Raw genomic sequence first — 57,671 nt, 5'->3', positions numbered from 1 at the left:
CGCGCGAACACCTTGATCGTTGCGCCATCCGGCTTCTTCCAATCGAGCGGCACATCAACGAGATGGTCACGGACGCAGATGCCGGGGATAGTGTATTCGCTGACGAGCATAATGAAATCCTGAACAATGTTGCGCTTCAGACCGGGCTACAACCGGAACTGGCCGGCATCAAGCTCAATCTCCATGATAGATGAGGCTGATCGACCACCTAACAAGATTGCCCGGAGAACGCCGAACTTCGGTTGGGAAGTCGAACTGTCAATGAAAAATCAAGACCTTCACCTTCAGCGTGTCGACATGGAAATGTCGCAAGTACGAATTTTTGCCTGAACGACCGGCTTCGGCGTATCTCGTGGATCAGGACCACCCCCAATGTGCAAGCTCGTTACCCCTGTCGGTTGGGAGATTGAATTAGCAACGAAATGGGCCAACCGAGAACGACCTGCTCTGGCCGGCAAACGTGCCGACCAGAAAGCTGCTAGGTGATCATCCCGGACGTCACCAGGACGAAAGCGAACGGCCTCCAGCTGGGTCAAAAAGGTGCATGCGGTTCATGTTGAAGGAAAGCGGCATGCGCGAACCTGGACGCGGTTCACTTTCCGGATCCACATTGGCGCACAGGCTGACCGGCCCGATATTGAAGTAAATCATCGTTTCCGGGCCAAGTGGTTCGACGAGATCGATAGTCGCCTCTATCGTTTCGAAGCCTGGTTTTGGCATCAGGCTCGATATCGATTCAGGCCGGATGCCGAATACAACCCGCTTGCCCGTATGCGACATGTATTCCGATGTTCGGGATGCGGGAACGGCAAGCCGGCTGCCATCATCAAGAACGACAACCAGCCCGTCGCCAGCGCTCTCAAGCTTTGCGTTCAGGAAGTTCATCGACGGCGAGCCGATGAAGCCCGCCACGAACTGACTGACCGGACGATGGTACAGCTCTTGAGGCGGTCCCGCCTGTTCAATGATGCCACCGTTCATGACCACGACACGATCGGCCATCGTCATTGCCTCGACCTGGTCATGGGTGACATAAACAGTCGTTGTCGGGAGCAATTGGTGTAGGCGCTTGATCTCAGTGCGCATCTGAACACGCAGCTTGGCGTCGAGATTGGAAAGTGGCTCGTCGAACAGGAAGACTTTCGGGTTGCGCACGATAGCGCGCCCCATGGCGACACGCTGGCGCTGCCCGCCTGAAAGCTGGCCGGGGCGCCGCGACAGAAGCTCGGTGATATGCAGTGTATCGGCGGCGCGGGTGATGCGCTCGTCGATTTGCGCCTTGGGAAGCTTCTGTTGTTCGAGGCAGAAGGAGATGTTTTCCCTGACACTCATATGTGGATAGAGCGCATAGTTCTGGAAGACCATAGCGATATCGCGTTTGCCTGGGCCAAGCCGATTGACGACCTGATCGCCGATGACGATATCGCCACCGGTTATATGTTCCAGGCCAGCGATCATGCGCAGCGTCGTGGACTTGCCGCAGCCCGACGGACCGACGAAAACGACAAACTCGTTGTCCTCGATCGTGAGGTTGATGCCGCGCACGGCTTCGTAGATGCCGTAAGATTTGACCACATTGCGAAGTTCAAGGCGAGCCATGGTGTTCCCCCTACTTCTCATGCAGCCAGACGGCCATGGCGCCCGGCTCTCTGTTTGCCCAGAGGTGGTATGGGATCGCCTTGAAGCGCGTCGGCTTGAGCGCCGGCGGCTGCGTACGATAGAGCGTCTCCTGCCAGTCGGATGCATCGGCTTCAAGTGCATCGCCTTCAAGGACGGTCGCTCCACCAAGAAGTGTCTCGTCGAAACTTACGGCGATCTCGCCCTCAGCCGGCAGCCGCAGCCGTTGCGGTTCGGTGCCGAGATCGGCTTCCTCCACGCAGAAAATCACCGGACCGCGCCGCAGCGCAAAGCGACCGCTGTCTTCGGTCGCCGCGGGATGGGCATAGAGGCGGTCGACCGGCATGTCGAAAGCCAGCCTGACCGTATCGCCGTCCTTCCATTCCCGCTCGATCGCGACGTAACCCTTGGTAACGTCGAGCTTGGTGGCCTGGCCATTGACGAAGACATGTGCGACGCGGCACCAGCCTGGAATGCGAAGCCGCAAGGTGAAGCGCGTTGCCTGACCGAGGCCAAGTGAGATGGCGACGTCGCCGTTCCAAGGATATTGGCTCTTCTGCTGCAAGCGGAGGAATGAATTGCCAACGGAAAGCTCGGCCGTGTTCTCACCATAGAGATGGATCGCCACCTCATCGGCCTTGGTGGAGTAGAAATACTGGCCGAGCGATGTGATGAACCGGGCGATGTTGGTCGGGCAGCACGGGCAGTAGTGCCACTTCCAGCGGCGGTTATGCCCATGGCTCTCCAGGACGTTCTCGTAGAAGTAATGTTCGCCATCGCGCGAGATACCCGAAAGGGCGCCATTGTAGAGCACCGTCTCGAGCTTGTCGGTAAACTTGCTGTCGAGCTCGATCTGGGCCATGCGGTGGCTGAAGAAGCCGAGCGCGACGGCCGCGCAGGTCTCGGCATAAGCGGTCTCGTTCGGCAGATCGTATTCGCGTGTAAATCCTTCGTTGGACGCCGAGGGGCCAAGGCCGCCGGTGACATAAAGCTGGCGTCCGACCAGATTGTCAAACAGCCGGTCACAGGCGCTCTTCAGGCTCTCATCGTCGTTCTCGAAGGCAAGATCAGCCATGGCGGAGAACAGGTACATCGCGCGCACGGCATGACCGACAACCTGGGTCTGTTCCCGCACCGGCATATGGGCCTGGCTGTAGGCGTAGGTCTGGAAGACGTAGCCTGCGGGGTCCTCGCCACGTTTGCGCGCTTCCTCGTCGTAGTAGGAAGGCATCTGGCCACGCTCGTCGACAAAGTAGGTCGCCAGCTTCAGGTGCCGCGGGTCCTTGGTCACGCGGTAGAGCTTGACGAGTGCGAGCTCGATTTCCTCGTGCGCGTCATAGCCGCGAAGCTTGTCCGGCTCGCGGCCGAACGTATCGATGATATGATCGACAGCACGGATCATCACGTCAAGGAAGCGGCGCTTTCCTGTCGCTTCGAAATAGGCCACGGCTCCTTCCAGCAGATGCCCCATCGAATACATTTCGTGAAGATCACGCAGGTTGGTCCAACGGTTTTCCGGCTCGCGGCGGATGAACCAGCTGTTCAGATAGCCATCGGCCATCTGGCCGTGTTCGAGTTTCTCGACGATCGCGTCGATCTTCGCCTCGACATCAGGGTTGGGATGGTTCTTTAGCGTGTAGCTGGCGGCTTCGATCCACTTGCCGAAATCAGAATCGAAGAAGTGCTGCATCGACAGGCCGCTCGGCTGGATCGGGCGAGCAAGCGGACCGGCCGGCTTGTCGAAATCCAGAACTTCGAGAAAGCCTTCCTCGTCGAGCCGCATGTGCTGGGTGGGAATGGTGACGTCGCGGACGGTGTCTGTCCAGCTTTTCCAGAAGCCGCCGTCGAAGGTGACGCGGGTATGGTCGGCGGGAACGTAGCGGTCGATCGGTAACCGCGGCTGTGCTTTCTGGGCGTTAGACATTGAGGCTCCTTGAGCGGACGTGCCGCTTCTTATTTCACGGCGCCGGCCGTCAGGCCGCGCACATAGTAGCGTTGCAGAAGAAGGAAGAGGATGATGCAGGGGATCATGGTAACCGCGATGCCGGCCTGCAATGCGCCCCAATCGATGATACCGTAGAGGCCCGATGACACGTTCACCAGCATGATCGGCAGGGTGAACTTGTTCTGATCCGACAGGAAGATGAGTGCGGCCAGGAACTCGTTCCAAGAATTCAGGAAGGCGAACATCGCTACCGTCGCTACACCGGGCAAGGCGATCGGCAACATGATGCGCCGCAGGATCGTCGCCTGCGAGGCGCCGTCGATACGCGCCGCCTCGATCAGCGCCTTGGGCACGGCATCAAAGGCATTACGCATCATGAAGACCGAGAACGGCAGCTGGAAAGTGACGTAGATCAAAACGAGCCCGAACAGGCTGTTCTGCAAGCTGAGCATCTTCAGAATGAGGAACAGCGGTGTCAGGATCGACTGAAACGGGATCATCATTGTCGCCATGATCAGGACGAACAGTATCGACTGACCGGGGAACCTAAACTTGGAGAAGCCGTAACCAGCGGGCACTGAAACGATGATTGTCAGCAGCACCGTTCCGACAGCGATCAGCACGGAGTTGCCCGCGTAGACGTACCATCCGGCACCGACATTCTCGAGGCGGCGGTAATTTTCCAGCGAGAAGGTCTTCGAAAACAGCGAAGCCGGATTGGCGAGCGCTTCCGCGGCTGGCTTGAACGAATTCGCCAGTGACCAGACGATCGGCATGATGAAGAAGATAGCAAGCAGGATCGAAGCGAGCAGGAAGAGCAGATAGCCGGTATTGCCACCGCGAGGATTGCTGCCCGTATTGGATTGGGTGGACGTCATTAACCTTCCTCCGCACGTTCGCGCAACAGCACGAATTGAATGGCACTAATGGCAACGAGAACGATGAGCAGCGCAAAGGAGAGCGCAGAGCCGTAGCCGAGCCGGTAAGACGAGAACGATGCGAGGTAGATGGAGAACACGGCCGAGATCGTACTATTTTCAGGGCCACCTTGCGTGATGATGAAGAACTGGTCGAAGGCGAGCATCGACGAGGTGACATTGAGAACCAGGGCGAGCACGAGCGAATTGCGCATCAGCGGCAGCGTGATCCGGCGAAAGCGGCTGAAGACGCTAGCGCCGTCGATCTTGGCAGCCTCGATCACGTCGTTGGAGATGCCCTGCAGACCGGTCAGCAGAATGACCATAGTGAAGCCGGCTGTCTTCCAGACGACCATCAGGATGATCACGGCAAGCGCCGGCCAGAAGCTTTCAAGCGGCCGCGGTGCTGCGCTGATAAGGCCAATGCCGCGCAGGACCTGGGCAAAGACGCCACTGTCGGGATTGAGCAACCACATCCACAGTGTGGATGCCGCACCAAACCCGATGACAACAGGCATGAAGAAGATCGTGCGGAAGAAGCCGGCAGATCGCAGCGGGCGATCGACCAACAGCGCCAAGGGAAAGGCCACTGCAAAGATCGCGGCCGTTACGAGGACCGTGTAGAGCAGTGTGAAGCCCAGCGAGTGCCAGAGCTGCATGTCGCCAAGCAGTTCAGCGTAATTGGCAAAGCCGATGAACTTCTTCCGCCCAAGCAGCGGCCAGTTGTAGAAGCTCATCCATATCGTCATGGCGAGCGGGACCAGAAACAGCACCAGGATAAACAGGAAGCCGGGCAGGATGAACGCCAATCCAAGCCAGCCCTGCGGCTCCCGTTCTCCAGAGATCGGCTGCTTCATATCCTTTGTCGGGGTGTCGACCACAATCATTCCTCGAAGAACTCGAACATGCGCATCAGCGATTGGGGAAGTGCGGGGCGGAAGAGCCCACCCCGCACGCAGCCGTTACGGATTGGTGCGGTCGAGGATCTTGGTGAAGTCGTCCTGCGCCTTCTTGATCGATCCATCGACGTCATCGCCGAAGATCGTGCCCTGGATCAGGTTGAGGAATGGGCCGGTGCGGCTAACGAAAAGCTCATCCGACGAGAAGGTGTAAGGCGTGCGGGCTTTCGCCAGGATGTCGTAGGCAATGAGGTTACGCTGGTCGAACTTCGCGTAGGCTTCCTTGGCAAGATCCGTGCGCGACGGCATACCGGATTCCTGCGTGATATAAACCTGCTGCTCGGGCTCCATGTAGAACTTCACAAAGTCCAGGGCGACCTTCTTTTTTTCCTCGCTAAGGCCCTTGATGAGTGCCAGGGTATCACCGCCGGCAAAGCTCGATGCGCCGCCCTTCGGACCCGGGATCGGAGCGACGGCGAACTTAACATCCGGGTATTTGCTGGTGAGCAAGTTGACGATGTAGGAACCGGTCATCAGGATGCCGACCTTGCCCGATGCGAAGGCCTCAACCGCATTGTTGCCGTTGCCCGAGCGCGAGGTCGGGTGGATGGCGCCGGACGTCCACATGTCGCGATAAGCGGCAACGGTCTCGCGCAGCGCTGGCGTATCGACGGTTGCGGTACGGCCGTCATCGCTCAGGACATCGGCGCTTGCGGCCCAAAGATGCGGCAGGAAGTCGTAGATCAGCCAGCTTCCGGAATTGGCAACGAAATAAAAGCCGTAGGTTTCCTTGTCGAGCGCATGGATCTTCTTGGCGTCGGCAGCAATCTCCTCGAGGGAGCCCGGTGCCTTGTCCGGATCGAGACCCGCCTTCTTGAAGAGGTCCGTATTGTAGGCAATGATCGAAGCGTCAGGTAATGCAGGTACGCCGTACACTTTGCCGTCATAGGTCGCCAGGCGAATATGTGAGGGGCTGAGGGCGGCAGCGTATGGAAGGCCCTTTACGAATTCGCTGATGTCTTCGAGGCTGTCGTTTGCGGCGAAGGTCGGGAGATAGATGAGGTCGAGCACCGCGCCATCAGGTGCCGCGCCGCCGGCGATCGCGGCACCCAACTTCGGCACCATCTGTTCAGCGGTGATCTGTGTTACATTGACCTTGTCGGTGTGGGAGGCGTTGTATTTTTCAGCCAGCCCCTGGAGCACAGCCCCCGAAGACGTGCGCACCCATAGCGTGATTTCCTCAGCGCTAGCGAGAGACGTGCTCGCCAATAGTGCAACAGCTGCAATGGTAGTTTTTAGACGGCGCATGCGAGTTCCCCTTCTCTTATGCGAGGCTCCAGACCTCAGGACGAAGGCAACGTTAGATGAGAAAATATTACATGTCGACATGAGTGCGCTGCAATATGAGTGACTTTCTGATAAAACCTTTTAGCTTCTGTATTTTTTCTGTTAAAACGTTTTATCTACAAGACTAGGAGAAGCGGAATTTGAGCGATTCTGACCATGGCCGTCGAACAATTCGCGACGTGGCGAAAGCCGCGGGGGTGAGCATTTCGACAGCCTCAAACGCGCTTAACGGTACTGGCCGGACGAACGCTGAGACACGTGAAAAGGTTAAAAGGATTGCTGACGAACTCGGCTTCCGGCCGAATGCACTCGCGCGTGGGTTGCTGATGAAGCGCAGCCATGCGATCGGTATGCTGACGAACGACACCTATGGTCGACTGACGCTTCCGATGGCCGCGGGCGTCTCCGAAATCCTCGTCGACCACGGCGTCTCGCTCTTCCTGTGCGCGACCAACAATGATCCGCGGCTGGCCAAGCTCCATCTCGATGCGCTGCTAGATCGCCAAGTCGACGGGATTATCTTCACGGCAACGCGGATCGATCTTGAGCCGCCACCCGAACTCCTCAAACTCCGAGTTCCGGTTATCTACGCGTTTGCGCAAGGTCCTGCCGACAGCGTGAGCTTCCATCCTGATGATGCCCAGGGCGCGCGCGTCGCCGTGCAGCATCTCCAATCCATTGGCAGGACACGCATAGTGCACATCACCGGCGAGGAGAACTACCTTGCTGCGCGCATCCGTGCGCACGCCTACGAGGATCTCGTCGGACCTTCCGGTCAGGTTATGTTCGGCGAGTGGTCCGAGGAATGGGGACACTCCGCGATCGATGAGATCTATTCTCAATCGGGCCCAAAGCCCGATGCAATCTTTTGCGGCAGCGACGAAATCGCGCGCGGTGTTATCGACGCGCTTCGTGATCGAGGGATTTCGATCCCCGACGACGTCGCGGTGGTCGGGTTCGACAACTGGGAAGTCGTCTCGAAACAGACGCGACCACCCCTGACGACGATCGACATGCAACTAAAGGAGATCGGGCATCGTGCAGGCCTCGCGATCCTGGGGCTATCGCGCCAGGAAAAACTTGAGCCGGGCATCGTGCGGCTTCCCTGCAGCATCTTTAAGCGAAACTCCGCGTAACCAGATGATGGTTGCCGCCTCGTCAGTACCGACCGCAGACCTCGCACCGGCTCCTCACTGTCGTCGGCCTCACGCCAGAAGGCTCGAAAGCCACTTTTGGGTTCGAACTAAGTCCAGCCATTCCGGCGAGGTGATGGGGCTGACCGGCGAATACATGACGGCACCCAGATATTCTGCGGGAAACGTTGATGACGCCGGCGTCTTCCTTCATCACAGCGGTTCACTGTGCGGACCTGGTTTCGTTCCTTATGTCGGCCGTAAGGACGTGGCGGCGTTCCGCCGCGGGCACTTGCGTTTCCCCGGGCCCCGCCAACTATGACGAGCACGACGTTATCGCCACGGCGATCGTGCCCTGCGGCCAGCCGAGCCGCCTATTCGATGTTGCCATCGTGAACGATGCCAGTATTGTATACCGGTCCGACAAGGCGGTGTGATCTTCCTGCCGGATATCAACATTACACCCTAATGATATTTCAAATCCTGGTCTTGATGACGAAATCGATCAATCCCCCGTCTGTTCGCAAGCCCTTCGGCAACTACAATCACGGCCTCCTCGTGCCGCCAGGCGCCTCGCTACTGGTCACATCGGGCCAGCTCGGCATCGCGCTTGACGATAGCATTCCGGAAGGCGTCACCGCCCAGGCGGAACTTTGCTTCAAGGCGATCGGCGCGATCCTGGAGGAGGCCGGCCTGACCTATGCCGACGTGATCCGCATCTCCGGCTTCGTGACCCGCCGCGAGGACTTCCCGGCCTACATGGCGGTGCGCGACCGCTACACGCTAGACCCCAAGCCTGTGTCAACGCTGATCGTTGTCGGCGGCTTTACGCGATCGGAGTTTCTGGTCGAGGTAGAGGTGACGGCGGCAAAGGTGCTAACGCCGTAACGCATAGATGATGATTGGGAGAATTTCAGCCTCTCAAAGCCTGGTGAGCTGTATTCATAAAGCGACTTTCGTTGGAACGGGCAGGACGGCGACCCGGAGACAATCTAAAACTGCCTCATCGCCGTCTCGACCTTCCCCATGAACGCCGCCCTCGTTTGTTGCGTACAGTTGTTCATGTCGTAATGGGCGAGAAATGTCACCGGACGCACGGGGTTGATCTGCGCCCTCAGGACCCGCTTGACGATTTTCTTTGGCGGATTGCCGGCGACAAAGGCGCGGAACGGTGTCGCCCCGTAGGTCAGCACCGCGCCAAGCTTGCGGATATGCCGCAAACGGGATTCCACTTTCCCATCCGCCAGTTCGAAGGAAACGCCCGGCAGCCAGACGCGGTCGAAGTACCCCTTCAGGATTGCCGGGAAGCCGAAGTTCCAGATCGGGGTCACGATGACCAGTCCCTCCGCCCGCTTCAGACGTTCGACGTGGTCCTTCACCAGCTCGGTATTCTCGGGATAGTCGTGATAGACTAGCCGGTCGTGCCGCGATAAAACCGGATCGAACTCCTCGGCGTAGAGGTCGCAGGCATCGACCTCGTGGCCTGCGGCCTCCAGGCTCTCCAGCGTCTTTTGATAGAGCGCCTTGCCGTAGCTCGATTCCACCGGATGCGAGTGAAGGACCAGAACCCTCATGCGCTCTCCATCACCGAAGCGAGCCCCGGGAACAGATAGTTCTCGCCGGCGGAGAAATCGAAGTTGGGGTTCTCCCAGGCGATCATCTTTCCCGGGTTGAGCAGCCCCCTCGGATCGGTCTCGTGCTTGAAGGCGAGCTGCACCTTGTCCGTCTGCTTCATGCCGCCTTCCTCGAGCGTGTAGCGGTGCGGGTTGAAGATCGGGCAGCCATGGTCCTGGTGGATCTTGATGATCTCCTCCAGCCGCTCCTCCGTCGTGTAGCGCACCAGCGGCAGCCCCGAGCACTGGATCTGCCCGTCGAACCGGATGAACTCGAGATGGCCGGGCACCTCGTAGGCGAAGAGCTCGACCATCTTGGCGACCTTAGCCACATGGTCGGGGCCGGGATACTGGACCTGAAGATAGGTGTATTCGGGATCGACTTTGAGCGCGCGCAGCGTCGTGTGGTTCCACGCAAGCTCATAGGCATGCGGAATGCCCTTCATGCTCTCGACCTTGTCGGAGCGGAAGATGATCTCGCCCTTCTGCGAGGCCGTAAACGCGGCGAAGGCATCGATCGAATGCGGTGCCACCATCACCACCACGACCGACTGCCCCTCGCGGATATAGGGCTTGTGCCGGGTGAAATAGCTGTAGGGGATCGGGGCCGCGATCGGGGCGATCTCCTTGGTCAGGATGCCGTTGCACTTCGCCAGCGCATCAGCGTAGCGCACGCCGTCCATAAACTGGTCATAGCCGACGAGCACATCGATCCAGTCGTAGGCGGGCGCCAGCGGCATCTCGATCTCGGTGATGATGCCGTTGGTGCCATAGGCGTGGCTGACCTTCTGCAGGTCCCAGCCCGTCAGCTCCAGCACGCGCGGCTCGGCCTCCATGGTCACCACCCGCAGCCGGATGATGTTGCCGATATCGCGCAGGCCACCCCAGGTGATCGAGCCGACGCCACCGGACCCGCCGGCGATGAAACCGCCGATCGTCGCTGTCTGCGCCGTGGACGGATGGAAGCGCAGCTCCTGGCCGGAATGCGCCTTGGTCTGCTTGTCGAGCTGCGCGATGATGATCCCCGGCTCGCAGATCACGCGGCCCGGATGGATTTCCTTGATCTGGTCCATGGCCGCCAGATTGAGAACGATACCGCCGGAGAGCGGCATGGCCTGGCCGTAATTGCCGGTGCCGGCACCGCGCGGGGTGACCGGAACGCCATGCGCGAACGCCACCTTCAGCGTCTGGATGACTTCCGCCTCGTTCTTCGGCGTGACCACCAGATCGGCGGTGACGCCGTCGAGCTGCGCCTTCAGCACGGGGGAGTACCAATAGAAGTCCCGACTCTTCTGGCGCACCAGCGCCGGATTGTCCTCGATGGCGATGCCGTCGAGTTCCTGTTTGATCTTGTGGTAATCCGGCATGTCAGGCTCCAACGACGCTATCGAGTTCACGGTAATCCGGCAGGCTGCGGTCGATGACCTTGCCGCGGCGTAGCACCACGCGATCGGCCTGCGGACGGGATAGAAATTCGCTCCAGCGCCGAGCGCTGAAAAGCACGAGATCGGCGGGCAGGCCGACAGCGATGCGACCGATATCAGGGCGCCCTGCGATGTCGGCGGCCGAGGTGGTCACGACACGCGCGGCGCTGTCGAGCGGATGGTCGAGCTGCAGGATGCGCACCGCCTCGCGGAACACTTCGACCGGATCGAGATCGCCATAGGCATAGAAGGGATCGCGCGTATTGTCGGAGGCGACGGCTGTCAGCACCCCGGCGGTATCGAGCTCCTTGAACAGCGTCACCCCTCGCCAGCGCGGCGTCCGGTCGGGGTATCGGTCCTGAAGGTACATGTTGCACATCGGCAGGGAAATGATCGAAATTTCCGCCTTTCGCACCAGATCGATGGTGTGCTTGGCGAGATCGTCGTCCTGTCTCGCAAGCGAGCAGCAATGGCCCGCTGTCACCTTGCCGGTAAAGCCGTTGCGCAGCACCGCCTCGGCGATCGCCTTCAGCGTCTCGGCACCAGGATCGTCGGTCTCGTCGACATGCAGGTCGACGTCGAGCCCATTGTCGGCGGCGGCCTTCAGCAGCGTGTCGAGCTGCCAGGTGAGATCCGCGCTCATCTTCGTGACGCCGCCAAGCAGGCAGCCTGTGTCGCGAACGATTTGGACGAGCTCGGCGAAGTAGGCCTCGTTGACCATGTCGTCCATCGGAAACAGGGCAGCTGCCTGCAGCGCGATCTTGTCCTTCCAGGCGTCGCGCACCTCGGCGAACACCTCGAACGAGATGCGATGCTGCGGCGCTGGCGAATCCAGATGCGTGCGGATCAGGCTGGTGCCATGCGCATAAGCCGAGCGCAGTGAGAACTCCATGCGCTTGCGCACGTCAGCGGCATTCCAGTGCGTGGCGCGGTCGATACCGACAGAGGTCAGCGCGCCCATGAAGGTACCATTCGGGTTGCTGTTGCGCGCCCAGATATGGCCCTTGTCGAGATGCGTGTGGACATCGGCGAAACACGGCCAGATCATGCCGTCGCGCATGTCGGATTTCGCCAACTCCTGCGGCGCCGAGCCGGGCGGCAGGATCGCCGCGATCAACCCGTCCTCGATAACGAGATCGGCCTTCACCAGCCCCTCAGCCGAGATACCCTCGTAACCTTCAACGGCGATATCGGGCAGCGTCGCGTGACTTAGCACGAAGCGCGCGGAATTGGGCGGCGACATGAAGGAATAGGTCATCAGTTTTCCCGCTTCAGGCTGCTCTCATGCCAGCGATGCAGGCTGAGCCAGGAGATGAATGAGGTGATCGCGAAGATCGCCACACCAAGCAACGATAGCATCAGCAGGGCGGCGAAGAGGCGAGGGATGTTCATGCGGTATTGCGCTTCGAGCAGGCGGAAGGCGAGACCTGATCCGGCGCCCGCCGAACCCGCCGCGAATTCGGCGACGACGGCTGCGATCAGCGCCAGCCCGCCGCCGATCCGAAGGCCCGTCATGAAATAGGGCTGGGCCGCCGGCAGCTTCAGATAGAGCAGCGTCTGCCAGCGCGAGGCGCCATAGAGCTCGAAGAGGTTGATCAGGTTGTGATCCACGCTCTTCAGGCCCTGCACCATGTTCGACAGGATCGGGAAGAAGGCGACCAGAAAGGCGCAGATCAGCAGCGCCACCTGCGTCGACGGCGCATAGATGAGGATCAGCGGCGAGATTGCCACGACGGGCGTCACCTGGAGGATGACCGCCAGAGGATAAAACGCGATCTCGATCCAGCGCGACTGCACGAGAAAGACGGCAAAGCCGACGCCGCCGATCAGCGCCAGGATCAGCGACATAAAGGTGATCTTGGTGGTGACCCAAAGGGCAGGGGCAAGCGTCCCCCAATCGCTGACGAAGGCGCTGGCCACGGCCGCCGGACCCGGCAGGATATAGGGCGGCACGCCAGACAGCTTCACATATAGCCACCAGATCACGACCAGCGCCGCAACGGTCAGCACCGGAACGAGGATCCGCAGCGCCAGATCGCGGCGGCGCGCATTGATCGGCTTGGCAACGTCGATGGCAGGTGTCTCGGCGATATCGGCCATCAGTGGTCTTCCTTCGCGGCGTTGATCGCGCCGATCAGCGAGTGCGAGACTGTCTCGCACGCCTGGCGGTATTCCTCGGAGGTGCGATAATGCGCGTCGCGCTCGAGACTGGTGACGAGCGGCAGATCGGCATGCACTCGCCCCGGCCGCGCCTTCATGACGACGATGCGGTTGGAGAGGTAGGCGGATTCGAACACCGAATGCGTGACGAAGATCACCGTGATGCCGGTCTCCTTCCAGAGCCGAAGCACATCGTCGTTGAGCTTTTGCCGGGTGATTTCGTCGAGCGCCGCGAATGGCTCGTCCATCAGGAGCAGCTTCGGCTTCGTCACCAGCGCCCGTGCGATCGATACGCGCATCTTCATGCCGCCCGAGAGCTCGCGCGGATAGGCCTCCGCGAAATCCTGCAGCCCGACAGTCGCAAGCACCGCCATGATCTCGGCCCGCGCCGCCGCCTTCGATACACCGCGCAGCTTCAACGGCAAGTGCACATTGTCAAACACGTTTTTCCAGGGCATCAGCGTAGGCTCCTGGAACACGAAGCTGATATCGCCTTCCGGCAGGCCGCGCGAATTGATGCGCGAGCTCGGCCAGTCGATCGTCCCGGATGACACGTCGCCGAGCCCGGCCATGATCCGCAACGCCGTCGACTTACCGCAGCCCGATGGACCGAGCAGGCTGATGAATTCACCGCTCTCGACCGTCAGCGTCATGCCCGAGAGCGCGACCGTGCCGCTGGAGAAGACCTTGGAGACCTGCTTCATCGCAACGAGCGGCCGCCTGCGCGCTTCGGCTGGTGTCGCTGACGGGGTGGGCTGCGATGAAGTCATGAGGTCCGTTCGTTTCCTGGGTATGCCATGGGCCTCCTCTCCACACAGGAGAGGAGGAAGTCCGACTTATTTCTTCAGCGCCATGCCCACGCCCTTGCAGACGTATTTGGTCGTGAACGCCTTGGTGTAATCCGTGTCTGCCTTCAGCACCTTGATGCCGACCATCTCGTCGAAGAACTTCTTGTAGTGCGCGTCGGTCATGCAGCCGATGCCCTTGTCGAGCGCCTCGCCGGACTCGACGATCCCGTATTCCTTCATCTTGGCGATGGAGTACGCGATCTGACCATCGGTCATCTCGGGATTGTCTTTCTTGATCAGCTCGTTGGCCTTGGCGTTGTCGCCATAGAGATAATTGTACCAGCCCTCGATCGAGGCGTCGACGAAGCGCTGCACCACGTCGGACTTGCCGTCGATCATCGCCTGCGTCGTGGTGATCGCCGTGGAGTAGGGGCTATAGCCGTTGTCGGCGAGCAGGAAGACCTTCGGCTCCCAGCCGGTCTGCTTCTGGATCTCGTAAGGTTCGGACGTCAGGTAGCCCTGCTGCGCCGAGGACTTGTCGGCGATGAAGGGACCGGGATTGAAGTTATAAGGCTTGTACTGCTCGTCCTTGAAGCCCGAATAGTTGGCCTTCATCCACTCGAAGAAGGTAAGGTAGCCATCCTTGCCGAGAAACAGCGTGTTGAGTTTGGCGAGATCCTCGAACTTCTCGACGCCGGCATCGGGATGCGCGATCAACACCTGCGGGTCCTTCTGGAAGATCGCCGCGACATCGACCAGCGGAATACCCTGCTCGACGGCCGTTAGCTCACCCTGCGAGCTGCCCATGTAGAAGTCGATCTTGCCGGAGATCAGCAGCGCCGAGTTTGCCGCATTCGGCCCACCTTGAACGATCGTCACATCTAGACCATGCTTGGCGTAGGTGCCGTCCGCGACCGCCTGGTAGAAGCCGCCATGTTCTGCCTGCGCCAACCAGTTGGTGCCGTAGCTCACCTTGTCGAGCGCGTAGGAAGGAGCGGCCGCGCAAAGCGCCGTTCCGAGACCGAGCAGCGCCGTAAAAGCCATCGTCTTCAATGCATTGGACATGTCAGCCGTTCCCCTTTGAGGCCAAGGAGCGTCTTCGACAGTGCTCCATTTCTTTCATTTGAGCGATTGCTTTGCTGTTTGAAAAGCATCAAAATTCGTGCGCAACGATGCCTTTTTGGCATCTCACAACGCGCCTGTTTCTAATTTGTGCGCGACGCTTAAAATAGATGCACCGAGGGTCGAATGCTGCACTCCAAAAAGCTTCAATACATCGACGAGATCGCCCGCTCCGGCTCGATCCGCAAGGCCGCCGCGCGCCTCAACGTCGCATCCTCGGCCATCAACCGGCAGATCCTGGCGCTCGAGGAGGAAATCGGAGCGCCGTTGTTCGAGCGACTGCCGCGCGGGCTGAGACTGACGGCCGCAGGCGAACTGTGCATCGAGCATATCCGCGAGGTACTGAAAAATTACGATCGCCTGGAAGGTCGCATCCGCAGCCTGAAGATGCAACAGGCCGGCAAGGTGCGGCTGGTGACGACGGTTGGTCTCGCATCCGGGCCGCTTGCCGAAATCATCACCCGCTTCCAGACCGAACATCCGCGCGTCTATTTCCAGATCCGGAACGACGCCGGCACGACGACGGTCAATCCGGTTCTCTCAGGCGAGGTCGATATCGGCCTCGGTTTCAACATTCCGGCCACGCCCGGCATTCGCTCGCTCGGCAGCTTCGATATCCCGATCGGTATCGTACTGCCGCCCGGCCACCGGCTGATCGGCGATGGACCGATCAATCTCGGCGATGTCGTCCAGGAACGCCTGCTGCTGGCGCAGCAGGGCACCAGTCTGCGCGACGTCATCAATCTGGCGCTGGCGCGGCTTGATGTGTCCGTCGAACCGGTGCTGGAGAGCAACGCCTCGGAAATGCTGAAGAAGCTGGTGAAATGCGGGGCAGGGCTGACCATGCTGAACCCGCTCGACGTGGTGACCGAATGCCGTGCCGGCGAACTGGTGTTCCGCCCGATCGCCGAACCGCATGCCCGCCATCAGCCGATGAAGCTTTTCGCCCGCACCCGCGCGCCGCTGGATGCCGCAACGAGCCTGTTCGTCGAATACCTGCTGGCCGAGCTTGCCGGCCTCGTTCACGAGCTGCAGGACAAGGGCCACATCGCGCCCGACAGATCAGCCGCCACGTAACGACATGGCCGCCAGGCCGGCAGCCTATTTGCTGTAGAGATTGTCGAGCGAATAGCGCTTGAGGTCCTCAAGCATCTCGACGAAGCCCTTGACCTGATGCCGGCAGATCGCCTCGCCCTTTTCGGCGGTGCCGCGCGAGGCATCGCCGACCACGCCGTTCGGGTTGAGATCATGGGCGATCCAGGCCAGCGAATGCGGCGGCAGCGGCTGGATGAATTTCGACTGTTCGCGCATCCATTCGGCCTTCGAGGTGAAGTTCTCGGCCTTCTCCATGCGCACCAGATCCGGCCGAAAATGCAGCATCAGTGACGTCTCCACCTCGCCGCCGTGAATGCCGTAGCGCGTCTCATGCTCGCTGATCATTCCATCCGGATGGCCGAAGCGGCCCCACTGTGTGGAGACCACGGCCATCTGGTAACGCACCCGGAGCTCGCGCGCGACGATGCTCATGATATCGACATTGCCGCCATGCGAATTGACGATCACCATCTTGCGCAGGCCCGTTTCCGCCACCTTCGCGCCGATCGCGGTCCAGACGGGAATGAGGAGTTCTGCGCTGAGAGACAGCGTGCCCGGGCCATGGACATGCTCGTTGGCCTTGCCGATCTCCTGCGTCGGCAGCACCAATATATCGAGATCGTCTGGCCGCTGACGGCGCAGTTCCTGCAGCATGCCGTTGGCAATGGCGACGTCGGTCGCAATAGGCAGATGCGGCCCATGCTGCTCGGTCGACGCGATCGGCAGGATGGCGATCGTGGTGTCGGTGGAGAGCCCGGCGAAGTCGTAGGTGTTGAGCTCGTTCCAGTAAAATGGGGTTGCCATCGCCGTGTCCTCTTCGATCTGATGGACATTGACTAGGCCTTAAGCCGGCATGCGAAAAGCATCAATTTGCGTCCAGGCCGCTGCCTTTTTGCGAGAGATATGCACGACCGGGACGGAGGAGGGCGCGCAACAGCGCAAAGGCCGGACAGTGTGCCCCGCCCGGCATGCCGTATGGATGGATCGTTCGGAAAATGGCGGTCCGCCCGCCTTTACCGCTCGGGACGCGGCATGCGCAGCACATACCAGCCGAAATGCCGCTGGATGGTCGGCGTCACGAGAAACACGATCAGCGACACCATGACGGGTGTAATGACAAGCGTGCGATGCCACGTCTCCCATGTGCTGGTGAGCGGCATCAGAATATAGAGAAGCGTGGTGATCAGCGGGTAGACCGCGATGATCAGCAGGAAGGACAGGCGAAACCGGCACGGTCTGGGCATCTGGTGAGGCGGCGTCTTGTCCGCATCGCCCGAAGATGCGGCGGTATCGTCATGGTCGGCGCTCATGGTTTTCCCCTATTATAAGAACGCATCGTTTCGATGAAGCCATAACGAAACGATGCGTTTCATTCAAGCCTGCGTTGTGCTACAAAAGCTAGGGATAAGGGAGGAGTTTCGTGACATCGACAGTGATAGCCGGGCGACGCACCTCGATCGGCGCGCAGCGCAATCCGGCGAGCCAGGAAGCGATCCTGAAGGCTGCCGCCGACATTCTGCGCGAGATGGGATTGAGCGGTTTTTCCATCGAGGCCGTCGCCAGGCGCGCGCACGCCGGCAAGCCGACGATCTATCGCTGGTGGTCATCGCGCGCCGCACTTCTGCTTGACGTCTACCATGATCAGAAGCACGTGGAACCCGTTCCTGATACCGGCACAATCGAAAGTGACCTGTTCGCCTTCGTCACCGCGCTCTTCGACTATTGGCGCGACAGCGAGGCAGGCTCGATCTTCCGCTTTGTCCTCGCTGAGGCCCAGAGCGACGCCACGACCTCAGCAGCACTCAGAACCTACATGGCCGAACGCATCGACCAGACCGCCGAACTCGTGCGCCGCGCGACGCGCCGTGGCGAGATCTCCGCCGACGCCGATCCGGAACTCACCATCGAACTCCTGGCCGGCTTCGCCTGGAGTCGCTTGCTCACCGGCCGGCTCGATATGGAGCCTCAACGGCTTCACCAACTCATCCGCCAGATGGTTTGGGGATTGAAGAGCCATGGTAATTGGGGTGGGGATCGGTGAGGCGCGGCCATTGGCGGCTTGTTATTTGTTCGAGCAAGTTTCCACATCCGCGTACACTTGCTGCGATGCGAAGCCCGAAGAATAGCGCGACGCAAATTTTTGGCACATTTCCCTGGCTGGGGCCCATCCATTATCGAAACCGCAGAAGCTCAAGAATGCTCGACCCCCAGGTTCCTTTCCTTACCGTTTCCGAACGCCGAAATCAGTATGTCGCAGTTGAAACTGCCACCCTTTGACAGCGGCGGCGCGGACACAGGAGACGGACCGACGCGCAAGCCCGATAGAGAAAATGGATGGTTTCGCTTCCCACGCCGTAGTAGATGAGGCGGCACGTAAGGTAGGTCGAGCCTAATGGCAGAACATTTAAATCGTGGTCTGGGCCCGGAAGTCCCGTACTGCGCACAAAAACGCTGGATCAAATGAACTCTCAAAATTACAAACCAAATTCACCAAGCCGGGATACGACCGGCGCTTGGATCAAGATTATGGCGCAGTACCGGCAGCCTCGATTTGGTCGCAGCGTATTTGAGCTTGTGGTAACGGCTGTCCCGTTCGCTGCGTTCTGGGCCGGAGCATGCATCTTTATCATGCAAGGCTGGTGGCTGGGCAGCGTGCTTGTTCTGCCTGCGGCAGCCTTTCTCCTGCGGCTTTTCATGATCCAGCACGACTGCGGGCACGGCTCGTTCTTCGCGCGGCGAAGATTGGACACATGGACGGGGCGTGTAATTGGCGTTCTTACCCTTACGCCCTACGACTACTGGCGGCGAGCTCATGCCGAGCACCATGCCTCTGCTGGCAATCTTGACGAACGCGGGGTGGGTGACATCGCCACACTCACTGTCGACGAGTATCACGCCCTCTCTCCGGCGAAGAGATTTGGATACCGGCTCTACAGGCATCCTGTTGTAATGTTCGGTATCGGCCCGATCTGGGTATTCCTTCTGAAACAACGGCTGCCGATTGGTATGATGAAAGCCGAAGTCTTGCCTTGGGTGTCGACGATGGCAACCAATCTGGCGATCGCGCTCGTCGCTGCATCGACAATTTGGCTTGTTGGGCTCGTACCGTTCCTCTTGGTGCATCTTCCTGTTGTCTTGTTGGCGGGAGCTGCCGGCGTTTGGCTGTTTTACGTACAACACCAGTTTGAGGAAACGCATTGGTCAAAGGCAGACGACTGGCAATTTCCTAAAGCCGCTCTCCATGGCGCTTCACACTATGACCTCCCGCTGGTGCTTCGATGGCTGACGGGGAATATTGGCGTTCACCACATTCATCATCTCGCTAGTCGTATTCCATACTACCGACTTCCAGAAGTACTGCGCGCTCATCCTGAATTGGCGGGCATTGGCCGCATAACGTTATGGGAAAGCTTCGGGTGCGTGCGACTTGCGCTGTGGGATGAGCGGCGAGGCCGGCTTATCTCTTTCCGGGAAGCCCGGAAATTGCCAGCGCTTTAATAGCGGCTTGATGCGTGCTGCAGGCGATTTTATTCGCCTCACGACACTGTTTTCAGGCGGCGCGAAAGTGGCGCGCATCGGGAGCCGACACGTCAACGTTCACGCTTTTGCCGCGCGCCGAACTCTTGGTCGTGCCAACTTCTTGACCACCACCTCTGGCCGGGCTGGACCTGTATCTGTCAGGGCACCTCTGATGGCGTCGCTCATTGTTGTGCAGACGAAATCCGCGTTTACGTCGTCTGCTTCAATTTGAGGGTATGCTTGTCCATTTGCGGTCGGCATCATGACGCCGACACGTAGACCCGGCTTTTGACGCTTCAAGCGTCGAACAATCTGGCGGGCATGAGACATTGAGTTTCCATTCAGAAATGTGATGATCGCGGTATCGGCGACGCCGACGGGGGGCATAGTAGGGCCCTCGTCGGTCGAGGCCTGCGGCACATCAATGAGCTCTGCTCCCTGAATTGACAGTAGTTGCGACAACATAGCCGCTCCTGCCGCGTCGATCGCCCCACGACCGCCGATCGAAAGCACGGTATGTCCTTCGCCATCTGGAAGCGCCTGACCAACAGTGGCGCCATTCCCATTCGCCGCAGACTCGTCTTCTTCCTCGTTCTCCTCTTCGACCGCGATCTCGGCGAGGTTATCGATGAGTGTCCGCGTGGTCGATGCGAACAGGGCTATCTGTTCCCGCGTCATCACACCGCGCTGGCGATCGGTTTCAGCCAGAATCAACGCCGGAAGTGCAACCTTCTCATAATAATCCACGAGGTATTCCTCCTCCAAAAGCTGTTCGGCGTTGTCGGTGGCTTCATTGGGATCACCGGCGAGGAGACGCTGATAGAGCTTTTCCTGTGGCTCGAGGACAGGCTCGTTGCCCAGTAGCACGTCGAGGAAGTTGAACTGTGGGACATAGCGACCAAGCACGACGAGACAGACAGTCAGAGGGGTCGATAACATCAGGCCGACAGGCCCCCAGAGCCACGACCAGAAAATTGCCGAGACAATGATCGCAAGCGGCGAAAGTCCCGTATGGCTGCCATAGAGCCAGGGCTCCACAACATTGTTGCTGACCAGTTCTGTCACGATAAACAGCCCCGCGACCCAAGCAACAAGCGACCAACCCGGCGCAATGGCGAGTGCCAGAAATAGCGGCAGGATCATTCCGATCACCGGTCCGATATAGGGAACGAAGCGCAACACCAGCGTAAGAAGTCCCCAGAGGATCGCGTTTGGAATGCCTAGAACCCAAAGGCCGATCGTAATCGGGATGGCGTAGAGAGAGTTCACCACCAACTGCATCAGCAAGTATTTGCCGACCCGTTTACCAGCGTCCTGTAGGGCAGAGGTCGTCTTGTGGAGATCACCCAGCCCGACGAGCCGAATGAAACGGTCACGCAGGGCTTCGCGTTCGAGCAACATGAAGATGACGAGCACGATGACAAGGCCCGCTGAGGCGAATGGACTGACGAGCGGTAGGATGAAGCTTCCAAGTGTCTCTATCGGGTTTGACTGCGTCACGATCTCGACGGGAATAGGTTCGGGTCTTTGTGCTGCAGCAGTCGGCATGTCCTGGCTTTCGTTCGCCCGGATTTTGAGCTCGTTACCAATACGCTCGACAGCCTTGCTCAGGTGATCCAGTACGCCGCTTCCGGAGCCGGCCTGGGTCAGAGCGTCGACCTTTGCGACAATGTTACGCTGATAGGTCGGGATGTTGTCGGCGAGGTTGGCGACCTGGGTAGCCACGACGAAGCTGAAAAGCGCGATTGTCACAAAGGCGGATGCCACCGCCAGCAAAACGGACGCGATCTTCGGGACGTGACGTTTTCTCAGGAAATTGACGATCGGCGCCAGCGTGAAGGTCAGCAGCAAAGCCAGGGCCAGCGGCACGAAGACTTCCTGGCCGATGTGCAATAATGCACCCACGCCAATTAAGATCAGAACCGTTCGACCGGAGATCGTCGAATTGGTCAGGCTGCCGTGGGTTGGAGTAATGCCCGACATGCTGGTTGCGTTCGATCTCTGCACAGCCAATTGCCGCTCCCATATCTCGTGAAGTACCGCCGATGGTCCGTTAGTGACTGTGAAATAAAGCGTCGATGTTCTTAATCGAGCCGGCACATGAAAACATACTCAGGAGCCGTGCCGAGTTTTATTCGATCGAAGGGATGAGAAACCGTTTCCCAATGAGTACCGCCAAGAGGGTTCACCCCTGCCGACGGCCACCCCATGCAATCCGACTTTGATTTTCGGAAGCAGCAACACTCATCGAAAGCAAAGGCGGTAGCAGTCATCTCACGGATCGCTGCCACTTGAACGGACTAGTCGATTACCAAGTCGCTTCTTTGCTTGGTAGGACTGAAAGCTGTATAGCTCGCTTTGAATGATTTTGAATGCGAATGACGACTATCGCCGACGCCTTCCAAAAGATAATCTGGACTTGGTGGCTAAACTTAATCATCCGCGCCAGGTGTCGAAGACGAGCAACGCCAGCATCACAATGAAGAGAGCCAGCCCTATCACAGACCAGATAGATATCCCCCGTTTCTTTCCGGAGTCGGGAGTTCGCCGACCCTGGTAGGGCGTCTGGTCTGGCCTGCGATCGAACTTCGGGGGTTCTGCCACGTCTATTGCGCCGTGAAGAAGGTGAGCAGGACCTTGCCTTTTTCACCGAGGAGGCAAACGAAGCGGTCGGGTTTGCCTGTCTGCTGTTTGCGACTGATGTACGCTTCGCCAAGGACGACTGTCTTCACTGGTACATCGCCGACCTTGGTATCCGCCTTGCTGACCGCAAGACTTTCAATGTCGAGAACGAGGTCGGTTATTTCCGGCGAACGCTCCTGAAGGGCGAGCAATCCGGTCGATTTACATGCGTCGACGGCCGGATCAGCAGGCGCCTGGCCCTGTGCCTGTGCGCTCCACGAAAACACTGCAAATCCCACGCTCCAAACAATCAGTTTTCTGATTTTCATTAGCTTTCCCAAAAGAAGTGCCCGCACTAGCGCGGGCTGATACATCGGTGGACATCAAGCCTTGTCGACGACCTTCTTCACAGCGTCCTTAGCATCGCCCTTTGCTACCTGGGCCTTGCCCTTGGCTTCCTGAATGCTTCCCTTGACGTGCTCTTCGTGATTGCCGACCGCCTTGCCCGCGGCCTGGCGGGCCTTACCTGCGACTTCGTTTGCCGTGCCTTTGATTTTGTCCGCTGTGCTTCCCATGCTTGGATCTCCTCGGTTCGGGTTCCTGAGAAAAGCGCAGGTCGATATTTCGTTCCACGGGTTGGCGACACCGCTGTAAAAATAGCTGTTCGATCGGTCGCGATATGCGCGCTGCATCGCGGCGGTCAGCTTCGGGAGTAGACAACTCTCCAAAGTTAGCGGACGATAAGTTCAACAGCTTGCCTCGCCTCGTTGACGAGGCATTGTTCAATGTGCGTGATTGAGCTGGAAACTTCGCCGAGGCGTTGTCGCTTGCAACAGGCCGCGATGCGGGTGATCTGCCGACAAAAGATCAACTGCTAGCTAGGCTCGCAAGCCGGCCAGGTGGTGTCGCGCGACTTCTTCAGATCATGTCGTGGTAGCCCGATAGTCCTAAGATCACTCTGAACTCCAGCAGGCCTGAACTCCGGCAACATTGAAAAGATCCCGGTCACAAGCCTTCAGCGAGTGGATAAGGGCGGCGGGGGAGGCGGTGTGGTCGAACCTGTCCCCAGCGAACGCTGCACCATCACACTGTCGGCCCAGTGGCCGTAGCGGTATGCGACGGCCGGCAATAGGCCGACGCGCACGAAATTGAAGCGCTCGTGCAGGGCAAGCGACGCCGTGTTATCGGCGTCAATGTAGCCGATGATCTGTCGGAACCTTGCCGCAGCACAGGCGTCGATCAGCCCGTGGAGGAGCTGACTTCCGACCCCCTTGCCAATATGATCGTGATGCACATAGATCGAATGTTTGACGGTGTACCGGTAGGCTGGGCGTTTGCGAAACAGCACGACATATGCATAGCCGACCACGGTCCCGTTGATGGTCGCAACAATATGCGGAAAGCGCCGGCTCTTCAGATTCTTGCGCCGCTCGCGCAGGTCATCCGGCTCCGGCGTATCGCTGTCGTCGACACCCTCCTCGACCCCTCGACGAATATGCCGACGATAAATCGCTAGCATAGGTTCCACATCCGCGTCCCGTGAAGGGCGAATGGTTAATCCGCTGTCCTGTTCCATTGTCGATCCTGGCGTGCGCAATTATTCCGCGACCACATAGGTGTAGAGCCGAACGCGGCCCGATGCATCTGTCTCGCGATAGACACCTTGGATCTCGACATCAAACCCCGGGAAGGCATTAAAGCAGGTTTCGAACATCTTGAGATAGTCGATCATCGGTTTTGCTGCGTCCGTCAGGCGTTCGCCTGGGACGATGGTCGCGATCCCAGGCGGATAGACCACAAACGGGGTGGTCGCAATGCGCCCCGCGATCTCATCGATCGGCAAGTAGTCGACATCATTGCGCACCAGGCTGCGTGCTGCGTCGTGCGGCGACATGGCCATTGGCGGCAGGTGGGCGGCGGAAAACTGCTTCGCCTGCAGGGCGCTGACATTGGCATCGCGGAAGAAGCGGTGCAGATCACCGCAAAGATCGCGCAGACGCACGCCGGCATAGCGGCTTGGACGCCGGCGGTAGAACTCCGGGATCACCTCTTCCAGCATCGCATTGTCGTCATGCAGCTTCTTGAACGCGACAAGCCCGCTGATCAGGGTCCCTGCCTTGCTGGCCTCGACGCCGGGTGTCAGCAGGAAGAGCAAGGAGTTGAGGTCATTCTTCTCAGCAACGATGCGGTTCTCACGAAGATATTGCGCCACGATCGGGGCAGGAATACCGTGTTCGGAATAGAGACCTGTCTTGCGGTCGAAGCCGGGCGTCAGCACCGTCAACTTATTGGGGTCCGTCATGGCAAACCCCTGCTCCATGCCGCTGAAACCATGCCAGGGTGCCCCGGGGGTCAAGTGCCAAAATGCCGGGTTTGTGGCCAGTTGGTCGGTGGCAATGCTCTCCCATGGCACATCGTGCGAGGCGCCGGGGCTTGCAACATCCGGGATCGAAGCCCGATCAGGAACGAATGGTTCAAAAAACCATCGACGTTCTGCACGTGGTTCCTTTTCCTCGAATTCCCGGCGTACGGCGCGCATTTTCTTCCTAAGTTCGATCCCGAGGCGGATCGTATCGTCCCACAGAACTTCGCCGGACCGGCCCTTCATCATCTGCGCGCCGACATCAAGAGAGGCGAACAATGGGTAGAAGGGCGAGGTGGAGGCGTGCTGCATGAAGCTTTCGTTAAAACGCCGATGCTCCACGCGCCGCTTCTGCCCTTCAATATGGCGATCCTTCATGTGGATCTGCGACGCTTGGGAAAAGCTAGCAAGCTGCTTGTGGGTAGACTGGGTGGCGATGATGCCGGGCGAGTCCGGGCCGAGATCGGCAAGCCCCATGGCGAAACGACCGGCATAAAGTGGGTGGAACTTCATGAACCCGGCCCAGGCTTCGTCGAACAGAATGTAGTCGCAAAGGTGACCGATGGATTTAAGGATCATCTCTGCATTATGGATGGTGCCGTCATAGGTGCATTGCTCGACGACGGCGACGCGGAATGGCCGCGGTTTTTGCCAGGCATCAGTATCCTTGACGAGAGGATTGGCTCGAATGCGCTCTCGCAGTGCCGTCTCGTCCAGTGACGCATAGTCAATTGGGCCAATGAGACCGTGCGCATTGCGTTTGGTCGGCAGATAGATGGGAATGCCACCCGATATCATGAGCGCGCCATGGTGAGCGGCTTTATGGTTGTTTCGGTCAAACAGGACGAGGTCGCCATCCGTAACAAGGGCGGAAAGTGCAACCTTGTTTGAAGTGGATGTTCCGTTGAGCACGAAATAGGTCTTCTCTGCACCGAAGATTTTCGCTGCTTCCTTCTGCGCCGCCAGCGCTGGTCCCTCGTGGGTCAGTAGGTCACCGAGGTCGAGCACGGAATTGTCGAGGTCGTCGCGGAATACAGCTTCGCCGAGGTGCTCCATGAACACGCGGCCGATCGGGCTACGACTGTAGAACACGCCGCCATTATGCCCGGGACAGGTCCAAAGATGGTTGCCTTCTTCGGCATAGTCGACAAGCGCACCGAAAAAAGGTGTCTTCAGCGTTTCGGCGTATTGTTTAAGACGGCTGATGAGGTTTTTCGCGATGAAAGCAGGTGTTTCCTCAGACAAGAAAACATAGCCATCTATGAAGTCGAGCACCTCGACGGGCACATCTTCGAAACGCTTGCCGCGGATTAGCAGGATGATAGGGAAATCCAGTCCGCGGCGGCGCATCAGGTTTATTAGGTGAGAGGTCTTGCCTTCAAGACCCTTCTTGCCCCAGTCGACCATCATGCAGCCAATGGCGGCGTCGGTCTGGACGACGATCTCGGCGTCATCCAGATTGCGGGCACGCACCACTTCAAAGCCGGAACGCTCAATCTCTTGGATAATCTGTTTGTAACGAACGCCTTCCAGGTCATCGCTGTCGAAAGAGGGCGTTGCGAACAGGAAGTTAAAGCGTCTGAAATAATCCATGCCAGCATCCAAGATTAATCGGACGCAAGATGTCGCCTTATTTTATGACGGTGCTGTGACAATGGCGGGAAGTTCACCAGTAAGAGCAGGAAAGAAATGTTTGCTCAGAACCTCAACCGCCCCTCACTCCTGCGGCGACCGTCGGGTTTTTGGAAGCTGCAATTTACTAAGTTGCATCGTATATAATCGCGCGCAAAAGAGACGCGTGCGCCCACCGTCTCCGCTTTTGACGGATAAAATTCGAGCCCTCGTTCTCCGGCGCTCGCAATAAGAGTCAACTGCAGAAAAACGTTTACAGGTGGCAGACGATGACTTGCGCCTCTTCGGCTCGGTAGCTCTAAATATCAAGCTATTCTATGCGGCCGCAGGGGCATTTCCCATAGCTGTCCAGTCGACACGGCCAGACTGGAGCGTGAATGTCTGTTCGCAGGCAGCTATGGCGCAGCCGTTTCACGGTTTTGGGTTTCTTTTACTAGGAAGGGTTGGGGCAAGGCGTGGCAGGAAGATTGCCAAGAAGCCTGCAATTGGAATGAATGAGCAGATCTGGTAAACCCCTTCGATTCCGATCTTGTCAGTCAGGCTGCCCAGAAATGCCGCGGCGATACCACCAATTGCGAAGTTTAGTCCGTAGAACATGCCGCCAATCAGACCAATACGCTTGGGCACAAGATCCATCGCGTAAATCATTATGGAGGCAAACGCGCTTGCCATGACAAGATTGATGCCAATCGTGAGTACGCCCGTCCAGAAAAGATCGGCGTAGGGCAGCAACATTGTCAAGGGCAGCGGCCCCAGGATCGAAATCCAGATAATCCGATATCTGCCCATCCGGTCCCCTACGATGCCGCCAAGTAGGACGCCTGCAGCCGAAGAGATGAAGAATACGAACAGCATCAACTGGGATGTCGACACAGATATGTCGAAGCGGTCGATCAGGTAGAAGGTGTAGAAGGACCGGAAGCTTTCAAGATAGGTCAGCTTCGATCCCATTAACAGCGTCAGAACAATGAGGCCGATGGTGACGGTCCCGCGAGAGTGCTCCTTTCGCCCGCCCTTGGCATTTGAACTGCGGGCCGCGGCCTCGAACTGGGACTGGATCGACCAATACTGACGAGCGCTCCATCCAAGAAGAAGCATGGCGAGCAAGATCATTGATGAGAAGAAGACTAGACTGTGCCTGCCATTCGACACGATGAAGATGGCCGCGCAGAGCGGACCAAGGGCGCCACCTATCTGTCCACCAACCTGAAAGATGCCTTGCGCCAGGCCTTGTCTCCCACCAGAGGCATAACGTGCAGCGCGCGTAGCTTCCGGATGGAAGATTGATGAGCCGATGCCCACGAGCGTTACTGATACCAAGATTAGTACATATGATGATGCATAGGCTAGGCTGATCAGGCCCGCGAGCGTGAAGGCCATTCCGAATACGGCCGAGTAGGGCAGAGGATGGCGGTCAGTGTAGAGGCCGATTGCTGGCTGCAGCAACGCGCCTGCAATCTGGAACACCAGCGTTATGATGCCGATCTGCATGAAGTCGAGCGAGAAATTGGACTTCAATATGGGGTAGACCGCGGGTAAGCGACTGGATGGTGTCGTTGCAGAGGTGAGACAGGCCCAACGACAACAGGACCAGCAGATGCACACGTGGCTGTGAAACGACGGACGGCGCCGTCTCCGAAACGCTCATTCTTTCCTCCAATGGGCTAGAAGCCCCACTCCCTCCCGATTTGTTTAATGAAGCAAAGTGGACCCGTCGAGCCCCTCCGTCGACACTGTCGCAAGATTGGCCGGGCGCCCCCTGTCTCTGCACCGACCTTTCTGTGTCGTTGTTTAGGCCGACTTGAGGTATGCCTCGTCTGCTTGCGAGTTCGCCGCGCTGATTCTTTTTGACGCCTCTCTCGGTAGTTGAGCCTGGACTTCCGTTTGTCAGGACGACAGGAAGGATCGGGGATCATGTTCTCCAACGGAGAAACACAGATTGCCCGATCCCTTTCCATCGACCGTTTGGTTCCTACTTCCCGAAGCTCTTAGCTTGAGATGCCGCCAACCCGAGTAAATCCAGGAGGCTTGAAATGGCAGATAGGATGTCTGAGCGTGCGAAGGTTGACTTGGACGCCATCATACAACAGCTCTACAGCATCGCACCTGAGGTGGATAAGCTCGCTGCAATTTGCGGGAGAGCGTTGCAACAAAACGTGGATGCGGACGGTGACTATATCTCGCAACGATCTGTGAAGGCCCTTTCTGACATCCAGAAAGCAATCTCATTCTTGTACGCTTCGGGGCATGCGGCCATGACAGAGAGGGACCGTTTCTTCGGCGGACGGAAAATCGAGCCATGACATGCGATCTGACCGAATGAAATCAAATTCCAATTACGCTGGCCAATGTGTGATGTCGGGGCAGAAGTTTGCCCCTTTTTCCTAGCGGAATAGCGGTAACCGACGTCATTGGATAATAGTCGCGTCACTCCATAGCCGCTTCGCGCCGACAAACGCCAGCCGATTGTCACCACGGCGGCATCCATCTGGCAGCTCGTCCAACTCATCGACCTGACCTCCACCGATTACGATGTAGTCCGGCAGGAGAGCCGCCTGCAAACGAGCAACAACGTCAAAAACAGAAGCTTTCCATTTCTTCGCGCCCCTGCGTTCGAGGCCGCGCCTCCCCACGTAATCCTCAAAAGTGCCGTGTTTTTTGTATGGCAAGTGAGCAAGCTCAAGTGGTTGCCCAACATTTTCGATAACCATCGCTGAACCCAAGCCTGTTCCTAGGCCTAGGAAAAGCAGCCTACCGCCTTCGTAGCTGCCAATCGCTTGCATTAGTGCATCGTTGACCAATTTAACCGGCTTTCCGAACGCCTCAGCGAAATCGAAATCCTTCCAGCCGGGACCAAGGTTGACAGGCTCTAGTGACGGTCGATTATTCTTAACCGGGCCAGGATAGCCAATCGACAGAACGTCGAAGGAAATCCCCTCAGAGAGTTGTTTGATAGCGTCGACTGCGTGTTTCGCAGACAATGAAGCCCCCGACTTCACTTTGCGCTCGTCGTAGCCATCCTTCATTATCTTGATATGGTTTCCGCCGATATCGACGGCAAGAACTTGTTGGTCCGCGACCTGGTCAACCTTGGTATGTGTCATCAAGCTTCCTGCGTTGTGCGACTGGTTGGATAGATCTCGTTGGGTTCCCCGAATTATCAAGGGCTACTGCGAGACAAGGAGCCGTCACAGTCTGTCTTTGTGCATTTTGACGACGAGATATCCGTGCGTGATACGCGCTTAGACAGAGATCACGCTCCTTTCTCATGAGGTTCGAGAAGGCGCGGGCGATTTGCGGCAGCGCCCGTGTTGGGTTTCAGCTTGTCTGAGTCTCTGATCGCTCGTCTGCCGGGCCTTTCCGACGGGCCAGATTGAGGGCACTGTTGATGAGGCCGACATGGCTGAAAGCCTGGGGAAAGTTGCCAAGCATTGCTTCTTGATGTGAATCGTATTCCTCAGATAGCAGGCCCACATCATTGCAAACTCGTAGAAGCCTTTCAAAGAGCGTCTTGGCATCCTCCTGACGTCCGATCAGGCTAAGAGCATCTACGAGCCAGAAACTGCACGCCAAGAACGCCCCTTCGCCTGGTGGCAATCCATCCTCAACCTCGGTTGTCTCATAGCGCAGAACCAGTCCGTCACGCATAAGCCGGTTCTCTATTGCTGCAACGGTCCCAAGGTATCGTGGATCATCTTCGGGCAGGAAGCCGACCAGCCCTATGTGCAGCACACTGGCGTCGAGGGTCTTTGATCCATAGGCTTGGACGAAGCTCCCTATAGTCTTGTCGTATGCCTTTTCGCAGACTTCGCGGTGGATTTCATCGGCGGTAGCACGCAGCTCCTTTGCAGCTTGCAGATCGCCAGCCTCGGTCGCCATCCAGCAGGCACGATCAAAAGCAACCCAGGCCATGACCTTCGAGTATGTGAAGTGCTGTCGGTCGCCCCGGACTTCCCAGATTCCCTCGTCGGGATCGCGCCAGACCTTTGAAAGGAAGGGGATCAACGCGGAATTAAGCGACTTGCCACGGGGGTGCGGGGGAAGACCACCCCTTATGGCTTGTGTCATGGCATCTGCGACCTCGCCATACACATCGAGCTGAAACTGCTCGGCCGCAGCATTCCCAATCCTGACTGGAGTGGAATCCCGGTATCCTTCGAGCCAGGTTGCTTCCCACTCCATCAGGTTTCGTTCACCGGCCACACCGTACATGATCTGCATCTGGTGAGGCGACCCGGCAACCGCACGCAGCAACCAGTTACGCCACGCGGCGGCTTCATCGTAGTAGCCAAGCTTCATAAATGCCATCAACGTCAAGGTCGCGTCGCGAAGCCAGCAATACCGATAATCCCAATTACGCGTCCCGCCGAGCTGCTCTGGAAGCGAGGTCGTCGCGGCCGCCACGATCCCACCAGTCGGCATGAAGGTGAGCGCTTTGAGCGTGATGAGCGAACGCTTGACCTGTTCGGTCCACTCGCCAACATCGGGGCATTTGGCGACGAAGTCCTCCCAGAAAGTGGTTGTCTCTCGGATGGCGTTTTCAATCTTTGCGGCGGTCGGCATCTTCAGGTGGGATGGGCAATATGTGAGTGTGAACGCAAGCTGGTGGCCAGCTGAGACTTCGAAAGATGCCTTCGTCTTCAAGTCCTCTCCTTCCAGTTCGATAGGAGAGGTGAGGACAAGCATATCCGGACCGGCGATGGCTGTCAGTGTCCCGCCTTTGGTCTGTGTCACCCATGGCACTGTCCGCCCATAGTCGAAGCGGATCACAAGCTCAAAGTCGAACGCCACGTGGCCACTTATGCCCTCAACAATTCGAACTAAGTCATTCACACCATCTCGAAGCGGCATGAAATCACGCACGACCGCGACGCCGGTTTCTGTCTCGAAAGTCGTTTCCAGAATGAGCGTGTCTTTCTGATATCGCCGTTCGGAGCGATATTTTTGGGACGGGGAGATGGACCATCTGCCATTCTCTTCGTTTCCCAGCAGGGCTGCAAAGCAGGCGGGAGAGTCAAATCGGGGGAAGCATAGCCAGTCGATTGATCCTTCGCGGGACACAAGAGCTGCTGTTTCGCAGTCTCCGATCAGGGCATAGTCTTCAATCCTGGCTTTCAATCTAGACTCCGATCTTCTGCTTAACCCGCTTCTAACTAGCGCGTTGAGGAGATCGTCAACTGCCACTGCATCCGCTATGGCATCAATCTGCACCGGACGCCTAGCAGATCCAGGGCATCAATTCCTAGATGTCTATAGCGCGTATTTCGGGTCAGATTTTCATCAAGATGATCAAACCCAACCTGGTATAAGCGAGCGACAGGCGAGTAATTCAAGATGATGGGAAAAGCGACAAAGCATTTAATTCGACCCTGAAAGCGACGACCATGAGTGCGCACTTTCTACTATCGGCAGCTTCAGACAGCTTGGAAATGCCGCTCCTGAGTAAACATGCTGAGTGGCAGTCCTGAACTTGGATTCATCGGCGAGCGTCGAGGGCACGCCGGATTGAGGGTTACGGTCAAATCGCGGGAAATTTGAGGATGCAATTTGCAGACGCAAGCGATGTCCCTTTTTAAACAGGCGGCTGATATGACCGAGACGGATCGTGACCTCGACTGGCCCCTCGCCAGTCGCAGTCGGTCTCCACCGAGCGATACCATCTACGACACCGACACTGCGGCCCTCTAGATCGACCTCACACACTCTTGCAGTCCAATCGCAAGTAGGAGCAGAGGACGTTACCCAGAGATTTGTTGACACAAGACCAGTTACGTCCAAATCGTCTCGCAAGGGCGGGCCGGTGAATACGATTACATCATCTCGCGCTTCGACCTTGAATTGCTCAATCGGACCGGAATTTCGTCCCTGCAGAAGCCCGGGAAGAAATGTGGCGCCACCGGCGCTTGGCACTGGCGATCGAGGATCAGAAACGAAGCTGGCGCTTGCTGTTGATGCCGGCAGCGTATCCAGGCTGTTACGTTCGCAATTTAGAAAATGAGAGACCAGGGTCGTGCCCGGCAAAGGCCAGTCCGGAGCTGCATGCCAGCTATTCGATCCTGAACGAAAATAGCGGACCACTGGTGAAGCTGGTTCGCGGCCCGTCAGTATGTCGTCGAAGAAAGCGAGGTTTTCTTCAGGAAGATCGACAGTAGAGGCCGCATAGCCCAACCATTCGCTTCCCTGCCAATCGCTCGGATTTCCATGTGACCATGGGCCAATGATCAGGCGGTCTGGCATGTATCCGTGATCCGGCCACCTCGACTTGGCTTTTGCAAAAAGCTCAAGGGATCCTTCGAGAAAGATGTCGTTCCAGCCTGCAACGGTCAGCATTGGTGTCTTATTGTGCTGTGCCCAGCCACCGGCCTCGATAGTCCGTTCGCCGCCTATTGCCTCTGGATCAAACCACTCACGCACGTAGGGTGCAAGCTCGCTCAATGCACTATCGAGAACGGGAAGCCGATCAAATGCCGATGCTGGGTCCCGTTGGAGACGCTGGAGAAGAGCCAATGCGCGTTCTCGCGCACCCGGCGGCATTGCCTTCAATCGATGCTGGAGGTGATCGGGGCCGAGCGACTCGATTATCCACAACAGCGTGAATGCCAGTTCCAAGGCGCCGCCGCGGTACATCCAAGTGTCGTCGTGGCGGAGCGTTGTGAGCTGTGGCGCGATCGCTGATAGACCGGGTGGGTTTTCGGACAGCGCTAGCACCTGCGTGGCGCCGACATAGGATGCGCCGAACATCGCGACGTTTCCGTTGCAGAACGGCTGCGACCGAAGCCAGCCGATCGTATCGGCGCCGTCGCATCCTTCAAATTCGAAAGGGACGAAATCGCCGCCTGATTGGTAACGCCCACGCGTATCCTGTATCGCGATAGCATAGCCGCGACGAAGCGCCGTTTGAAACTCGAGCGCCGAAATATACTGCGACCCGAAGGGCGTCTCCTTTCGATAAGGTGTCCGTTGCAAAAGTACCGGGCTGGCTCTCTCCGTTGCCGGAAGCCAGATGTCGGTTTTCAGGACGACGCCGTCGCGCATCGTTACGTCCACGTTGTCAAGCAGCTTGAATGTCGCCTGCATCGCTCTCAACGCCCCCCGACGAGACGCTGCCGAAGCTGGTCGAAGGAAACGGCGAGAATGAGCAGGATGCCGGTAGCGGCCTGCTGCCAGGACGAATTGATGTTCATCAGCGTCAGCCCATTGTTCAAGACGCCAACAATCAGCAGGCCGATGACTGTGCCAAACATCGTGCCGGTCCCGCCCTTCAACGAAGTTCCCCCAAGAATGACCGCCGTGACGACGGCAAGCTCCAGGCCGAGACCGGTCGTGCCGGACGTCGATCCAAGCTGCGAGGCGCTCATGAGCCCGCAGAGACCTATGAAGGCGCCGGATAGAAGAAAGCTCAGGAAGACCACGCGCTTCGTTTTGATGCCGACCAAGCGGGCAGCGTTCTCATTGGCCCCGATTGCATAGATGGACCGGCCGAAGACCGTGCGTTTGAGAGCTATCCCGACGACGATGGCCACCAGCACAAAGACGAGTGCGGAAACCGGGATGTTGAGGAACGGTCGCCAGATTGCCCAGTCGAAATTCGATATCAGCAGGTTCTTGCCACCACCGATCGATTGGGTCAGCCCTCGGAAGATCGCTAGGGTCCCAAGTGTCGTGATCAGCGCATTGACGCCGATCTTGGTAACGAGGAAGCCGTTGATGACCCCGATAGCCATGCCGACGAGCAAGGCGAGCGCGCTCGCCGGTACGACCCCAATACTGTTTGCCGTCAGCGCCATTACCAGCGCGACAAAGGCGACGCCACTGCCTACCGATAGATCGAATTGACCAGCAATAAGCAACATCGTTCCACCGGCGGCGAGAACGCCGGTGATCGAAAGGGCAGTGATCACATTGACCCAATTGCCCCAGGTCAGAAAGTATGGCGAGCTGAGCGAGAAGAAGACAATCTCTGCCAATAGGAAAGCGAGCAGCGCCGCCGATTCCGGAGCCCTTCTCCAGAGCGGGGTTTTATCGCGGGCTGGATCGATATCTGTCATGGCTGTCATCGCCTTGGAATGCAGATTGTCATGCATGGACACCGCCTCCCGCGGCTTCGGTCAGGGTTTCAGTCGAAATTTTCTCGTGGGGTATTTCCGCGACAATCTGTCCACGGACCAGGATCAGTGCCCGGCTGGCCACTGCATTGATGTCTTCGTAGTCGGAGGTCGCGATAATGATTGCGTGGCCTTTGGCCGCCAGTTCAGCGAGAACGCGGTAGATCTCCTGGCGGGCGCCGACATCAACACCACGCGTCGGTTCTGTGAGTACGAGGATTCTCGAACCTGCCTCAAGCCAACGACCGAGAAGAACCTTCTGCTGATTGCCGCCAGACAGCTCGGTAATGGTCTGATTGCCGGAGGGATCCGCTTTCACGCGAAGTTCACGATGCCATCGGGCATAGGCGGAACTCAGCCGCTCGCCGCTCAGTATGCCGTGCCTGGCCAATCTCGACCAACTGGGTGCCGAAAGGTTTTCCGCCAATGTCATGGTGCGCAGCAGTCCTTCACTGGCGCGGTCAGCCGGCAAATGGCCGATCGAGGCGGCGATCGCCTCGGCGGGGTGCCGGAAGTGCTTTGGGCGTCCGTCGACGAAAAGCGTGCCGCTGTCGAATGGTCGCGCCCCAACCAGGGACGCTGAGAGCTCCTGAACCCCAGAGCCGACCTTGCCGTACATGCCGAGAACCTCTCCGGGTCTCAGCGTGAACGAGATATCCGAAAAAGCATCCGAGCCGAGATGAGCGACCTCAAGTACCGGGTTGGTCGCCAACGCGGGGGCGGCAAGCAAATGACGGGCATGGGCAACTGCCCGTCCCACCATCGCCTCGATCACCTGCTCCTGATTGACCTGAACGGTTGGGCGATCCAATGAAACACGGCCATCGCGCAGAACGCAGACCCGGTCTGCGAGGGCAAAGACCTCGTCGAGACGGTGGGTAATGTAAAGAACAGCCGCGCCGCGTTCGGCCAGGCGCCGGATCAACTGGAAGAGTTTGCGCGCTTCCGCGTCCGAGAGTGCTGCCGTCGCCTCGTCGAAAATGATGCATTTCGATGCGCCAATCGTCGCGCGCGCGATCTCGATGATCTGGCGCTCGCCGAGGCGAAGGTTTGCGACCTTCGCCTTCAGCGGCAGTTCAGCGCCGAGAAGGTCGAGTGCCTCTCGTGCCATCTGCAGCACCGCGCGTCGATCAATGAGCCCGCCTTTGGTTGGCCAGGCGCCGAGAACGATGTTCTCGGCAACCGTTAGAGTAGGTGCGTCTGCGATCTCCTGGGCAATCAGCCTTATGCCAGCTTGTCTTGCATCGCTGACGCTATGGAAAGATGACGCCTTGCCATCCACCGCTATCGTTCCTTCGTCTGGCCGGTGGTCTCCGGCCAGAATGCGCACGAAGGTAGACTTCCCGGCGCCATTTTCCCCAAGAAGCGCTGTTATCGTGCCGCCGGCGAGATCGAGGTCCACGCCATGCAGAACCTCGACCGGGCCGAACGATTTCCGGATGCCGCGGACGGCAAGGAAGTCCTTCGTCATTTGCAGGCGTACTCCGGGTAGACCTTGCTGACATTGTCAGGTGTGATCAGCTCGTGCGGCACCAGGATCTGGCTATTGATCTTCTCGCCCTTGATGGCTTTTACCAGGTTCGGTACGATCAGCTCTGCATAGCGCTCGGGGAAGTAGGCAGCCGTGGCTATGAAGTGCGGAGCTGTCCAGATCTGGCAATTGTCGGGATCGAAGTTCTGAACACCGAGGTAGAGGTCCTGGTTGCGACCTTGCGTGCGAGCTGCGGCAAGCGCTGCGGTGATCACATCCTCATTGATACCGACAGTGATAATCTTGCCGGCGCCCGGCAAGGCGGTCAGCGTATCGGTAAACTGTCGCTGTGCGGCGTCTGCCTGGCCCCCAGCGCCAGTGTCGATGATGCGAAGGTTCTGGACTGGCCCGCACACCGCTTCGAACGCCTTGCGGATGCCGCCCATGCGCTGGTCGTTGACGACGCCCACGGCGGTGGATTCCAGCGAGATAAACGCATCATATTGGCAATTGGAGTTCTTCGCGAAATACATGCCCAGTTCGTGGCCGACGATCTCGCCGGCATAGGAATTAGCCGCACCGACGAAAGCGGTTTCGCAAGGCTTCTGTTGGATATCGATCGCGATAACCGGAACCTTAGGACCTTCGGCGCAGATATTGGCGGCGGCGGCCGCATCTGCCTGGAAGGTGATGAGACCATCGACATTTTGCGTCTTGAATTGGCGCACACAGGCGAGCGCGGTTGCCGCATCCATCTTGGAATCGCAGGTTACAAGCTTGAAGCCGGCGGTCTCGGACGCCTTTTCCATGCCGCGCTGCAGCGCATCCGTGAAGGGAACGCCGAGGACAAGCTGCGTGAAGCCGAGGGTCAGCCCCTTGGCGCTGCCGGGAGCAATCGGTTCGAACTTGGCGACTTCGGCCGGCGGCGTCGGCGCCGGGGCGTCCAGATGAACTTCCGCCGAATTTGCCACGTGGCCGGCGAGTGCCATGGCGGCGGTGACCAGAAGCCATTGGCCTCTTAGCGCAAGCTTCCTTATATTTTTCATTGGCATTTTCGGGTCCTCCTCACCCTGTTGAACTCTATATGGCGGTCTGTACCGTATCGTCGTCTTTCGTCGTCCTCAGCAAACCTGGACCACTTCGAGATCGAGAAGCTTGCCGAGTTTTTCAATTTTTGTAGCGATATGCCCGACGCCAACGGCGCAGTGGTGCGCCGGGCCCTGCGCATTCCAGTCTTCGACGAAACGGCGCGCGCCGATATCGAACCGATAGCGGCTGTTGGTGTTGCCGATCTCCAGCACCGGCCCTGACACAGACTGCCCTTCGGCGCAAAGCAGAACGATCCGTCCGTCTCGCTCGATCACGGAAAGAAGCGTCACCGGACCATGCTTGACGGACATCTCGACGCTGACGCCTGATCCAACCTTGCCGTGATAAACCTCGAGCGGTTTGATCTTGGTCTTTCCTTGCGCAACCTTGATATGACCGGGCCCATCATGTCCCATCAGTACAACGTCTTCCAGGAGGTCCATGGCGTAGTATTCGGTAAACGATCCACCAGCACCAAAGCTGTCCATGATCTTCATCGCCTGGACGTTCTTCACCTCATACTCCCCGGCCACCGGGACACCCTTGGCCGTGAGAATTGAGCAGCCGACGATCACCGAGGTGATCACGTCCTCGTACTCATGGCCGGGCGTCGATTCATAGTAATAGGCAAGAGAGCCGAGATCCTTGTTGTCGACAAATTTCCTGAGTGCAACCGCTGTGCGGGCAGCCCGTCTCAATTCGCCAATGTCGCACTCAGGGTCGATGTCGAATGCATCCTTGATTGCTTCCAGAGATGCCTCTAGCTCGTCTTGCGTTGTCTCCCGCCTCAGGCGTGCCAACTCGTCAATCTCGACAATTTCAATATGCGTGCCGAAAGCAGCCGTGTGTGCGGTCAGGTCAGAGTATATATCAAGCATGCCATTGTAGTACCGACCCATGACGCCCAGCCTGTTATGTGCCATGACGTGAGCGACACGTGCTGCATCGATCCAGTCGGCAATCTCGCGGTCAACGATCGCGTCGCCGTGCAACATGCCGGTGATCTGATGAAAGGCCACGCCCGAGCGGCGAAAGACGTTTGCGATTTCCGGCACCGGGCAAGCGCCGCAGTAGGCCAGCCATTCGCCAGTCATCTTCGTCCGGTCGCCGAGGGCATTGAAGCTGCGGTAATCGATCGCGGCTTCGGGCTGCAGGTTGAGGATCACGACAGGAACACGTGCACGTCGGACGGCAGGCAGGACCGTGGACGACAGTGCATAGGTCGTAACGTGCAGAAAGATAATATCGACATCCGCCTCACGGAAGCGGTGGCCCGCATCCAATGCTTTTTCGGGGGTGTCAATCAGTCCGAGATTGACGACATCAATATCGGGACGGGCCAGCTTCTCAGCCATCTGGCCGACATAGCTCGAAAGTCTTTCTTCCAATCCTTCGAACTGCGGCCAGTATGTTGCCAGTCCGATCCCGAACAGGCCGACCTTTAGCTTGCGGTGCGTCATGCGCGCTCCGCCGGTAAGCGGCAAAACACAGCGCTTTGCGGTGGGCTCGCGCCGACCACGTTCGGGAATGATGACACTGTCTAATCTCCTCCACGGCCGCAGAAACTTACGGCTTGGCTATCGCCTTGGTCCGCCAGCTTTTGCCGTCGGCTCCATCCTCTTGGCGAACCGTAGCATCAGAGATAGAAGTTGACATCACGATCTTTTCTTCAAAAATGATCTGAAGCATACAAAAAATGATCATCTGGCGAGACGCGTGGCTCAGAACTATTCCCTCTATTTACCCGATAATCGGCTATGTTCTGCTTGGGGATGCACCGCGATCTCTATTGGGCATACGAAAATCATGCCTCATTCTGAGTACCCGCCGATCCGCCATCCGGACGATCATCACTTCGACTGGAAGCGAGGCCGTATCCTGCAGGCGTATCAGGTGATCCTGATCTCGGAAGGGCAGGGACTGTTTGAATTCTCACACCGTGGTCGCACCCAACTCGTGCAATCGGGGTCAATCGTTCTGCTCTTTCCTGGCGTCTGGCATCGCTTTGCTCCCGATCCAGAGCTTGGCTGGACCGAAAACTGGATCGAATGCCGCAGCACTGCCTTTGATTTTGCCCGCACGGCTGGATTGATCGACCCAGCGAGGTCTGTGTTGCCCTCGACCCCAGAATTTGCCGAGGTGTTCGAGAAGATCCACGGACTGGCGATTGAAGAAGGTCTCTCCAACCAATCACTGATCTCGACCCTCGGCCTGCAATTGTTGGCGCTGCTTTCCAGGCAGAGCGAACTCGCGTCAGCGGCGCCGGCGGACAGGCTCGTGGAGCGGGCGCGTGTGTTGTTGATGGAGCGGTGTACTCAGCGCGTTTCCGTGGAAAAGCTCGCTGAAGAACTTGGGGTAAGCTACTCGCACTTCAGGCGCGTCTTTCGTGAAAAGACGGGCATCTCGCCCAAGCAGCACCTGGTCTCGCTGCGAATCCGAAGGGCGCAGGACATCTTCGCCAATACTGATAAATCGGTAAAGGAGGTGGCGGGACTGCTTGGTTTCAGCTCCGCCTTTCATCTCTCAACGCAGTTCCAAGAGACCGTGGGGTGCAGCCCCTCAGCCTATAGGCAATATTCGGTCATCGAATTGCCCTGAGCTCGATTTCATTTGAGAAGGCGGCGCTTTTTCACACTCGTCGATCTATCAAGAGGTGTCGATAGCTCGTATCTTTCAGAGCGTCGACCATATGTGCTTACCCCTGAATGCCTTGCAATCGTCTCGTCCAATCTTCCACCGTTCCACTTTCCAGTCGTTTAGCAGCGTGAGCACGCCAGCCGGAGGCCAGGCGGCTGAGGCCTGCGATGGCTGTAAGCTCGGATCGGTCGAGCGTATTGACGTAGAACGTGCTCCAGATACGGGCAAGCGTCCATTCTGGAGAGCGGCGCTCCAAAAGCGAGAGATGGTCGCCAGGGACGACAGTCCCGGGCTCTATCACCCGATAATACCAGCCGGTACGCCCGGTTTCCTGGACTTTGCGGGCCATGTCCTTTTGCGCGAAGCGTTCGTTCAGCTTCCAGCAGGGTTGCCGGCCCTGGCTGATCTCGATGACGGCACTGCCCAGCCTGAAGACGTCACCGATGGCGGCTTCCTCCTCCGTTAGGCCCAACGTTGCGATGTTTTCGCCGAATGCTCCCGGGTTTGCGAGGATCGGCTGTTCGCCGAACTCCCCTGTCCAGAAAGCATAATGGTCAAAAGGATAATGATGGACTGTCTTTTCCGGGCCGCCATGCCTGACGGTGTCGCCCTGCATGTCGCCGACGAAGCCGGCCTCCGACAGTTGCAGCGGTACTGAAACCTCCGATTTGTCGATGCCGCTCAAAACGCCGTTCGGGCCAAGCGGTGCAACCGCACCGACCCGCAGACTGAGAACCGGCAGGTTGGTCATGTCGTTTGCCGGTGTCATATCGCCCGTTCCGTCTTGAGGCCGGCGAGCCACTCTCGAAGCAACGCGCGGGCAGCCGTCGCCAAAGGCGGGCCATATCGTGCAGCGTCGCGCCGCAAGGCTGCGATATCGATGCCGGCCGATCCGAGTTCGGCGGCATGGCCGACCAGCCAGCGCTCAAGGTACCGATCGGTTTCGGCCTCGGGATGAAACTGCAGGCCGAGCACGTTCTCGCCGATCGAAAATGCCTGCTGCTCGACCAGGGCAGAGGATGCCAGGTTGGCAGCACCCAGCGGCAGGCTATAGGTGTCGCCATGCCAATGTAGAACGTGGACGTCCTCAAGGTGCTTCAACGGGCTCGACATTCCGTCGTCGGTCAGCATGAGCTGGGAAAAGCCGATCTCCTTCAAGCCTGTCGCGAACACCTTCTCGCCGAGGGCTGCCGCAATCAGCTGAGCGCCGAGGCAGATCCCGAGCGTCGGCAGGCCGCCTTCGAGCCTTGTGCGGATGAATGTACGCTCGGCCTCTAGAAACGAATAATGATCGTCATAAACCCCGATCGGCCCGCCGAGGATGACGAGAAGATCGGGCGCAAGTGGATCGCCGGCGCAGAAATCGAGATCGCCGACGTCGCTGTATCGGATGTCATAGCCGGCGTCCGTCAAAGTATCGGCAAAGAGGCCGAGATCTTCGAAATGCACGTGCCGGAGCGCTAGAACGGTTTTTGTCATGGTCTGTTGTCCATTTCTCAGGTGGTTGTGGGAATATCGCATCGACCATCGGCGCAGCCGGCTTCGGACCGGTCATTATGCGCTGGAATGGGGGTTGCCAGCGCCATGGCGATCCGAGCGCCCACAATCATGTCCTCCTCGACGCCGAAGGCATGATGGAGAAGCGTACCGCCCCGGCCAATCAACACCGAGGAGGGAGTTCCACGCAGGCCGAAGCGTCGCATCGTGACCGGAATGTCCGAGGTGCCATCGGCCATATCGACGCCGACCGGCGATGTGATGCCGTATTCGTGGAGGAAGGCCCGCAGCGTGACGGGCGACATCGCGGCATGATGTTCGAAAACTGTATGGAGGCCGATTACTTGCAAGTCGGTGTGAGAAAACAGCTTTTCGATACGCTTGACCTGCGGCAGGGCGTCGGACACGCAACCGGGGCAAAGCAGCTGGAAGCTGTGAAGAAAGACGGGACGGTCGCGCAGGCCCGCCAGCGTCAACGGCACTGCCGTGTTGAACCATTCACTGACGGCAAGCTCCGGCACGATATGCGCTTTGGGTGTCGCCCTGCCTTCGGTTGCTGTTGCCTTGTTCGGGGCATCGGGGGTAAAACTGCCCATGTTCTTTCTCTCTATTAGCCTGGAGGGGAGAATATGCCGGTTCGTCGATGGCAGTCGACGAACCGGCGCGTGTTTCACGACATCACTTGGCGGGTTCGACCTTGCCCGGCAGGCTGAGATCACCGGACGCGACCTTGAAGACATCGCTGACGCATAGAAGCGGCGCATGCAGGTTGCCGTTGACCTTCAGACCAGCTGTCACACCGTCAAATGCCGCGCCCTTGATGTCGTTAATCAGTGAGAGCGGTATCTCGACGTCGACCTCATCGCCCGTGAATGTCGTCGGATAAGCCGGGCTGTCGATCAGAAGTGGAACGCCCGGCCAGGTCGCCGGCACTTTGGGCTTGGTGTCCTTCGGGATATCTTCCACCTTCAGCCCGGCGCCGCAGGCCTTGTCCTTGGCAAGCACGACCCAATGGGAATGCCAGACATGACGGTTCTTGGTGCCATTTGCGCCATCATCGAAATCCGGGTGGAAGGTAACGGCAAGTGCGACGATGCCTTGCTTCTTCTCGAAGCCGACATCGCTGCTATCGAGGCTGGTTGGCCAGACATACGCATAAACGCTCGAACCTTCGAACTTGCCGGTTGCATCAGGCTTGTCCTTGCCGGCCTCGCCGCGAACGCGGGTGGAAAAGACCACCTTGTCGCCCTTGGTCGTGATCTTCGTTTCGATGATATCGAGCGAGGCGTTGACCGCCTGGTTCGCTTTCGCCTTGATTGCGTGGGCGCTCGCAGTCGACTGGCATAGCAGCGCCGTTCCGGCGACGACGAGCGTGCCGGTCAAAAGTGATCTCAACATATGGATGGTTTCCTTTCTCTTTGTTGCCTGGAGGCGTTCGTTTATCCCGCTTGAAATGCGTCCCAGGTGGCAGCCCGGGACGTGGGATCGGCTTGTTCGTGTTCGCGGCAATCGACGCGGAGTTCCCGCTGGCCGAATGGCGCATCAACGAAATGACAGTGGTGGGGCTTGTCGCTCTCAGGATGGGCAAATGGGTCGAAATAGCGACAGGTGACGCACATGCGCTGCACGGGAATGGAATTCTCCTCCTGCAACTCCCGGATCATCGTGACCAGCGTCACCAGCAAAGTTTCCTGCGCCGCATCTCCAAGAGCGCCGATGGCGCTGCCGATCATGCCGCTCTCGGTGTCCTGGCTCAGAAGCGTTACCCCTTTCGTGCTCAAACGCACGCTGACCGATCGCCCGTCGGTAAGTCCTGTCCGTTTTTCGACATGCCCCTTCTTTTCGAGTGCATTGATGGAGTCCGTCGCCGTCGGCTGCGATACACCAAGATGAGCGGCAATTTCTTTCACGCCAAGCCCGTCTACTCTACCTTCGAGAAGAACCAGGATCGCAAGCTGCGTCGGGTTCAGACCGAGTATTTTAGCCCTTTCCCACTCATCAGCCCGCAAAGCGGCGGCCACCCGCGATAAGCCTTCACGGATGCGAGAATTGACGGAGTGGGCGTTCTTCGGTGTTTCCATACTTGTTAAATATAGGAATCCTATCTAATTGGCAAATGGAAACTTGTGTGATCTCGCAATCCGCAGAGATGGGCGTTCTTCAGACAAAGCGCGGGCCCGTCAACAATGCGCCCGGCGAGGCACTGACGGGCTGCAAATCAGCTGCTCATGACCGCTGCTATCATGATCGCAGCAAACGCGATCATCATGACACTGCCGAGAACCACCGTGACGACGGCATTGGCCGAGATGTATGTGCCTGCGACACCGCCAATGATGGCGGGCCACTGGCTCCGTCCCTTGCCCGAATTCATCGGATGGCCACATGAGGGGCAGGCGAAGGCCTTGTCAGAAACTTTTCCGTTGCAATCCGGGCAAGCTGTGAGGGCCATGTCAATCTCCTGTCTTGATTGCGAATTCGACGCGCCTGTTCTTCTGACGTCCCGCGGGGTTGTCGTGTCCATCGGCGGTTACGTTGTGCGCCACCGGCTGGCTTTCTCCTTTGCCCGCCACCGTCGTGCGGCCTTCGGCGACAGACAGCTTTGCCAAAGCTTCTCGAACAGATAACGCGCGTCGCTCCGACAGGCGCTGATTGTAAGTATCGCTGCCCTTGGAATCGGTGTGTCCTGTGATTGATACCGGCGCGTCCGGCATGGTCTTCAGTATGCCCGCCAACTCAGCCAGAACAACAGCGGCTTCCGGCCGAATGTCCGCCTTGTCGAAATCGAAAAGCACGTCGCTTGGAAGGTCGACGACGATGCGATCCTTTTCCTGACGCGCTCCCAGTGCCGAAAGGGTTGCTTCGGTCTTGAGCCGCGTTCCTTCGTCCATGCTCTTTAGCGAGAAAGACGATCCGCCCTGCGACAACCCGGCTGAGCTTGTGTTGTCGCGAAGTGTCAATCGCGAGGCGGGGAGGGAGATTTCGGAGAACCGGGATGGTTGATCGCCAACCCTGGGGCCGTCTGAGACGACCGTGTAGGCCTGCGCCGATGCTGGCACGATCAGGAGCGACAGCCCTATGGCGAAGACGCCTCTCACGGCGCAAGATCCAGCGGAAGCGTCACGCCAGGTGCGCTGGTGTCCTCGCCGGTTTTACCGGGGTTGAAAACGAGCGTCAGGCGTTCGGTTCCTGTTGGGATTTTTCCCGGGAATACAAGGTCGCCTTCCATCGTCTGGCCGTTGGAAATGCGCATCCATTTATTATCAGTGATCTGTCTCAGGTGAAGTTTCTGGTCGGCTCCGTCGCCCCAGGCGAGAAAGGCGTTCTCGTCGTCGTTCATGTTGATGAAGTTCGTCTGATGGCTGTCGAAGCTGGCGAGCACCCGCACTGTCGTCGCATCCTCGCCGAGCGTCACCGACTTGACTTGCACAGTTAGGCCCACCGGTGTGCTGACCTGCCCCCCATCGATCTCCACGCTTCGCCCTTCTGCCAGGGCCAGAGTGGGACTTAGAAGCGAAAGTAGAACGGCTCCAGTTTTCAGCATGCGCGAAGGCTCCCTAGGTTTTAATCACTTTCTGGTTGAATGAATCTTAGGGCGCGAACGAGAAATGTCATTGTGTTTGCGTCTTACTGCGTCGTGCGCAGCCGCGACTGTTGCCATTTGGCGACAGCCAATGGTTCGTCGTCCTGGTGTTCGTCTTGAGCCACCAGGTGCCGGCGATACGCAATGAAACCGGAAAGATAGTGCTCGACATCGTCGATCCGTGTTCGAAACGCGTGGTGACGAATGAAGAATGAGCCAGCGACCCGGTCGGGCTCTTGCATGTCCATGGCAAGTTCGGGCCAGAAGTGGCCGTTGAGAAGATGATACGCGCGCCGCGTGAGCGCTTTATCGAACGCACCGAGATCCACGCATGCGAGAAGATGTCCGTGTTTCGGGTCCCTTTCCAAGCGGGCGAAGACCTCACGGGTCGCCATCATCAGTTCGAGCAGTGTAGGAAAGGTGGTGAGGCGCCGCGAAACGAAATCCAGGTGGTCAGCAATATTGTCGATTGCGAAGCGGTAGTAGCGCTCCTCGGGGCAGTGATGCGTGAGGTCCCTGGCGCAGTAGGCCAGCCAGTGATCATGGTGTCGGGCGTGGCCGGCGTCGATGAACGTATCGAAGGCCGCGCGCGCTGCCGTTAACAAACTCGTGTCCGCCGTCAGATCGTATAGACGCAGAAGTGCCAAAACCGCTTCGCCATCGTAATAGACGATGCGAAAGGCCTGCTTGGTGCACAGGCTCGGATAATGCAAAACGTGGCGGAAGCCGCCACTTTCCCGGTCTTGCATGAAACACAGGCCTGCCGCCAGACGATGCATCAGCGCAAGATGGCCGCGATCGCCGCTCACTCTTGCGTGCTCGACAAGTGCGATGATCGCGGCTGCGTTGCCGCCGAGCTTGATCTCGCCATCGGCTTCCACAAGGAATGCAGCCTTCGTTCCGTCGGGCAGCATCACATCCCGGATCAGCGTGGAGACCATGAAGTAGAGGGATCGCTTGATCGCCTCCGCCAGGATCGTGCTGTCGGTGACCGCAAGCGCTTCGACCATGGCATAGGTCGTGCTGGCGTGCCTGAGTGCATTGTAGTTTTCGATACGGCGGCCGAAGGCGGCGTGAAAGCCGTAGTGGAAGCGTCCCGCCCGGTCGACTTGCCGCGCCAGATAGTCGGCTCCGTCGTCAATGAGCGATGTCACCATTGGAACCGTGAGGCGCTCCACGACCCGCCGGCCAGCATTGCGGCCGGTCGGGTAGAGATCGTGGATCAGATCGCCGTCAAAGAACACACCTTTCGATGTGAAAATGTGGACGGGCGTCGCATCGTCGAGACGGGGAGACGGGCGGTCGGGAAAGCGGCGACGCGCATAGGTGCTGAAGTTGGGTTCGTTGATGCCTGCCATGGCTTCGCCAGCGCCGCGGTCGAGCATGGCATTGGCGTTCAGCTCCTGTTCGATGAACGCCCGCTCGAACCTTTCGTCCAGGCTCAGACCGAAGCGAAAGTAATTGCGCTTGGTTTGAGCCAGGATCGTGCCCAGCGCTGCAAGTGACGAGGGCGCCACTGCCATCGGCCAATCGACGCGCAGCCAGAAACGATCACCAATCAGGCGTCGACGCAGATCCATCACCCTGTCAACGCCGATGTTCCAGGCGGCATCGAAGTCTGCGTCGCTTACCGTTGTCACCACCGCCCGCTCGCTTCCGTCGGTGAACGAGAAGAACAACACGACCGTGGGATAGGGATGGGGCAATTCCTGCCGGTTTGCGCGGACGTGCTCGCGCAAACCCGCCAGATCGCCTGCCGCTATCGCTTTCGAGCTCATGCGTCAGCGTTCCCGCATGGCTTCGCGCGCTTTGTTGAACGGCTTGATCAGGTAGTCGAGTACGCTCTTCTCACCCGTATGGATATCGACGGTGGCGATCATTCCAGGCGAGATCGGAAACTCCTTGCCGGCGCCGTTTCTCAGTGCGTCTTTGTCCGTCTTCACGAAGACCCGGTAATAATAGATCTTGGGATCGACCTCATCCTGGATCGTGTCGGGCGAGATCGTTACCACCTTGCCGTCCAAGCCACCATAAATGGCGTAGTCATATGCGGTGATCTTCACTGTCGCGCGCTGATCGGGGTGGACGAAGGCGATGTCGCGCGGCGACATGCGCGCTTCGATCATCAATTGGTCGCCGAGCGGTATGATGTCCATCAGCTTGCCGTTTGGCGGCACGACACCACCGATCGTGGACACCTCGACATTTTTGACGATGCCGCGAACGGGCGAGCGCAGGGTCAGCCGCGAGAGGCTGTCGGTGCGTCCCTTGATGACCGATCGAAGCGATGCGACATCGGCGTTCGCCTTGGAAAGCTGTTCGCGCGCCTCGACGATGTACTGCGTCTCGACCTCGACCTTCTTGAGTTCGAGTTCGGCTTGTTCGCGCTTCAACCGGATAATCTCAACGCTGCTGGCAGCTCCCATCTTGGTGAGCCCTTCGTTCACACTGAGCTCCTGATGGATCAGTCCCAGGGCTTCGTTGATCCACCGCAACGTTTCCTTCAGATTTCCCTGGCGAGCCTCGTAGAGCTTGGTCTCTGTGGCGGTTAGGTCGGGATAATCGTTGAGCTCCTTCGGAAAGCTGAGAGGTGCCTGGTTCACCTCGGCCGTCAACCGCGCCGCACTCGCCAAGGCGGCGCGGTACTTGGCCGTCGATTCACCCACGGCAGACTCGGTGATCGTCGGGTCGAGCTGCGCCAGCAGCTGCCCTGCCTCGACGATCTGGTTTTCCTGCACCATTAGCGTTGAGACGATCCCGCCTTCCAGCGATTGGATCACCTGCTCGCGGCGGATCGGAACCACCTTGCCGTCCCCGGTCGAGACTTCGTCGAGAACAGAGTAGTTCGCCCAGACAACCCCGATGACGAGGATGAGCGCGAGCAGCTTGACGACCCTGATGGCGCCCGAAAGGCGCATCGCGTCGTCGCCGCCGAAGTGCCAGCTATCGTCGATGGCGCGAGAGAAGGATGTGCTCATGGCGTGCCGCTCCCGTGCGACGGGTGTTGTTCGAAAGCCTGTTCGAGCCTTTGGCGCTGGCCGAGCGCGCTTTCCGGCGGATACGTCGCTGGTTCTCCCCTTAACAACCGGAGCGCCTCTTCTTTCGGCGCGTCTACGACGACGCGGCCCTTGTCGAGCGCCACGATACGGTCGATCAAGTCGAGGACGCGCATCCGGTGTGTGGCAATCACCACTGTCTTACCGCGGCACCAGACCGCGAAGCGACGTATGAAAAGGCGTTCCGTCGTCTCGTCCATCGAGGCCGTCGGCTCGTCCAGCAGGACCACTGATGGGTTGCGGATCAGCAGGCGTGACAAAAGCAGCGCCTGTTGTTGGCCGCCCGACAGTCCGCGCCCGCCTTCGTCGATCAAATGATCCAAGCCCTTCGGCATCGTGCGGATGAAATCGTCGGCGCCCGTCATCTGCAACGCTTCGAGAACGGCCTGCTGCGACGCGCTTTGTGCGCCCAGAAGAACATTTTCGCGGATTGTGCCGTGAAACAGCCGCGAATTCTGGGTCAGTAGGCCGACTTCGCGCCTGAGGTCATTGGGGTCTATCTGTTCCATCGCCAGGCTGTCGATCAGCACCTCGCCCGATGCCGGCTCGATCTGGCCGGAAAGTGCCTGGAGCAGCGTCGATTTGCCAGCGCCGTTCTTGCCGAGGAGGGCGACAGTTTCTCCCGCGTCGATCTTGAGCTCCGTCAGTGACAAAGCGGGTTTGCCAGAGGGCTGTCCGTAGTAATACTGCGTATTGCGGAACTGGTATTGGCCAAGCAGCGAGCCGACCGATAAACGGGTCTCGGCCGGCGGGTGGTCGACAGGCATTTTCATGATCATGTTGAGGCTGTGAAGCCCGATCTTGGCATGCTGGAAGCGGCTGAGAACCTGGGTCAGTTGCGCCATCGGCGCCATCATCCGCGAACCGAGGATGGAGCATGCAACAAGCGAACCGGTGCTCATGTCTCCCTTCATTACGATCGGCGCGCCGCAAAAGACGATGACGGCGAAAACGCCCGTCTGGACGCTGTGGCCCCAGCCGGTGAGGATGCTGGTGATGTAGCGCAGGCGGACCTGCGCATCGGCACTGGCATTGTTGAAGCTGTTCCATTTCTCCTGGAAAACGCCTTCTGCCTGCAGGGCCTTGATATCCTCGATACCCTGGACGGCTTCGACTAGCATGGCATTGCGCAGGGAAGCCTCGCGCATGGCCTGGCCGGCGCATTGTTTCAGCTTGCGTTGAGCAAGCAGCCCGGGCGCGATCATCAAGATGAGAGCAACCGCCGGAATAGCCGCGAGCCAGCCGCCGATCAGCGCCATCAGAGCCAGAAACACGAAAAAAAACGGCAGGTCGGCAATCGCGGCGACCGTCGTCGATGTGAAGAGGTCACGCACCTGCTCAAGGTCGCGTAGCTGCGCGATGAACGTACCCGTCGCCTTGGGCCGGTTCTGATTGCGCACCCGCAGCGCGTGCCCGAAGACCACGTCCGAAATCTTGATATCCGCGCGCTTACCGAGAATGTCGATGATGAGCGTCCTGATTTTGCGCATGATGAAATCGAATACGATCGCCAGCATGACACCGATGAAGAGGACGATCAGCGTACTCATGGAGTTGGCCGGCACGACGCGGTCATAGACCTGCATCGAGAACAGGACGCCGGTCACCGACATCGCGTTGGCAACGAGGGATGCGAGCAGCACGTAGCCGTAGGGGCGCAGGTCGTCCAGGGCGAGCTTTCGAAACCAGCCATGCGTGTCCGGCGCGATATAGGCATCGACACGCTCGTCCGTGCGGGTGCGCGTATCGCGGGCGACCAGCAGATGCGCAATGCCGTCCTTGAGATGCGTGAGCGGAATCCATGTCCACTGGCCGTTATCCTCCGCGAAGGTGATCTTCGCCTCACCGTCGCCAAGCTCGGTGATCAGGCCGACCGAGCCGTCGGTGAGCTCGAGAAGCATCGGCAGCCGCCGGCCGGTGATGCCGCTCTCAACAGGCTCCACCGGCTTGACGTCGAGGCCGAAGCGGCGCGCCAGCTTTTCGATCCGACGCAATCCGGCCGTCGGCTCCTGCATGATGGGCAGATAGCTGTTGGCCGATCGTGAGTGGGCAATACCGTAGTGGCTGGCGAGCAGCCCCGTTACCTCGATCCAGCGCAGAGCACGCACGTCGTTCGGTGCCGCAGTAGGGTCCGTTCGCGCCGACTGTGGTCCGACGGGATGGCTGTGTTCACCGGTGGCCTGAGGGGTGCCGCGCTCGGTCGCTCTGTTGTTTGTCACGTCCATCGCAGATCTCCCGAGCCTTCTACACGACCGGCAACTTGTGTGATGCCAAGTCGTCGTCAGGCTTGATCGGGTCGAACGGGTCGATCGGCGCCGACACTGCGGGTTCGGCCGTAATCACCGGCGCTGGCGTGTCGGAGACAGCTGGAGCAAGCGCCGCAGCGGCATTGGCGACGCCGGCATCGTGCGACAGACTGGCGAGGCCCGACAGATCTATCTCCTGTCCGCCCTGATCGGGGATGAGAGCGGCGCTGCCGTCCGCGACCGGGTGTGCCATCGCATCGTCGGCGGCATGCGTCGTGCTCACAGTGTCGTGCGTGGTGTCGGCTCTTTGTTCAGCCGCCGTATGCGTGCTGTCGTGGCTTGCGTCCAATGCGTCGCCATCTGCCACGGCAAGGCTGATGACCCCGGCCGTTGCTGCCGTGGCGGTGGACGTATCGTGCACCCCAACGCCTATGCTCAGATCAGCGTTGAGCGCATTCCCCGTGTCGGGATCGAACACCGTAACGGTGAAATGGTCGGTGCCGCCCGACGCCACGCCAGCATCGGGGGTGTAGGTGTAACTTCCGTCGGCGTTGATCACCAGCGTGCCGAAGCTTCCAGCCACGCTGACGCTGCCATTGACGATCGCATGCGCATGTCCGCCAAAAGCGACAGAGCCGATCTGCAAATCGTCGACGCCTGATCCGGACGCTGCGCTGTCGATGAAGTTGCCGGTGGCCTTTTCTCCGACAGCAAGCGTTACGTGCTCGGTCAGGTCAGTGGCCACGACGGAAATGTCGCGGGTCAGCGCGACGCCGATATTGACCCCGGCGTCGGGCACCAGCGTTGCACGATAGGTGCCTGCAGGAATGTCATGCAACGCAATCGTCCCATGCGTGCCGCCCAGCCCGAGAAGATCAAGAGCGAGAATGCCGTTCTGGACCTGGTTGCCGAGATCCCCGGGGCGAATCCAGGCGCCACCTTGGAAACGCTCGATGATGACCGTGTAGCTGCTGAGCACGCCAATCTGCAAAAGTCCGGCGATGCCGAGGTCGATGGAAACGTTATTGGTGTTCTGGCTGAGATCGAAGTTGACGACCGGCTGGTTTGCTGAGCCGAGGTTGACGCTCGCCAGCGTGCCGATGTTCAGGCCCAGCAGGTCGAACTGCGTGTCGTGCGCGGTCGATGGTTGCGCCTCGGGCACCTCTGTGACCGTGCGGTCGAGAAACGCCGTGTTGCTGGCGTTGGAGAGACTGAAATCCAGACCAGGAGCGAGGATATCAGTGGGAAGCGAGATGTTTCCGGATGCGTCATGCAGCGTGACCTCCAATTGCCCGCCATTGACCTGTGCCGGCGACAGCCCGATGCTGAATGCCCCATCGACACCCACCAGACCAGTGCCGACAATGGTTCCATTGGCATTCACGATGTTGACGGTCGATCCGGCCTCGCCGTGACCCGTCACCTCGGTTCCCGAGGCGTTGACGGCAAGGCTGGTGGGGGCGTCGGGCGGCAGCAAATCCGTGGTTCCGATCGAGCCGGGATCGGAGGCGTTGCCGGCGACGTCCTTGAGGACGACCGTCAGCGCTCCGCCATCGGCCTGTGCCGGCGAAAGCGTGGCGCTGAAGGCGCCGCTGGCGTCCACAAGGGCTGTTCCGACCGCAACGCCGAGCGCGTTGAAGATCGTCGCCGTCGCACCGACTTCGCCATGACCCGACAGGGTCGAGCCGCCGCTGCCAAGCACAAGATCAGTTGGAGCAGTTGGCGCCACGAAATCAGGCGTACCCGTGGCTCCCGGCGCCGAGGTGTTTCCGCTGGCATCCCGCTGCACGACTTCGAGTGGTGCCCCGGTAACCTGGGCGGGAGAGAGGCCGATCGTGAACGCCCCGTTCGATGCGACCACGCCGGTTCCGACCACCACACCGGCAGCATTCGTCACTGTCACGGTGGCGCCGGCCTCGCCGGTGCCTGAAAGCGAGGTTCCCGTCGCATTGACGCCAAGCCCGGCTGGCGCGTCGGGGGCGGTCAGGTCCGTGGTCGCAGCCGTTGCCGGCGTCGATGCATTCCCTGCGGCGTCGGCCAGCACCACGGAAAGATTTTCGCCGGTGGCCTGGGACGGCGACAATGGCACGGTAAAGACACCGTTTGTGCCGACCGTTGCGGTGCCGACTTCATCGCCGGCCGCATTCTTGACTGTTACCGTCGCACCCGCTTCGCCGCGGCCTGTCAGCACCGTTCCCGCGCTGTTGACGGCAAGGTTGCTGGCTGCGTCGGGCGCGGTCAGGTCCGGCGTCCCAATCGTTCCGGGTTGCGATGTTCCGCCACCGTCGGTCAAGGTGACCCGTAGATCGCCGCCATCGACCTGTGGTGGATTGAGGGCTATCTCGAAGGTGCCGTTGGTCGCTACCGTTCCTGTCGCGATCACAGTGCCGTCGGCTCGCGAAACGGTAACGGTAGTGCCGGCCAGGCCGCTACCTGTCAGCTCCGTTCCAGTGTCGTTCACGTCAAGGTTATCGGGCGCTGCGGGAGCGCCCGGGTCGGGAGCAAGCACGGTGGCGGCGGTCGAAATGTTGCCGGCGACGTCCGCCTGGATCACGGTCAGCGTTTGTCCGTCGAGTTGTTCCTGCGAAAGAGGAACGCTGAAGGTGCCGTTGGCGCCGACGGTTGCCGTCCCGAGGATAGTGCCGGTCGGCCCAGTGACGGTCACTTTCGCGCCGGCCTCGCCGAGACCCGTCAATTGCAGGCCATTGCCGCTTACCATCAACGCCGTCACTGCATCCGGTGCCTGGATATCCGTCAACGGTAGGGTTGCGGCCTGAGAGGCATTGCCGGCCGCATCCTGCAGGGTGATTTCCAGGCTGCCACCTTGCGTCTGCGGTGGATCGAGGGTGATCGTGAAGGTGCCGTTGGTCCCAACGAGCCCCGTGCCCACGGTGACGCCGTCGGCGTCCTTGACCGTCACCGTGGCGCCGGCTTCACCACTCCCGGTCAGGACCGCGCGCGTTATATCGACGGCGACATTGCTCGGCGCCAGCGGTGCGGTGAGATCGGGGGTCGCAATCGAAACAGCGTCTGAGGGGTTTCCGGCAGCGTCCTCCAGCCGCACGGAGAGATCGTCGCCGCTCGCCTGCGCCGGATTGAGCGTGATCGAGAAGGCACCGTCTGGGCCGACGCTGCCGGTCGCGACCGGCTCGCCCGCTGCATTGGTGATAACGACGGTCGCGCCGGCTTCGCCACGCCCCGTCAGCAGCGTTCCCGACACGTTAAGTGAAAGATTGGTGGGAGCATCAGGTTCGAGAAGATCGGCCGATGGCACTTGAACGGGAGCCGAGGCGTTGCCAGCGGCATCCGTCACCACAACGCCAAGATTGCTACCGTCTATCGGCGCCGGTGCGAGCGCCACGGAAAAGTGACCGTCGTCGCCGATCGTCGCCGTTCCAATGGGATCGCCGTTTGCCGCTGTCACGGTTACCTTGGCGCCCGGTTCGCCCTGACCGCTCAAGGTCTTTCCGTCGTCGGCAACCACAAGCGTCGTCGGTTGGCCCGGTGCGGTGAGGTCGGGGGTGGAAACGGTGGCAGTGGCCGATTGGTTGCCCGCAGGATCCGTGAGCGTGACGGTCAACGCGCTGCCATCGGCCTGAGCGGGAGAGAGCCCGACGGTCAGAAGTCCGCCCGGAGAGACCGTCGCTGTGCCCACCACCGTTCCTGCGGCATTGGTCACGGTCGCCGTGGCCCCGGCCTCGCCATGTCCAGTAAGAACAGTTCCAGCACCGTTGACGTTAAGATCGGATACGGCGGCTGGAGCAGAACTATCCGTCGTGCCGATCGCCTGCGATGCGGATGTGTTGCCGGCCGTGTCCTGAAGGACCACGCTCAAAGGGCGCCCGTCCGCCTGCCCGGGATTGAGCGTGACGCTGAATGTTCCATCGGCCCCGACCAGACCGGTTCCGACCAATACGCCGTCGGCGGTCGTGACCTTTGCCGTGGTCCCAGCTTCGCCGTGCCCTGTGAGAAGTGTGCCTGTCGCGTTGACGTTAAGATCGGATGGGGCAGGGGGAGCCAAATGATCCGGGGTCGTCACTATGGCGGGAGGCGAATTGTGACCAGCCGCGTCGGTCAGCGTGACCTGCAGCGCACCGCCATTGGCTTGCGCCGGTGCCAGCGAAACGACGAAGGTGCCGTTCGGCAGAACCGTTCCCGTTGCGACTGCATCGCCGGCGGCGTTCTTGACGGTTACCGTTGCTCCCGGTTCACCCCGGCCGACAAGAAGCGTTCCGGCATCGTTGACATCAAGATTGGTCGCCGCAGCCGGATCAATAAGATCGGGCGAGGCGATGATGCCGGGCTGTGATGTGCCATTGAGGTTTGACAGCACAACGTGCAGATCGCCGCCATCGGTTTGCGGCGGTGCCAGCGTTATCGAAAACGTACCGGCCTCAGAGACCTGGCCTGTTCCGACAACGACCCCGGCGGCATTGGTGACCTTGACGGTAGTGCCGCTCGTACCTTCGCCGGTGAGGATCGTGCCGAGCGCGCTGACGACAAGATCGGTGGGTGCTGGAGGAGCGTCGGGATCCGGAGCAAGGACAGAGCCGGGCAGCGAATGATTTCCGGCAGCATCCGTCAACACGACGGTTAGCGGGACGCCGTCGGTTTGGGCGGGATCGATTACAACGGTGAATGTGCCATTCGGGTTGACGGTGTCCGATCCGAGCGTGACGCCCGCGGCATTGGTAACGGTAACGGTAGTACCCGGCTCGCCACGGCCCGATACCGTCGTTCCGGCATCGTTGACAAGCAGACCAGTCGGCATGTCTGGCGCTTGATGATCAATCAGGTTGAGGGTAGCTAGAACCGACTTGTTGCCCGCCGCGTCCGTCAGTACGACGCCGATCGCGCCGCCCTGTGTCGGGGCCGGGGACAAGGTGACGCTAAAGCTGCCATCATTGGCAACTGTTCCACGTCCAATCGTAACGCCATTGGCATCCGTGATAGTAACCGATGTTCCGGCCTCACCATGGCCGGTCAGCACCGCGCCGCCCTGTGCGGTGGCAAGCCCGGTCGCTTGATCCGGAGCGATCAGATCCGGCGTGCCGACGGTTGCCGCGGTCGACGTATTGCCGGCGCTGTCGGTGAGCGTGACGGTCAGCGCGCCGCCGTCTGCTTGCGCAGGGCCAAGGGTGATTGAAAAGACGCCGTTGGCACCGACTGTTCCCGTCCCAACGACCTGGCCAGCTGCATTGGTGATTGATACGGCCGCGCCGGCTTCTCCAAGCCCGGTGAGCGCTGTACCCGTTCCATTGACATTGAGATTGGTAGCGGCGGACGGCGGATCCGTGTCGCCGTCGGAATCAGAGTCAGAATCGGCATCGGCGTCCGCATCAGCGTCGGAGTCCGCGTCTGAATCACTGTCATCGCCCGAAGAGCTACCGCCGCCGCCTCCGGCGGCCATCGCAAGGCCGCCCGCTGCAAGCGCTAGCGGCAGCGCTATCCCGAGTACGGATCCGGCGCCGGTACCAGCTCCGGCGCCAACCAACTGGTCGACCGCGCCCGCGGGTTCGAAGGCAATGTCGCCGGCTGCATCGGTAACGTCGCCGATCCACACCTTGCCGGAAGGATCTTGAAGCAGCAGCTCGCTCTGCTCGCCGCCCTGGCTGTTATAGAACCCGTGGATATCAATGGCGTGGCCATCTTTGAGATGGATAATGAGGTCGTTGCCAGAGCGGGTGGTCGAGACGATGTCGCTGGGCGACAGGGAAAGCTTCACCGTGCTTGGTCTTTCGAGGACGATTTTGTCCTCAGCCATCGTTGTCGTCTTGCCACTTACCTTGTCCGAAACACTTGCGACCATCGACAGGCTCCTCATCAGTACGGTATCGCATCAGCAGGCAATCATTCGCGGTCACGCCCGCTTGCGCGGTCGCGTTCAACATGTTGCCCTCGTGTTGTGTGTGCCGCCTCCCAGAAACGACGGGAGGCTCCGGGTCATTGCCCGGAAAGCGTCCGCGTACTTTAGAACCTGTCACAATATGCGGCAGGTTCAACCGCAAGAATGGACGCGATGTCACTTACAATTTAGAGATTATGAAATAGCTCGTTAGGCTTATGGGCAAGCGTTCCGCAACGGGACAGCCGAAAACGGATGCTCGCCGTCATTCTCATGGCTCTTGGCAGCGAGCTGCCCGTTTGCGGAACAGCACCGTGGGGCTGATATTCAAGCTGGACCGGGTGCTTTGGATTTGCCGCCGATATTGTCGACACGGCTCGTGGAGCCGGATGTTAGCCCAAAGAGATCACGCAGCCGACCGGCGGCGTAGGCGCACTCGATATTCAGCTTATAGAGATCGAAACGCGTATTGATCGCATCGAAGCGTGCTGCATGGAGTTCCTGATCGGCATTAAGGACATCGAGCAGCGTACGTGTTCCAAGATCCAGGAACTGCTTCTGATAGAGATCGCGCGTCTCTCGCATCATCGGCTGCCGTGATTCCAGCGATCTCAACAGCGCAGTCAGGCTCAGCACCTGTGCGCTGGACTGGTTCCAGCTCGTCTGGGCATCGAGCGTTGCCGCGGCAAGTGCGGCTTCCGATGACTGCGCGGCGTATTTCGCGGCATTCTGTCGAGCCTTGAAGGCGCCGCCATTATAGAGATCGCCCTTTATCTTGAGGCCGACAATGTAGTCGGGATCCTCCTTGCTGTCCCACATGTCGACCTGGCCCGTTGCCTCGACCGCAAGGGTTGGCAGCATCTCGGCGCGGGCGAGCTTGACGCGGGCGTCCGCCTCCCGCTTGCGCGACTTTGCTGCGACTACGGCGGGTACAGTATCCCATGGCGGCGGCGAACCGGCGCAGGCACGGTCCAGTTCCGCCGGCAAGGCCGATGTGAGTTCAACCGGCCGCGTCGCACCCACAAGCGCGTTGAGCGTGCTCGACCATCGCTGCTTTTGCGCGCTGATTTCGATCGCACGAGATTCAGCGGTCTGCACACGCGCCTGCGCCTGCAGCTTGTCGGATCGCGTGCTGGCACCGCGATCCGTTCTTGCTTCGACGAGCTTGGCGATCGATTGCACGTCGTCGATCTGATTGGTCGCCACACCAGAGAGGTTCTGGGCACGCAGAACCTCCATTGATGCCAGTGCGGTATCCCTGATCACGTCGTCAACGCTCGCGAGAAACTCGGCCTTTCTGACGTCTTCGACCGCGGTTTCTGCCTCTACTCGACCCGACACCTTGCCGAAGTCATATATCATTTGGCTGGCCGTGAGATTGAAGCGCGGTGCCCAAGAGCCGCGATCGTCCCGCTCAAAGCCGAAGTTCACGCCGCCGCCTACCGAGGGAAGATACCCTGATCTGGCGTCAGCAATATTCTCACCTTGTTCCTTTATCCGCCCTATTGCCTCACGAATTGCCGGGTGCCAGTCGACAGCGCGACGTACCGCCGAACCCATGTTGGAAACGGGCGCTTCCGGTTCAGTCGCTACCTTCAGTGGCGCGCCCGCAGAGTTTGTGCTTGTGGCAGTGATCGATCCTGTGTGATTGGGCTCTGTGGTCGATGGAGTAGGTTTTTGCGCGCAGGAGAGCTGCACGGCCGCAATCGCGGCGATGAGGCCAAGCGGCCAGCGGCCAAAATGCATTCCGGGGCTCCCTAGACCGGAGATAGCGACTGCAACCGGCCCACGCGACACCAACGGCTGGTAGATATCCACGCATTTGGATGATGCAACTATAGGTGATTCGTTTCTTTGCGCAAAAAGAAAGATCCCGGGAAATGACAAGCATAGGTGGCGGCCACTCGCCTGACGAAGCTTCGCAGAGGAGAACTTGCGTTCGAAGAG

At 59.3% G+C, this 57,671-nt stretch carries 46 protein-coding genes and 1 pseudogene (1 of these 47 only partly in view); 7 read left to right on the top strand and 40 right to left on the bottom strand.

Translation table 11 applies throughout. The annotated features are described in order from the left end of the window. From B3605_RS00290 to B3605_RS00265, 6 genes are all read right to left on the bottom strand, one after another. Positions 1–110 carry the beginning of an alpha/beta fold hydrolase gene (locus B3605_RS00290; protein WP_113009629.1) on the bottom strand. Its footprint begins 1,216 nt before the window's first position, so the window shows 110 of its 1,326 coding nt (coding positions 1–110); it begins with the start codon at positions 108–110; its stop codon lies off the left edge, out of view. 388 nt (positions 111–498) lie between these two features. Continuing rightward, the gene (locus tag B3605_RS00285; RefSeq protein WP_112974166.1) at positions 499–1,599 is read right to left on the bottom strand and encodes an ABC transporter ATP-binding protein; all 1,101 of its coding nucleotides are present in this window, start codon (positions 1,597–1,599) and stop codon (positions 499–501) included. Between the two features lie 10 nt (positions 1,600–1,609). Further along, positions 1,610–3,541, bottom strand: coding sequence for a glycoside hydrolase family 127 protein (locus B3605_RS00280; RefSeq protein ID WP_113009628.1), 1,932 nt, complete (start codon positions 3,539–3,541; stop codon positions 1,610–1,612). A gap of 29 nt (positions 3,542–3,570) precedes the next feature. Then, a complete protein-coding gene (locus tag B3605_RS00275) occupies positions 3,571–4,440 on the bottom strand; it encodes a carbohydrate ABC transporter permease (protein WP_112944790.1) in 870 nt (289 codons plus the stop codon). After that, positions 4,440–5,366 carry a carbohydrate ABC transporter permease gene (locus B3605_RS00270; protein WP_210297349.1) on the bottom strand — a complete coding sequence of 309 codons (927 nt, stop codon included), beginning with the start codon at positions 5,364–5,366 and terminating at the stop codon, positions 4,440–4,442. Before B3605_RS00270 ends, B3605_RS00275 begins: the two co-directional genes overlap by 1 nt. A gap of 75 nt (positions 5,367–5,441) precedes the next feature. Then, complete coding sequence (locus tag B3605_RS00265) at positions 5,442–6,686, bottom strand: ABC transporter substrate-binding protein (protein WP_112944791.1); 1,245 nt, start codon at positions 6,684–6,686, stop codon at positions 5,442–5,444. 179 nt (positions 6,687–6,865) lie between these two features. On the opposite strand from B3605_RS00265, the gene B3605_RS00260 reads away from it, so the two are divergent. Together B3605_RS00260 and B3605_RS00255 are read left to right on the top strand one after the other, a co-directional pair. Further along, a complete protein-coding gene (locus B3605_RS00260; protein ID WP_112944792.1) occupies positions 6,866–7,861 on the top strand; it encodes a LacI family DNA-binding transcriptional regulator in 996 nt (331 codons plus the stop codon). A 489-nt stretch (positions 7,862–8,350) separates the two neighbouring features. After that, positions 8,351–8,746: a RidA family protein gene (locus B3605_RS00255; protein WP_112820956.1), complete on the top strand. Its 396-nt coding sequence runs from the start codon at positions 8,351–8,353 to the stop codon at positions 8,744–8,746. Positions 8,747–8,850: 104 nt separating this feature from the next. On the opposite strand, the gene B3605_RS00250 is transcribed toward B3605_RS00255, so the two are convergent. The 6 genes from B3605_RS00250 to B3605_RS00225 form a co-directional block, all read right to left on the bottom strand. Next, the gene (locus B3605_RS00250) at positions 8,851–9,432 is read right to left on the bottom strand and encodes an NAD(P)H-dependent oxidoreductase (protein WP_112974165.1); all 582 of its coding nucleotides are present in this window, start codon (positions 9,430–9,432) and stop codon (positions 8,851–8,853) included. Next, positions 9,429–10,838 carry an FAD-binding oxidoreductase gene (locus B3605_RS00245; protein WP_113009627.1) on the bottom strand — a complete coding sequence of 470 codons (1,410 nt, stop codon included), beginning with the start codon at positions 10,836–10,838 and terminating at the stop codon, positions 9,429–9,431. The genes B3605_RS00250 and B3605_RS00245 overlap by 4 nt, the downstream gene beginning before the upstream one ends. Before the next feature lies 1 nt (position 10,839). Next, a complete protein-coding gene (locus B3605_RS00240; RefSeq protein WP_113009626.1) occupies positions 10,840–12,153 on the bottom strand; it encodes a cytosine deaminase in 1,314 nt (437 codons plus the stop codon). After that, positions 12,153–12,995 (bottom strand): ABC transporter permease, encoded by an 843-nt coding sequence (locus tag B3605_RS00235; protein ID WP_112974162.1) that lies wholly within the window; start codon positions 12,993–12,995, stop codon positions 12,153–12,155. Before B3605_RS00235 ends, B3605_RS00240 begins: the two co-directional genes overlap by 1 nt. Continuing rightward, complete coding sequence (locus tag B3605_RS00230) at positions 12,995–13,825, bottom strand: ABC transporter ATP-binding protein (RefSeq protein ID WP_018899841.1); 831 nt, start codon at positions 13,823–13,825, stop codon at positions 12,995–12,997. The genes B3605_RS00235 and B3605_RS00230 overlap by 1 nt, the downstream gene beginning before the upstream one ends. A 66-nt stretch (positions 13,826–13,891) precedes the next feature. Beyond that, positions 13,892–14,908 carry an ABC transporter substrate-binding protein gene (locus tag B3605_RS00225; RefSeq protein ID WP_112944797.1) on the bottom strand — a complete coding sequence of 339 codons (1,017 nt, stop codon included), beginning with the start codon at positions 14,906–14,908 and terminating at the stop codon, positions 13,892–13,894. Between the two features lie 183 nt (positions 14,909–15,091). On the opposite strand from B3605_RS00225, the gene B3605_RS00220 reads away from it, so the two are divergent. Next, positions 15,092–16,042, top strand: coding sequence for a LysR family transcriptional regulator (locus tag B3605_RS00220; protein WP_112974160.1), 951 nt, complete (start codon positions 15,092–15,094; stop codon positions 16,040–16,042). Positions 16,043–16,066: 24 nt separating this feature from the next. Here the strand turns inward: B3605_RS00220 and B3605_RS00215 are convergent, their stop codons facing one another. Together B3605_RS00215 and B3605_RS00210 are read right to left on the bottom strand one after the other, a co-directional pair. Further along, the gene (locus tag B3605_RS00215) at positions 16,067–16,864 is read right to left on the bottom strand and encodes a creatininase family protein (RefSeq protein ID WP_112944799.1); all 798 of its coding nucleotides are present in this window, start codon (positions 16,862–16,864) and stop codon (positions 16,067–16,069) included. 209 nt (positions 16,865–17,073) lie between these two features. Further along, the gene (locus B3605_RS00210) at positions 17,074–17,370 is read right to left on the bottom strand and encodes a hypothetical protein (RefSeq protein WP_112944800.1); all 297 of its coding nucleotides are present in this window, start codon (positions 17,368–17,370) and stop codon (positions 17,074–17,076) included. A 110-nt stretch (positions 17,371–17,480) separates the two neighbouring features. Here B3605_RS00210 and B3605_RS00205 point away from each other — a divergent pair, with 110 nt between their 5' ends. Both B3605_RS00205 and B3605_RS00200 read left to right on the top strand, forming a co-directional pair. Next, positions 17,481–18,101: a TetR/AcrR family transcriptional regulator gene (locus tag B3605_RS00205; RefSeq protein WP_112974158.1), complete on the top strand. Its 621-nt coding sequence runs from the start codon at positions 17,481–17,483 to the stop codon at positions 18,099–18,101. A gap of 419 nt (positions 18,102–18,520) precedes the next feature. After that, on the top strand, positions 18,521–19,558 hold the full coding sequence (locus B3605_RS00200; protein WP_113009624.1) for a fatty acid desaturase: 1,038 nt from the start codon (positions 18,521–18,523) through the stop codon (positions 19,556–19,558). A 99-nt stretch (positions 19,559–19,657) separates the two neighbouring features. Here B3605_RS00200 and B3605_RS00195 read toward each other — a convergent pair whose 3' ends face one another. The 6 genes and pseudogenes from B3605_RS00195 to B3605_RS00170 form a co-directional block, all read right to left on the bottom strand. Continuing rightward, positions 19,658–21,562 (bottom strand): AI-2E family transporter, encoded by a 1,905-nt coding sequence (locus tag B3605_RS00195; RefSeq protein WP_113009623.1) that lies wholly within the window; start codon positions 21,560–21,562, stop codon positions 19,658–19,660. Between the two features lie 623 nt (positions 21,563–22,185). After that, complete coding sequence (locus tag B3605_RS00190) at positions 22,186–22,530, bottom strand: hypothetical protein (protein WP_183795862.1); 345 nt, start codon at positions 22,528–22,530, stop codon at positions 22,186–22,188. A 54-nt stretch (positions 22,531–22,584) separates the two neighbouring features. Continuing rightward, the gene (locus tag B3605_RS00185; RefSeq protein ID WP_112974156.1) at positions 22,585–22,776 is read right to left on the bottom strand and encodes a CsbD family protein; all 192 of its coding nucleotides are present in this window, start codon (positions 22,774–22,776) and stop codon (positions 22,585–22,587) included. Between the two features lie 440 nt (positions 22,777–23,216). Next, positions 23,217–23,777 carry a GNAT family N-acetyltransferase gene (locus B3605_RS00180; RefSeq protein WP_112974155.1) on the bottom strand — a complete coding sequence of 187 codons (561 nt, stop codon included), beginning with the start codon at positions 23,775–23,777 and terminating at the stop codon, positions 23,217–23,219. 21 nt (positions 23,778–23,798) lie between these two features. Beyond that, positions 23,799–26,156 (bottom strand): Orn/Lys/Arg decarboxylase N-terminal domain-containing protein, encoded by a 2,358-nt coding sequence (locus B3605_RS00175; protein WP_112974154.1) that lies wholly within the window; start codon positions 26,154–26,156, stop codon positions 23,799–23,801. Positions 26,157–26,606: 450 nt separating this feature from the next. Further along, positions 26,607–27,843 (bottom strand): annotated as a pseudogene (locus tag B3605_RS00170) (MFS transporter). A 385-nt stretch (positions 27,844–28,228) separates the two neighbouring features. Here B3605_RS00170 and B3605_RS00165 point away from each other — a divergent pair. Beyond that, positions 28,229–28,498 (top strand): hypothetical protein, encoded by a 270-nt coding sequence (locus B3605_RS00165; RefSeq protein ID WP_112974152.1) that lies wholly within the window; start codon positions 28,229–28,231, stop codon positions 28,496–28,498. Positions 28,499–28,603: 105 nt separating this feature from the next. Here B3605_RS00165 and B3605_RS00160 read toward each other — a convergent pair whose 3' ends face one another. The 7 genes from B3605_RS00160 to B3605_RS00130 all read right to left on the bottom strand — a co-directional run bounded on the left by B3605_RS00160 (position 28,604) and on the right by B3605_RS00130 (position 38,320). After that, positions 28,604–29,299, bottom strand: coding sequence for an ROK family protein (locus B3605_RS00160; protein WP_112974151.1), 696 nt, complete (start codon positions 29,297–29,299; stop codon positions 28,604–28,606). A gap of 214 nt (positions 29,300–29,513) precedes the next feature. Further along, positions 29,514–31,313 (bottom strand): glycoside hydrolase family 15 protein, encoded by a 1,800-nt coding sequence (locus tag B3605_RS00155; protein ID WP_113009666.1) that lies wholly within the window; start codon positions 31,311–31,313, stop codon positions 29,514–29,516. Between the two features lie 240 nt (positions 31,314–31,553). Next, on the bottom strand, positions 31,554–33,272 hold the full coding sequence (locus B3605_RS00150) for a CocE/NonD family hydrolase (RefSeq protein ID WP_162726907.1): 1,719 nt from the start codon (positions 33,270–33,272) through the stop codon (positions 31,554–31,556). Positions 33,273–33,277: 5 nt separating this feature from the next. After that, positions 33,278–34,279: an ABC transporter permease gene (locus B3605_RS00145; protein ID WP_112943925.1), complete on the bottom strand. Its 1,002-nt coding sequence runs from the start codon at positions 34,277–34,279 to the stop codon at positions 33,278–33,280. Then, positions 34,272–35,702, bottom strand: coding sequence for a sugar ABC transporter ATP-binding protein (locus B3605_RS00140; protein ID WP_296431473.1), 1,431 nt, complete (start codon positions 35,700–35,702; stop codon positions 34,272–34,274). Before B3605_RS00140 ends, B3605_RS00145 begins: the two co-directional genes overlap by 8 nt. 65 nt (positions 35,703–35,767) lie before the next feature. After that, complete coding sequence (locus tag B3605_RS00135; RefSeq protein ID WP_296431472.1) at positions 35,768–36,817, bottom strand: sugar ABC transporter substrate-binding protein; 1,050 nt, start codon at positions 36,815–36,817, stop codon at positions 35,768–35,770. A 75-nt stretch (positions 36,818–36,892) separates the two neighbouring features. Then, entirely contained in the window at positions 36,893–38,320 is a 1,428-nt protein-coding gene (locus tag B3605_RS00130) for an arabinose isomerase (protein ID WP_112943922.1), read from the bottom strand. Positions 38,321–38,576: 256 nt separating this feature from the next. Here B3605_RS00130 and B3605_RS00125 point away from each other — a divergent pair, with 256 nt between their 5' ends. Next, positions 38,577–39,458 (top strand): AraC family transcriptional regulator, encoded by an 882-nt coding sequence (locus tag B3605_RS00125; RefSeq protein ID WP_162725403.1) that lies wholly within the window; start codon positions 38,577–38,579, stop codon positions 39,456–39,458. A gap of 97 nt (positions 39,459–39,555) precedes the next feature. Here the strand turns inward: B3605_RS00125 and B3605_RS00120 are convergent, their stop codons facing one another. The 13 genes from B3605_RS00120 to B3605_RS00060 all read right to left on the bottom strand — a co-directional run. Then, positions 39,556–40,248 (bottom strand): MOSC domain-containing protein, encoded by a 693-nt coding sequence (locus B3605_RS00120; protein ID WP_112943939.1) that lies wholly within the window; start codon positions 40,246–40,248, stop codon positions 39,556–39,558. A gap of 14 nt (positions 40,249–40,262) precedes the next feature. Continuing rightward, positions 40,263–40,976: a glutamine amidotransferase gene (locus B3605_RS00115; RefSeq protein ID WP_112943920.1), complete on the bottom strand. Its 714-nt coding sequence runs from the start codon at positions 40,974–40,976 to the stop codon at positions 40,263–40,265. A gap of 17 nt (positions 40,977–40,993) precedes the next feature. Further along, a complete protein-coding gene (locus B3605_RS00110; protein WP_349677240.1) occupies positions 40,994–41,668 on the bottom strand; it encodes a TlpA family protein disulfide reductase in 675 nt (224 codons plus the stop codon). 4 nt (positions 41,669–41,672) lie between these two features. Then, positions 41,673–42,392: a hypothetical protein gene (locus B3605_RS00105; RefSeq protein ID WP_113168569.1), complete on the bottom strand. Its 720-nt coding sequence runs from the start codon at positions 42,390–42,392 to the stop codon at positions 41,673–41,675. 41 nt (positions 42,393–42,433) lie between these two features. Then, positions 42,434–43,075, bottom strand: coding sequence for a MarR family winged helix-turn-helix transcriptional regulator (locus B3605_RS00100; RefSeq protein ID WP_112943917.1), 642 nt, complete (start codon positions 43,073–43,075; stop codon positions 42,434–42,436). A gap of 137 nt (positions 43,076–43,212) precedes the next feature. Further along, positions 43,213–43,446 (bottom strand): hypothetical protein, encoded by a 234-nt coding sequence (locus B3605_RS00095; RefSeq protein ID WP_112943916.1) that lies wholly within the window; start codon positions 43,444–43,446, stop codon positions 43,213–43,215. 1 nt (position 43,447) lies between these two features. Beyond that, complete coding sequence (locus B3605_RS00090; RefSeq protein ID WP_162726906.1) at positions 43,448–44,092, bottom strand: OmpA family protein; 645 nt, start codon at positions 44,090–44,092, stop codon at positions 43,448–43,450. Then, positions 44,089–44,538 carry a hypothetical protein gene (locus tag B3605_RS00085; protein ID WP_162726905.1) on the bottom strand — a complete coding sequence of 150 codons (450 nt, stop codon included), beginning with the start codon at positions 44,536–44,538 and terminating at the stop codon, positions 44,089–44,091. Before B3605_RS00085 ends, B3605_RS00090 begins: the two co-directional genes overlap by 4 nt. An 83-nt stretch (positions 44,539–44,621) precedes the next feature. Further along, positions 44,622–46,355, bottom strand: a complete 1,734-nt coding sequence (locus B3605_RS00080) for a hypothetical protein (RefSeq protein WP_112943176.1) — start codon at positions 46,353–46,355, stop codon at positions 44,622–44,624. Positions 46,356–46,358: 3 nt separating this feature from the next. Further along, entirely contained in the window at positions 46,359–47,555 is a 1,197-nt protein-coding gene (locus B3605_RS00075) for an HlyD family type I secretion periplasmic adaptor subunit (protein ID WP_113009619.1), read from the bottom strand. Beyond that, positions 47,552–49,858, bottom strand: coding sequence for a type I secretion system permease/ATPase (locus tag B3605_RS00070; protein WP_296431455.1), 2,307 nt, complete (start codon positions 49,856–49,858; stop codon positions 47,552–47,554). Before B3605_RS00070 ends, B3605_RS00075 begins: the two co-directional genes overlap by 4 nt. A 19-nt stretch (positions 49,859–49,877) precedes the next feature. Continuing rightward, positions 49,878–55,688: an Ig-like domain-containing protein gene (locus B3605_RS00065; RefSeq protein WP_112943173.1), complete on the bottom strand. Its 5,811-nt coding sequence runs from the start codon at positions 55,686–55,688 to the stop codon at positions 49,878–49,880. Positions 55,689–56,051: 363 nt separating this feature from the next. Continuing rightward, on the bottom strand, positions 56,052–57,671 hold a 1,620-nt coding region (locus B3605_RS00060; protein WP_296431452.1), incomplete at its 5' end, for a TolC family outer membrane protein.

This window comes from Rhizobium sp. UBA1881 (assembly GCF_002338015.1).
In the GTDB taxonomy this organism is placed as follows: Bacteria; Pseudomonadota; Alphaproteobacteria; order Rhizobiales; family Rhizobiaceae; genus Rhizobium.
Note: the sequence above shows the minus strand (reverse complement) of the source record. Positions and strands in the feature narration are given on the sequence as shown.

Bases quoted from the DNA above. Each gene is read 5' to 3' on its own strand.
- B3605_RS00285 (WP_112974166.1), bottom strand. From the start codon at position 1,599: ATGGCTCGCCTTGAACTTCGCAATGTGGTCAAATCTTACGGCATCTAC.
- B3605_RS00280 (WP_113009628.1), bottom strand. From the start codon at position 3,541: ATGTCTAACGCCCAGAAAGCACAGCCGCGGTTACCGATCGACCGCTAC.
- B3605_RS00275 (WP_112944790.1), bottom strand. From the start codon at position 4,440: ATGACGTCCACCCAATCCAATACGGGCAGCAATCCTCGCGGTGGCAAT.
- B3605_RS00270 (WP_210297349.1), bottom strand. From the start codon at position 5,366: ATGATTGTGGTCGACACCCCGACAAAGGATATGAAGCAGCCGATCTCT.
- B3605_RS00265 (WP_112944791.1), bottom strand. From the start codon at position 6,686: ATGCGCCGTCTAAAAACTACCATTGCAGCTGTTGCACTATTGGCGAGC.
- B3605_RS00255 (WP_112820956.1), top strand. From the start codon at position 8,351: ATGACGAAATCGATCAATCCCCCGTCTGTTCGCAAGCCCTTCGGCAAC.
- B3605_RS00250 (WP_112974165.1), bottom strand. From the start codon at position 9,432: ATGAGGGTTCTGGTCCTTCACTCGCATCCGGTGGAATCGAGCTACGGC.
- B3605_RS00245 (WP_113009627.1), bottom strand. From the start codon at position 10,838: ATGCCGGATTACCACAAGATCAAACAGGAACTCGACGGCATCGCCATC.
- B3605_RS00240 (WP_113009626.1), bottom strand. From the start codon at position 12,153: ATGACCTATTCCTTCATGTCGCCGCCCAATTCCGCGCGCTTCGTGCTA.
- B3605_RS00235 (WP_112974162.1), bottom strand. From the start codon at position 12,995: ATGGCCGATATCGCCGAGACACCTGCCATCGACGTTGCCAAGCCGATC.
- B3605_RS00230 (WP_018899841.1), bottom strand. From the start codon at position 13,825: ATGACTTCATCGCAGCCCACCCCGTCAGCGACACCAGCCGAAGCGCGC.
- B3605_RS00225 (WP_112944797.1), bottom strand. From the start codon at position 14,908: ATGTCCAATGCATTGAAGACGATGGCTTTTACGGCGCTGCTCGGTCTC.
- B3605_RS00220 (WP_112974160.1), top strand. From the start codon at position 15,092: ATGCTGCACTCCAAAAAGCTTCAATACATCGACGAGATCGCCCGCTCC.
- B3605_RS00215 (WP_112944799.1), bottom strand. From the start codon at position 16,864: ATGGCAACCCCATTTTACTGGAACGAGCTCAACACCTACGACTTCGCC.
- B3605_RS00210 (WP_112944800.1), bottom strand. From the start codon at position 17,370: ATGAGCGCCGACCATGACGATACCGCCGCATCTTCGGGCGATGCGGAC.
- B3605_RS00200 (WP_113009624.1), top strand. From the start codon at position 18,521: ATGAACTCTCAAAATTACAAACCAAATTCACCAAGCCGGGATACGACC.
- B3605_RS00195 (WP_113009623.1), bottom strand. From the start codon at position 21,562: ATGTCGGGCATTACTCCAACCCACGGCAGCCTGACCAATTCGACGATC.
- B3605_RS00190 (WP_183795862.1), bottom strand. From the start codon at position 22,530: ATGAAAATCAGAAAACTGATTGTTTGGAGCGTGGGATTTGCAGTGTTT.
- B3605_RS00185 (WP_112974156.1), bottom strand. From the start codon at position 22,776: ATGGGAAGCACAGCGGACAAAATCAAAGGCACGGCAAACGAAGTCGCA.
- B3605_RS00180 (WP_112974155.1), bottom strand. From the start codon at position 23,777: ATGGAACAGGACAGCGGATTAACCATTCGCCCTTCACGGGACGCGGAT.
- B3605_RS00175 (WP_112974154.1), bottom strand. From the start codon at position 26,156: ATGGATTATTTCAGACGCTTTAACTTCCTGTTCGCAACGCCCTCTTTC.
- B3605_RS00165 (WP_112974152.1), top strand. From the start codon at position 28,229: ATGGCAGATAGGATGTCTGAGCGTGCGAAGGTTGACTTGGACGCCATC.
- B3605_RS00160 (WP_112974151.1), bottom strand. From the start codon at position 29,299: ATGACACATACCAAGGTTGACCAGGTCGCGGACCAACAAGTTCTTGCC.
- B3605_RS00150 (WP_162726907.1), bottom strand. From the start codon at position 33,272: ATGCAGGCGACATTCAAGCTGCTTGACAACGTGGACGTAACGATGCGC.
- B3605_RS00145 (WP_112943925.1), bottom strand. From the start codon at position 34,279: ATGCATGACAATCTGCATTCCAAGGCGATGACAGCCATGACAGATATC.
- B3605_RS00135 (WP_296431472.1), bottom strand. From the start codon at position 36,817: ATGAAAAATATAAGGAAGCTTGCGCTAAGAGGCCAATGGCTTCTGGTC.
- B3605_RS00130 (WP_112943922.1), bottom strand. From the start codon at position 38,320: ATGACGCACCGCAAGCTAAAGGTCGGCCTGTTCGGGATCGGACTGGCA.
- B3605_RS00120 (WP_112943939.1), bottom strand. From the start codon at position 40,248: ATGACCAACCTGCCGGTTCTCAGTCTGCGGGTCGGTGCGGTTGCACCG.
- B3605_RS00115 (WP_112943920.1), bottom strand. From the start codon at position 40,976: ATGACAAAAACCGTTCTAGCGCTCCGGCACGTGCATTTCGAAGATCTC.
- B3605_RS00105 (WP_113168569.1), bottom strand. From the start codon at position 42,392: ATGTTGAGATCACTTTTGACCGGCACGCTCGTCGTCGCCGGAACGGCG.
- B3605_RS00100 (WP_112943917.1), bottom strand. From the start codon at position 43,075: ATGGAAACACCGAAGAACGCCCACTCCGTCAATTCTCGCATCCGTGAA.
- B3605_RS00095 (WP_112943916.1), bottom strand. From the start codon at position 43,446: ATGGCCCTCACAGCTTGCCCGGATTGCAACGGAAAAGTTTCTGACAAG.
- B3605_RS00085 (WP_162726905.1), bottom strand. From the start codon at position 44,538: ATGCTGAAAACTGGAGCCGTTCTACTTTCGCTTCTAAGTCCCACTCTG.
- B3605_RS00080 (WP_112943176.1), bottom strand. From the start codon at position 46,355: ATGAGCTCGAAAGCGATAGCGGCAGGCGATCTGGCGGGTTTGCGCGAG.
- B3605_RS00075 (WP_113009619.1), bottom strand. From the start codon at position 47,555: ATGAGCACATCCTTCTCTCGCGCCATCGACGATAGCTGGCACTTCGGC.
- B3605_RS00070 (WP_296431455.1), bottom strand. From the start codon at position 49,858: ATGGACGTGACAAACAACAGAGCGACCGAGCGCGGCACCCCTCAGGCC.
- B3605_RS00065 (WP_112943173.1), bottom strand. From the start codon at position 55,688: ATGGTCGCAAGTGTTTCGGACAAGGTAAGTGGCAAGACGACAACGATG.